Origin of the sequence: Gordonia namibiensis NBRC 108229 (assembly GCF_000298235.1) — a bacterium.
GTDB lineage: Bacteria > Actinomycetota > Actinomycetes > Mycobacteriales > Mycobacteriaceae > Gordonia > Gordonia namibiensis.
In genome coordinates this window covers 1-57,671 of record NZ_BAHE01000002.1, presented here as the reverse complement: position 1 = coordinate 57,671, position 57,671 = coordinate 1, and the positions used below count along the sequence as shown (strand labels likewise).

Genomic DNA, 57,671 nt, shown 5'->3' with positions numbered 1-57,671 from the left:
TATCGAAGTCGGCGCAGGTGGTGACCTTGACCGTGCGATTCGTCCCGCAGGTCAAGGAGTTGTCGCTGTACAACGACCTGCCGGCACACCAGACCGCCGACGGCGAGGTAATGATCGAGCTCGGGGACTTCTACGCCCACGAGGAGCGGAAGCTGTTGCTGCGGATGAAGGTCGACGGTCTCGCCGCACTCGGGCTGGCGCAGATCGCGACACTCGAGCTCCGGTACGTGGAGACCGCGACACTCACCGAACACACGGTGTCGCTGCCGATCTCGGTGAATGTGGTTCCGGGTGATGAGGCGTCGGGTCGCGTGCCGGATCCGAAGGTGGAGTCGGAGCGGCTGTACCAGCAGGGGCAGGCCGCGAAGCTCCGGGCGTCGGAGGCGTTCGAGGCCGGCGACCTGGATGCCGGGAACCAGTTGCTGGGCGAGTCGGCTTCACAACTTCGACGGGCGTCGGCGTTCGCTACTCCTGAGGAGCACGCGCTGATCGAGCAGGAGTTGCGGAGCATCGAGATGCTGGGCGCGCAGGCGAGGGTCGAGGGTGCGGGGTACGCGTCGAAGATATCGCGGGACTCATACCACCTCGCGAACCGTAAGCGGGGGCGTCGACGGGCGTAGTGGGTCGTTATTAAGGTGTGGCCACCGGGCTTGGGCTCGGTGGCCACACCTGTCCTCAACGGCTTCACCGCACCCTCCCCCAGTTTGAGCAGGTCGCGGGGCGTACTCGATTCCGTACGAGTTCGGTTGCGAGTTGGCTTCCGTGGACTGCCTAGGGTTCAGACTCCACAGCTAGTGGGATCAGATGGCGGAATCGTCGGGTCACGCTAGTCTGTTCGGCGAGGGTGGGGCGCCGTCGGGGCGCGCGAGCGTGAGGGGGACTTGTGACGACACCGTTCTCAGATGACTCGGTATTTCCCAGACTGGGCCCACCGGTGCCATCGAGTCCGGACGGGGCTGACTACCAACTCCGCTCCGAGCGCGCGTTGTGGGAGAAACGCGCCGACGTTGCAGCAGAGGTGGCAGCAACGCTTGATGGGGCGTTCTTTGATTTGAAATCAGTAGGAAAGTCGAATCACCTAGGAGACTGCGTCGAAGGACGTGACGTCACGGCCGGACTGAGGCGTGCAATCACTGCACTCTCCACCGATATTGCGGCGCAGGCAAACCGGGCCAGCGACTTGGCGCACCAGTGCAGAGGCGCTGCAACGGATTTCGAAGCCACCGACGTCGCCGGGGCTGAGGGTTTCGATGCCTGATCCTCGTGCTACTGGACTCGCGATAGCACTAGCATCGTTCACCGTGTTTTCGTTCGGCGGCTGCGGGACGGAAACAGGACAAGCACAACCAGTCGCCGAGTCGTCGGTCGCTGCGCCATCCCTCAAACCTGAAGGAATCCGGCAGACAGACGATGCAGGCAATCGACTTCCCTTCGAAACCGAGTTCCCGAACAGGTGGAGCATCAACAACGACGGATCGACGTATGAACCGTGTACGCAAGTGTCCGTTGAGGTTGTGAACCGCTTCGGGTTAGATCCGGACACCGTAGAAGACGTCGCCGCTTCCGATTTTCAGACCGCCAGAGGGTGCCAATGGAAGTACATCAACGACAGGCGATCTTCCATCGCACAGTTCGTGGGGAACCTTCAACGTCCTGAGGACGGCCTTGCCGGTCACAAAGAGTTGAATCGAGCAGGTACCTCATGGCTACCCGACGCTGAAATTAATGGGAGACCCGTGCTTCGCGAATCGATGGGCCCAGGAGACTGCACGGTCTACGTTAGGTCCGGCGATGCCCTTGTCATAACTTCGGTTACCCGAATGGGCTCGAATCCACCCGCTACGGAACAGCTATGCACCGAAGCGGCCGACTTTCTGCGAGCTACTGTCGCCCAAATCCCGCAGTAGGCATCAACTTCGACGCCCAGGCCCGAAGCTACATTGACGCTGTTATGCGGAGGCGCAGGCAATTCTTCAGCAGGACCGCCTCCACAGTGCGCCTAAGCGCCGCAGTTCCGGCTCGAGCTATCCACACCCACACAGACAAGCTTCACCAACTCCGCCCGGTTCCTCACCCGCGTTGCCGTGAACACCCGGCTGACGTACTTCTTCACCGTGTCGACTCCCAGGTTGAGGATCGACGCGATCTCTTCATTGGTATGCCCGTCCGCAACGAGCTCGGCCAGCTCGATCTGCCGCGGCGACAGACACTCCCGCCACGATGGGAACGGTTGCCCGGGAAGCAGTTTCGCGAGGTTCGATAACTGCCGCGACAGCAACCCCATGGCGTGCAACCGAACGCGGTCTGGTTCCCTACCCTCCGAGTCGAACAGCCCGACCAACCCGTGGCAGTCATTCGCGAGGTCGAGATGCATCACGGCTGCGCTGTGTAACTGCTTGCGGTACAGGAAGTCCTGTAGATAGCTGATCGAGTCACCGGCGAGTCCGCCGAGCTTGCCCGCTGAGATCGCCGGGTTCTTCGACAGTGCCGCCCGCGACTGCGTGGACGCGAAGACATCCTTCGGATACCAGCGGGCTTGATACTCGTCGATCACCGGCATGATCCGCCCCGTGACCACGGGGTCAGGATCCGAGAACGCGGTGACAAAGGTCGGGCCGGCGAAGAAGGTGGTGTTCAGACAGTCGTAGTGCTCGTGCAGCGCACCCATCAACACGTTCTTGAACGCGTCGAGGGTCTCCGCCTGCGAACACACGTCGAGGATGGCGAACACCCGCTCGTACTCAGCAACGGGCAACGCGACCGACTGACTGACCAACGCCCACTCCTTCCTCTGGAAGCGATCCCCGAACTGTACCGGTCCAAGTGTGACGCGGAGCACATGCAACACCGTGCAACGGTTCCGCGGTTGCCTGGCGATCAGGGTCGCTGAGCAAACCGTCCACTTTCGTGCACTGTGGCGGCAGTCACACACTTCCTAGTCTCGGGATCGTGGCCGACACGACCGTCGGCCGAGCAGATCGACAGGAGATCCCATGAGCAGGCTTCGTTTCGGATACTTCATGGCACCGTTCCACGCACCCGGCCGCAACCCCACCGCCGCACTCGAACGCGACCTCGACCTGGTCGAACACCTCGACCATCTCGGCTACGACGAAGCCTGGTTCGGCGAACATCACTCCGCGGGCAGCGAGATCATCGCCTCCCCGGAGATCATGATCGCCGCAGCCTCACAGCGAGCGAAGCGGATCCGCTTCGGCACCGGCGTCACCTCGCTCTCCTACCACAACCCCCTGTGGGCGGCCGACCGCATCATGCAGCTCGACCACCTGACACGCGGCCGCACCATCTTCGGTGTCGGCCCCGGTTCCCTACCGACCGACTCCGCGATGATCGGCCTCAACCCGACCGACACCCGCGAGCTCCTACAGGAGAACCTCGATATCGTCGTGCGACTCCTCCGTGGCGAGACGGTGTCCGCGAAGACCCGCACCCACGAGCTGTACGATGCCAAGTTGCAGCTGGCGCCCTACTCCGCTGACGGCATCGACGTGGTGGTCGCCGCAGTGGCGTCGCCAACCGGTCCTCGACTCGCCGGCACCCACGGACTCGGCCTGCTGTCGATCGGCGCGACACTCTCCGCCGACGGATTCGACGCCCTCGGCCACCACTGGAACATCATGGAGGAACGGGCCGCGGCCAACAATGTCACCGTCGACCGCAGCAAGTGGACCCTTGCAGGTCCGTTCCACATCGCTGAGACAGAAGCCGAGGCGTACCGGCAGGTCGAGTACGGCATCGAGCAATGGTTCGACTACTTCCAGCACGTCGCGGCGTTCCCGCAGATGGCTGTCTCCGGAAGCAAGCTGACGGAGATGATCGACTTCATCAACGAAGCCGGCATCGGCGTCATCGGAACCGCTGAACAGGCTCGGAATCAGGTCCAGCGGCTGTGGGACCAGTCGGGCGGCTTTGGATGCCTGCTGCAGATGGGCCACGACTGGGCGAACCCGCAGGACACCAAGCGTTCCGCGGAACTCTTCGCGCAGGAAGTGTTCCCGCATTTCCAGGGACAGGCACAGGCGACGCTCGACGCCGCCGAACATGCGCGTGCCGTGCGCGAAGGCCATGCTGCGACGCAGCTGGAGGCCGTCGACCACATGACCCGCAAGTACCAGCAGGAGCTCGCCGCGAAGGCCTGAGTCTCGCCACCACCCAGCACGACAGCGCACCCGCCCTCGGGCGGCATTCGCTGCAGATGACTCGCGCTCCCCGGTCGCCGTCGCGAATATTGCGACGGCGACCGGCTGCGTGTGAGGGCGGCTCTCTCGCCTTAGGATCAAAAGTCTTTGCGACAATGCGTCGCATGGTGGAAAAGAGCCTCTGGATGCAGCAAGTCGCCAAGGATCCCGGACACTCGCAGTGGTACGTCGAGCGTTTCCGCACGATGGAGCGTGAGGGAAAGGATGTTGTCGGTGAGGCCCGCTTCATCGACGCGATGGCGGCCCGTGGTTCCCGCATCCTCGATGCTGGGTGCGGAGCCGGACGCATCGCCGGATACCTCGCGTCGGTGGGTCATGACGTTGTCGGAGTAGATGTCGATCCGGTCCTCGTCGCCGCGGCCGAGAAGGATCACCCGGGACCGCGCTGGCTAGTTAACGACCTCGCCGAACTCGACCTGCCGGCCCGTGGCATCGACGAACCGTTCGACATCATCGTGTCCGCAGGCAACGTCATGACGTTCTTGGCACCGAGTACGCGCGTCACCGTGCTTAGTCGGTTGCGGGCGCACTTGCGCGACGACGGTCGCGCGGTCATCGGATTCGGGGCCGGCCGGGACTATCCGTTCGATGAGTTCCTCGACGACGCGTCGACGGCCGGCTTCACGGCTGACGTGCTGCTGTCGGCCTGGGATGTCCGCCGGTTCACTACGAATTCGGAGTTCTTGGTGGCGGTGCTGCGAGCGGCGTAGTAGTTAACGCTCCCGGTCCGTCTCTTACAACGTTGCGCCGAGCGCAAGTACGCAACATTGAGCACCATCAGTGCACCCAAGATGCGACAGCGAACAGTGGGTCGTTATAGACAAGCGAATTACGAAGTATCGATAACCGACCGCGAGGAGGTTGGTGTGATCAGGGATCCGAACGGGGCTCAAGATGGATAAGTGGAGGGGCCTGCCGGACCTGTTGTCATCGTTCGATTACTGGTCGGAGGTGCAGAGAGCACTTGAGGACTCAGGGCACCTAGAAAGTGCCGCACCACTGTACGGACGTCCTTATCTGGATGGTGGACGGCTAATCATCCCCCGGGGTCCCGGAATGGCAGAGGACTCAGACGGCTATACCGACTATTCGATAGTAGAGGAACCCAGATACTTCTTGATACGCCTCTCGGGCCGTAGCCGGGGAACGCTCATCCCTGAAACTGCGAACGCCTGGTTCGGGACATTCGATGACGCCGCAAAGTACTTCATCGCCCGCCGCGTCGCTGCTCCTACTCGGAGCCGAGTCCTTCCGGACTTGGTGGAGTCGATCAATACCCGCTGGCTGGATCGTGGCCTCGCTCCTGGATGGGACCAGCTCGACCAACCTGACCCGGGTGGGTTCTCCCCCGCAACCAGGTACTTCCGTAGCGACCAGCCGGAGCGGTTCTACTTCACCGTCAACACCGACTCCGCCACGTCCTTCGTACTCAACCTCGGGTGGCGCGAGCTCAATTCGACGTTCAGCGAAGGACTGTCAGGGATCGAGAGCATACCGATGACGAAGTTCTTGCATGACTAGGTCTGAGAGGTAGGCCTAGGTCGTCCCAAACGCCTCGTTTGGAGTGCTCGGACGTCGCGGATCACCTCGTCGGCGGGATTCCAGCTTTCGCCGCGAAGTCGTCACCGCTTAACTGTCTCGGGAAACATCCGCCACCCATAGCTGAACCGCGGGTGGCGCCGCTGTGAACGGCAGCGGCGCCTCAGGGCAACGTGCTTAGTCGTCGATCTCCACGCCATGTCGCACCGCAAACTCGGCCAAGCCGTCGTCGTAACCCTGCCCGACCGCACGGAGTCGCCAGATGCCGTTACGGCGGTAGATCTCGGCAACGATCATCGATCGCTCGGTCGTCGCTGCATCGAGTACCGCTGTGGCGAAGCTGAATTCGGGAGTGTCGATGGTTACCGATAGTGCTCCGACGTCACCAAAGGTGGCCGTCTCGATCGATGCGCCGACCATGATGCGGTCGACGTCTTCACCTACCGCCGAGAGGTCGACCGCTATCCCCTGCTCCCGATCTCCGTCGATGCACAGGCGTACTGCGCTGTCCGGGCTGGAGGGCTGGTTGTAGAAGACGAACTCGTCGTCGGACAGCACTTTGTGGTCTCGGTCCAATTCGAAGGCGACGACATCTACTTCGAACGGCGCAGATCGATCCGCCGCCCAGGCGATGTTGACGGTGAATTCGGTGATGTCGAAGGGGACGTCCATCACCGCACCAGGCGCCAGGTTTCTGGGTACTGGTGCTGGAGTTTCAACGCCGGCCGCAAAAGTGGATTCTGCTGCATCCGTGAGCGTTTCGCCCGTCATCGTGTGGAGGTGATGCGATTCGAGGATTGGAAGTTGCCTGTCATGTGCTTTTCGTATCCGAGGATCCGAGTAGCCACCATCCAGCACCAGGAGGTGTGTGACGCCGGCGGTGAAGTTGATGGCCGGAGTCGCACCCAAGGTCGTCAGACGAGATCGGATCGCGGCCGCTTCACCGTGATCGCCACCGAGCACGAGGACTCGACGCCCACTCCACGGTAGAGTCGCCGGCTGTTGGGAGGAACGCGTGGACGGGGGCTTCGGCAGTACCTCGATGACAGGGACGGACTTCGGGGTTCCCGGGACGACTCGTTCAACGAGCCGCAGGGCGGTGACCTCGTCGACGATGGGGATGCCCTTGTCCTGCGCGACCCTCAGCTTGCGGCTATCTGGGACTCCGCAATTCGCGATCACCAGGCCCGTTTTCCCGCTCACGCTGTTCATCACGTCGAGGCCTGCGTCGGTGAGCCGTCGAGCCAGCGCGAGACGTGGCAGCGTCGTAGAACCGGTGATGACCACCTTGGTGCCTTGGACCAGTCCGACACCGGTATCGAATCGGCCGGGGTCTGCCCACGGGCAGGGCACGTGGGCGACGTTGTCCGGGTATGCACGCGACGTGGTACTGCACGCCACAACCGGGAGCTGCAAGCCGAGGTTGTCCGCTAGATCGAGGCTGCGACGGAAGACTTCGAGGAGCACCCGAACGTCGTCAACCGCGTTGTGGGCGTCGAGCTGCGGTATCTGCCGATGACGGGCGAGCGTCGCGAGCTGGGCGTTGGGCACGTCGAGTTGCAAGCGTCGTGTGAGGGTAACCGTGCAGAGACGATGAGTGATCGGGAGGGTCACGCCAGCTCGCGTGGCTTCTCCCACGAGAAATCCGTGGTCAAAGTTCGCGTTGTGAGCCACCAGAGTTCGGCCGGACAACAACTCGTGCAGTTGGGCGACAGCTGAATCGAATGTGGGCGCACCGCGAAGTCTTTCGGGCGTGAGCCCGTGGATGTGCACGGGGCCTGGATCGCATCCCGGGTTGAAAAACGACGAGTACTCGGCTTCGGTTTGACCGTTGCGGTCGAGGGCGATGGCTGCGACGCTCAGCACGCGGTCGCGGCTCGCGTTCAAGCCGGACGTTTCAACGTCGACCAGAGCCCAGCCTCGATGTGACGGCAACAATTCAACCTCGTCTTCAGGATGCTTGCGGAGTGCGGACGTTGGTTTCCTGGCACCGGTGACCTCATCGCGGGCCCCTACGAGCGCGTCCGGTCTTGGGCAGTGCGTGTATTGCGACTCGTGACGCTACGGCACTCTCCCGACAATCTTTCGCACCTTGTTCCGGCCGCCGAGCCGTGTCTGACTCATGGCGGTGTGGGTCGAATGACCCGACCACCAACGCAAATCGTGCGCTCCGGGTACTGGTGTCGACTGATCGGACGAACGGAACGGGTGTCAGCCGTATCCGCTACATTCGGTTCATTCGGTAGCAGAAGGCGGAGGTGGCGGGTTGTCGAAGAACCCTACGACGGTGCCGGTGTGGACGATCGCGACGGATCGCGCGGACGTGCCCGCCGTGATCGGCGAGAACGCGCTCACTCGCGAGCGACTAGATAGTCTTCGGACCGCTCTCGCAGCACTCAGTGACATCCCGCTCACCACTCTCGAGGCGCACGATGTGCCCAAGGCACTCGACAGGTCGAAGGGCATTCACCTGCATGGCGTGAGTCCGCTGGCCACGCAGCTGTCGGAGCTCGTGAAGAAGACCCCCAATGTCGTCCCGGACGGTGGCGAGACGCTGTACAAGATAGTCGTACCCCCGAAGTTCGCGTCGCAGTTCGCTTCCGGAATCGTGAAGCCGATTGCGTCCTCTACTACCGCAAATGGCATCCACAGTGCGCTGTCAGACGGATCCAAGATTGCCGCGCAGGCCTCCTTCGTTCCGGTGAGCGCGGGCAAGGCAGCCGCTGCCGGCGCCGCGACCGGCTCGGCGACCACCGCAGGTGTTGCCGCAGCCGGTGCCGGAGCGCTGACCATCGCCGCGCCGCTCGTTCTCATGGCTGTCGCGGTCGGCGTCAGCGCCTACGCCGACCAGCAACGGCAGAAGACCATGGAACGGATCACCGAACTCCTCGAGAAACTCATCGCCGATAACCTCGAGGCAGAACAGCACAGCTTGGAGGCATGCCGCGGCGCGATCGTCAAGGCCACTTCCGTACTTCTCGACGAGGGACGCATCGGCGCCAGCCTGGGACTCGACTCGACGGTGTTCGCCATCGAAGAAGCACTTTCGCGCGCAAAGTCGCGGATTGCCAAGTGGGAGAAGGAACTCACCAACCTGAGTGGCGACAAGGTCGAACTCAACCAGCTTGCCAAACTCATTCCAACGATTGAGAAGGACGACGGTGAGTTCTACATCCACGTCGAGCTCGCCCAATTGGCCATCGCCATGAAACAACGTGTCATGATCCTGCAGGCCGTCGAGCATGCTCAGCTTTCCGAAGGCAACCCGTTCGAACGGTTCGTCACGACGTTGCAGGCCGAAAAGCGGGATGTCGACTCACTCGAACAGCGCCTTGAGACTGTGATCCTCCGGTTGTCGGCACTGCAACTGGACCGCTCGCATGGAATCCGGGACGTAGTGTTCTCCTCCGGTGAGGTCGACAAACTGCTGCAGACGACCCGTCGTCTGCGCGATCTCGGCCAGTCAGTTCAGCTCAGCGCTCGCCAATCAGAGGTGACCATCGAGATCCTTCAAGAGAAGGACGGCTCGGTCGTCGTCTTCCCAGCCATCGCCTCGTGATCTGTCGACCCACCGCAGTGAGCGCGAAACACTATGGCATTCAACAGGCGTAACGCAGACCCCAAGGTCGTGCGAGCCAAGCTGGCTCGAATCTGGGAGCCACACGTCGCACCGCTCAACGAGCTGGCGAACCGCGTCGCCGACGCTGAAGGACTCCCCCACGGTCATGTTCCGTACGTCGACCCGGACGCCGGTGGAGTTCGAGCACGGATGCTGGTGTTGCTCGACAACCCGTCCACGAAGGCCGAAGCCGGAACCGGCTCTGGACTTCTCAGCCTGGACAACAACGATCGCACTGCGCGAAACTGCCGAGAAGCGTACGCGCGACACGGCGTTGAGTAGGCTGACGTCGTGCACTGGAATGTTGTTCCGTTCCCTGTTGCCGGCGAGAAGAACGGCGGATCCACCCCGAGTGAACGTGCGCGTGCCGTTCGCTGGACACGTGAAGTCGTCGACCTGCTACCCAACCTCGAGATCGTGCTGCTACTCGGCGCGGCAGCCCGGGACGGATGGACACGAGCAGGAGTCAACCGGTCCGGCGTGTACGTACCGGGCGGCAATATCCCGCACTGTTCCATGCGTGGATTGAACACCGCCGGCGGCAGGGAACGGTTCGAAGACGCGATTGGCGATGTTGCGCAACGTCTCCGACCCAACGGGTAATGCCATTTCCCGATTGGAATCGTGGCGCGGCCCTCCATCTGAGTGGTGGCGCGCGTTCTGGTTCACTCGATGTCAATGGAGCTATACGAATCGACCTGTCGACGCCGCGTCACCTGACGTGTTTGTCGAGAGTATTTGCAGAAGAATTTCGGAGTGCCTGAATGAACCCAATTGAGTCCCCATTTGTAGATATCCCTCGGAGCGAGTGGATCGCTTCAAACCGATCGGCGTTCGCGATCTGGGATGCGTACCCGGTCAGTCCGGGCCACGCCCTTGTGATCTCGCGCCGAGAGATCGAGGACTGGTGGGTCGCGACAGCCGAGGAGAAAGCAGACCTGCTCGGACTGGTCGACGAAGTACGGGACGTGATCCTGGCGCAACACGGTCCCGTCGACGGCTTTAACGTGGGTTTCAACGCCGGGCGCGCCGCCGGCCAAACGATCAATCACCTCCATATCCATGTCATCCCTCGACGACAGGGCGACGTTCCAGACCCGCGCGGAGGCGTTCGGCACGTCATCCCGGAACGGGGCAACTACTTGGCGCCGACTGAGTCAGCGGATGGTGGCCTCGTACCGGCCTCGCCCGTCCTGATCGATGGCCGGGCCAAATACCTTCTTCCGGAGTTGGTCGCCCACCTCCGCAACTCCTCCCTGGATCGCATCGACATCGTGGTCAGCTTCATTAAAATGTCCGGGCTTGGTCTACTTACTGGTGCACTCGGTGATGCGTTGGACCGGAGTGCGGTTGTCCGAATTCTGACGACCGACTACTTAGGCCTCACCGAACCTCTCGCCTTGGCCAGGCTGCATGACCTGGCCGATGACTACCCAGGCCAGCTGGCGGTCAAGATCTTTCAAGACAGTGAAACGAGCTTCCACCCGAAGGCGTATCTCTTCTACTCGTCCGCTGCAGGCGCTGGCGAGGCAGCATTTGTGGGAAGCAGCAATTTGAGTCGCTCCGGCCTTAGCGGCGGGATCGAGTGGAGCTTGCACGTCGGGTCAATCGAGGATCTCAAGCGCGGCTTCGAGGATCTATGGTCGGATCACCGAAGTATCCCGCTGACGAATCAGTTGATCGCCGACTACCGACCTGCGCCACAGCACGTTCCGGCCGTCATCGAAGTTGTAGATTCACCGGAACCGGTGCCGTCTCCCCGACCGATTCAACTAGAAGCCCTACAAGCACTCGCGCGTACCCGCGACGAAGGGTTTAGGGCCGGAATGGTCACCCTCGCTACGGGGTTGGGGAAGACCTGGCTCGCCGCCTTTGATGTTGCGCGCTTCGGCGCACCAAGGGTGCTGTTCCTCGCGCACCGCGAGGAGATCCTCATACAAAGTCGGGACGTGTTCAGACGCCTGATGCCTACGGCCAGCATGGGACTGTACTTCAGTGGACACGACGACTATCGGGCTGACGTCGTTTTCGCCTCGGTACAGACTCTGTCGCGCAATCTCGAGCTGTTCGACTCACAGGAATTCGACTACATCGTCGTCGATGAGTTCCACCATGCGGCAGCCACTACCTACCGTGCCGTGCTTGACCACTTCACCCCCCAGTTTCTGCTAGGTCTCACCGCCACGCCCGACCGGATGGACGGCGCAGACCTATTGGCGCTGTGCGCAGATAACCACGTGTACGACTGCGACCTCGTAGATGGAATTCGAAGATCCGAGCTAGTCCCCTTCCAATACTGGGGAGTCCCGGACCCGGTGGATTTCGAGCCAATCCCATGGCGCAACGGACGGTTCGACCCCGAGGCGCTTGAAGCGGCATTTGCTACCCAGGATCGCGCTCAAGCAGCGCTCGACGAGTGGCGATCACGGAAGGGGCAGCGCACGCTCGCATTCTGTGCGTCGAAGCATCACGCAGACTTCATGGCTGACTTCTTTGCTGATCGTGGTGTCCGCTGTGCATCCGTTCACAGTGGTCCGTCCAGCGCGCCCCGTAACGAGACGATCGACGCTCTGCGGGACGGTGAGCTCGAAGTCGTGTTCGCAGTTGACCTTTTCAACGAGGGCCTGGACGTGCCTACCATTGACACCGTCCTGATGCTTCGCCCGACAGAGTCATCCATCATCTTTCTGCAGCAACTTGGACGTGGACTCCGGATTTCGGAAGGCAAGGACGCGCTGACTGTCATCGACTTCATCGGCAACCATCGTTCGTTCCTGTTGAAACCAAGAACCATTCTTTCTCTCGCGAAACGCACCGCGCCGACGACGCTGCAGGTCCTACAAGCCATGGAGGACGGCGACTTCGACCTCCCCCCTGGCTGTTCGGTTGACTATGAGCTCGTCGTGGTCGACATGCTTAAGTCATTGACCCGCACGACAGCATCCGACGCAGTCGAGGAATACTGCCGTTCGTATCAGGAGGATGAAGGACTTCGACCGACAGCGGCACAGACATTCCGAGCAGGACACGACCCAGCGACCGTCTCATCAAGGCCCGGTGGTTGGTTTGGCTTCTTGGATACTCTGGGACTCCTCGGCCCCCGACAGGAAGCCGTCTATTCTTCCCACGCCGACGTGCTCCGAGCAATCCAGGTCGAGGACATCACGAAGTGCTACAAGCTGATCGCGATGCGGGCGCTGTTGCACGACGGGCGATTCTGTACTGGGGACTCAGTGGCGAACAATGCGTCGACATCACGGCAGCTGCTGTTAGCGGACCCACGTCTCGCACGCGAAGTGCCTCAGTCCCAGTTCCCCGACCTTCAGCACGCACCCGAGCAGCAGTGGAGGTCGTACTGGCTCAGCTGGCCGCTTTCTCGGTTGACCGGCGCGGACGGCTCGTCGTCGCGCCGGGACCACTTGTTCCGTCTGGACGCGGAACGCTTGATCCCGAACTTCAACATCGCACCCGATCACCGGGACGTCTTCGAGAGTATGGCGGCCGAACTCATCGAGTATCGCCTCGCAAAGTATCTCCTGAAGCAGGACGCAGTCACCAAACGCCGATGGCCCTGTCGGGTGGCACTCGTCGACGGCCTCCCGTCGGTACTACTTGATCGACGACAGTACGCCGACCTTCCGGCCGGCGACGTGAAGTTGGTAGCCGAGGGTGCCACCTATGAAGCCGTCTTCTCCTCTGTCGCAATCGACGCCATCCGCGCAGGCGGGAACGAAGATTTCGCACCACGATTGCTCAAACGTTGGTTCGGCCCGACCGCCGGGTATCCCGGGCACGTACATACAGTCGAACTTGTGCAAGAGGACGATCAGCTCACGCTCCGGGCAAAACGTGCTGATGACGGTGGCCGAGTGGAGCTTCCGTTGTTCGGCAGCTTTACTACCGCGATCGGAGCTGGACTTGCTTCAGGGTCGGGAGGAACAATCGGCTCCAGCATCGCTGTGCGCGAACGCACCGACATCGACCTATCTTCCGGCAATCAGTTCGTCTGCTTCGCTGATGCGGGAGCGCTCGATCCGAGCGGCGGAGTTCTCGCCGGAGAACCGCTGCTGTTCGAGTGGGGGTCGGCCGGATCTCCGACCGAACTCATCGGTGAAACAATTCTCGCCGAGGTTGAACATGGAGGTCAGTCGAAACGGCAGCTGGCGACGGTCAGGAAGATCGACAGCAACCTCGTGCTGGAGTCGGCGGACGGATCGAGACAGATCACCACCGGAGCAGACATACTGCAAGCGGCACGTCTCGTGACCGAACTCTCCGAGAGTGACATCAATCCTCTAGCAGATCGAATCGGCGACCAACTCAAGAGCTTTGACGTACCGGAGCTCTACGGGGAAACCTACAATCCCGGCAACTGGCGGTCCGGACATGTATCGCTCGCGCGACACGCCGTTCTGTTCGTGACCCTTGAGAAGCGTTCGGACAGCATCCAATACGTCGAGCACTTCGAAGGTCCGGATCTGTTCGTATGGAGTTCGCAGAACTCGACCAAACCCGAAGGTAAGAAGGGCCGAGAAATTCTTGAAGCTCCAGCCACTGGAAAATCTATCGAGCTGTGGATGCGTCGCAAGCCGAGCGACCCGTTCACATACCTTGGTCGTGTCATCCCTCTGGGACACGAGGGTTCGCAGCCGATGACAGTCAAATATCGGCTGCTCACGCCGTTGTCCGGAGAACTTCGACGGCGTCTGAACTTCGATGAACACAACCGCACGTAACGCCCAGCCCCTATGCGGTATAACCGCATACACGGAAGGTCACCGTCGACAAGGTCGGCAGTGACCTTCCGCTGGCTTACGCCTGAACTTCTGTGGGCATCGTCCTGAGGCTCGTGATCGGCTGACCGGACTTCTTCACCTTCCACAGCGACCAACCGTCGACGGTTGATCGCTCGGAATCCCCATAGAAACGGAGTTGCGCGCGAGCGGCCTCATCTGGGCCCTCGAAGTTGCGGCGACCGACAATCGCGTAGTCCAGAACGACGCTCCAGTCGCTGGTGTCGAGCATTGCCCCAGGGACGAAACCGCCCTCGCACTCCATGTAGATGGCAACCCTATTGCCTGTCTCCCGGTTTCGGGGGCGGTCGGAGGTCTTGGTTGGAAGCTGAATTCGGCGAGTGCCGAACGGCTTCTGCGGCCCCTTCTCAACGTCGACGTGCGCTGAGTTGTCACCTGCGCGGCGGCTCGGATGTTCGACCAGTGGTGGATCATGCCTCTGACCTAGTTCAGGTTCCCTGACTGGCGTTTGGTTTTGTCCCTCTATATGCTCCGCGCAGGTGGCTGCCGAGCCGTCATCCGACACCCTCGATGAGACCCCAGGTAGCCGGATCCTCCCCAGCGCGTCGTCGCCTAGCTGCACAACCTCGTCGTAGGTTCGGTCGAGCTGAGCCGCGATGCTGCTGTTGTCAAGTGGCTCCTCCCCATCGAGACCGAACCGCCGAATCAGAATCTCAGCTTCATCAGGGCCCAGATCGACGATCTCCCGCAGGATCTCGTCGACGCCTTCACATCGTTTGAACCGCACCGCACTCGCGACGACGCTTCGAATGTGCGAACTAGCTCGCTGAATGATGGCTGCGCTCTGCGCAACCGTGGCCGTTGCAGTCTCAGCGAGTTCTCGGTCATTCTCGGTGAGCGCCTGGCCCTCGTGGTCTTTCACTTCGGGTAGCCACTCCTTCACCACTGCTGGGACGCTGTGGACCTCCACAGTTTCGAGGTTTTGCGCGATCTCGGTGAGCTGCTCGAGGAAGGTCCCGTGCGCACCGTTCTCCGGGTCTTCGGAGCTGCCTTCGGCGTAGAGAATGACGAACACCGCGGCGCGTCCGTCGGCCTTTGGTCGGAGCACTCGACCCATTCGTTGGATCATCTGACGCCGAGTGCGACTCGCAGCGAGGACGATCGCAACGTCCGCTTCAGGAACGTCGATACCTTCGTCGAGAACACGAGGAGCAGCCAAAGCTGTGAGGCTTCCGCGTTTGAAGCGGCCGAGGAGCGCAATCCGCTCGTTCCGAGTGAGGTCGCTCGTATATGGCGCCGCCGCGATTCCTACTTGCAGAAGAGTTTCTGCTGCAGATGCGGCAGCCGACATCGTCTCGGCGAAAACAAGCGCTCTACTCGACCGTTCGAGTACGGGCGCAATCGCGGCGAGCGCCTCCTCCTTGCCGGAGATCGACGCGAGCAGGTCGCGGCGATCGGAGAATGCCTTAAGGTATCGTCGCGCAGACCTGACGGATGCATCACCGTTGAAGTCGTCCTTCGCGAGCAACTGCACGTCTTGCAAGTACGATCCGAAAGGTTCTGCCCGGCAACCGAATTTATTGATCAGGTTGGTTCGCTCCCCGCGAGCAATCTCGTCGAGGTTGTCGTAACGTGCCCGTTCGCGTGGCGAGAACGGTACAGGCACTAGGGCCACATTTACGGGCGCGAGGATGCCGTCCTCGTACCCGCGTTCGTAGGTACAACCAGAGATCACGTTCTCGAAGAATGGCAACAGCACTCGGTCGATGCCGTCGTCCGACCGTTCCAAGGTCGCTGTCAAACCCAGACGATGATCAAAAGAATCAGAAAGGACCTTCGCGAAAGACTCCGCGGCGTAGCGATGAACCTCGTCTGCAACCACGAGCGACCCAGTCGGCGGCTTTTCGGCAGCAGGCATCACAGCCGACTGCACGGTCGAAACGATCACATCGAAATGGCGAAACGAATCCTGATAGGCGTCGCCGCGTCGCCCGACCCGCAACGCGCCACTTGCCGCCACGAGGCGTTCATGCCACTGGCGGAGCAGATCTCGCGACGGTACGACGACGAGGACCCGGCGACCGTCGGCCACCGCCTCGAGCGTGGCAGCGATTCCGACTTCAGTCTTGCCTGACCCAGTAACTGCTTCGATGACTGCTCGTCGTCCTCGCCTGCGCCACTCGTCCAGCGCCTCCTGTTGCCAGGCACGTAACGGTTTCAAGCCTTCGCCCCATGCGAGCGGACCCACAGCATCGTGCCGGCTTTGGTCATCTCATCTAGCTGACCGTCCTCCACCAACGCATCGAGCAGGTCTCGCGTAGCGCTCTCATCGAGTCTCGAGATGTGACACGCACGGTCGATCGTCAGTGGAACGCTCGGCCACGCGGCCGCCACCAACACATTCCGAAGTGTCCCTTGCGCGGGGGAAGTGGCGGGCGTCGGGCTTTCGCTCTCGCTCTCGGTCTCGGTCTCGGTCTCGGTCTCGGATGCAGCGCGACGCAACAAGTCGTCTCGAGCGTTCACGCCCGGCTTGTAGTCGGACTCATCGTGCCGGCGTTTAGCGGTCTCGGCGAAAAGGTCGCGTAGTACCCGTTCAACCTGCGGTTCAGGAACCTGGAACTGCGCCGCGAGTTCCCTCGATTTCATCGATCGATAGTGTGGCGCACCGGCAACAATCGCGTCCCGGAGACTTTCGTCCGAGATCCGAACGTAGTCAGCCTCGGACGGCAACCTCTGTTCGACGGTTGTCAACGCAGAGTTCTGCTCAATCGGCGGCGACGTCTTTTCTACGATTGTTTCGACGGGGGTGGTGTCGGATAGTGCCCCGTCATCCGGCTCATCACCGCGGTTCTCAATGGGAGGCACCGGCGGTCCATCATCCGTGGGACTGTCTAGCCCATTGGCGCCGCCGCCGACGACGACAGTCGAGACCGTCGAGGGATCGTTCGAAAGCTGTACGCCGGGCTCGATTCCCAGTCTGTCGAGTTCGGCCCATAGGGAGGACATTGCTTCGACGCGACCGGCGTAGAACTCGGATTCCCGCACTCGCCAGAAAGTCCAGCCGCAACGTCGAAGCTCGATCTCACGCTCGAGATCTTCCCGCAGCTGTTCGGGTGTCGTGTGGAACGCGTCCCCGTCACACTCGACTGCCAAGCGCGACGCACTGCCGGTCACGACGAGGTCGATTCGACGGTTGTTCACCGGGATCTGCGGATTAACGTGGTAGCCCCGCGCAACGATTTCGTTGAACACTCGCTGTTCAAAGAGACTGTCAAAACGCGGATCTCGCACGTCGTTCGGCACGTTCTCGGGGACCGGCTCGGTTGTTGCGACGGTCCGGGAGGTCATGTGTTCCAGGAGCGACTTGCGTAGGTCACCGGTGCGCAGCCGGTCCAGGGTTACTGAGTGGAACAGCCACATCTGGTCCTTCGCGCGGGAGGCGCCGACGTTGAAGCGCTGCTCAAACTCTGTGCGCGTCAGAGACTGGAAGTTCTGGTCGGGTGCCACGACCAACGACAGGAAGATGACGTCCCGCTCGTCTCCCTGGAAGTCAGGCGGAGTCCCGACCCGGAACCGCCGCTCATCCCACTCGTCCTCCGAGATGTTTCCTCGGAGCGCATTCTGGATCGCGGTGACTTGACCCTGACCCTGTAGGACAACGACTCCCATCGTCTTGCCTTCGTACTGCGGGTCGTCAAGGCATGCGCGCACTTGGTCTGCGATTGCCACGGCCTCCGCCTTGTTGGCGAGTGTCGCGTTCTTTCCGGTGACGGTTGCGCCGGTGACGTATGTACTTCTGAGCGGCGGTAACCGATCGGAACCGAACTGACGGACCGGCACCAGCGGAGCGTCACGATAGAACTGATTACTCGACCAGCTGATGATCTCCGGCATCGACCTGAAGTGCTCACGCAGCCGGACAACTTGACCAAATCTCGATCGCAAGAGGGAGAACAGGCTCGACCGCGGAGTGAACGTATTCCGGACGTGGTCCGGTAGATCACCGAGGTAGTTGTCGAGGCGGGTGAATACGTCGTCGAGACCACCCAGAGCTACTTCGCTTGGTGTGCACTGCTTGTCGTCGCCCACGACGATGACGCGCGGCGCCAGCCAGAGCAAATACAGGTTCGTGATGTCGACCTGGCTGGCTTCGTCGACGATGACGACGTCGAACGCACCGGGCTGCGGCGGGATTGACGCGAGCACCTGCTGCGTGGGCATGACCCACGCCGGCACCGCACTCTGGGCCTCCCGCATCGCGGTCCGGGCTGCTTGTCGAAACCGCTCAGCGTGCTTGCCGGTTCCCTTGCCAATGCTGCGAATGTGGTCGCGATAGGACTGCAGTGCAGTGACTTCGCTGGCACTCATGCGCTCCAGACAGCTCTTCCATGCGCGTTCAGCTGCCAATTTGGATGTCAGAGAGCTGATGTCAGCGGTGACCGCGTCAAGTTCACTGCTGAGCTGTGCTTCGCGTCCGGGGGTCCGTTGTTGTTCAACCCAGTCGTGTGCACGTCGCCAGTGCCACGCGTCGTGAATTGAGTCGAGACGAGTCAGCAGATCGGGGTCGGACGGGTTCGCGGCGAGTTCGGAAACTAGCGCGGGTGAGGCTGAGCGCACACGCTGCACAATTGCCTGGCAATCCCGATACTCACGTTGCTGTTGCTGCGCATGCAGATACGCCCCAACCGCGTCGTCGAAACGCTGCCGGGAGGCCTCCTGAATGCTCTGCACCAAGTCGTGCGCCTCAGACGCCAGAGCTGGACCGAAGGCATTGCGGAGCTCGTCCGTGATCACTGCCAGTTCGTGACGCGCGGACCGCCGCTGGAGTTCGAGCGTGATTGCTGACGCTGCTTGAGAGAAGCTCTCGGCCTCATCGATACTGCGGACGACGACCTGACGACGAGTGCTGCGATACAGAGTGTCCTTGAGGTCGTGACTAGTCGCCAGCAATCGCTCAATCGTCGACAGGTCTCGTCGAGCAATGACGAGATCGTTCACCTGTGCCGACCGCGCAGGCGCGCTGCCAAGATCCAGGCCGAGGTCGGCAAATGTCTGCCGTGCAGATTCGACTGCGTCGAGCGCTTTGAGGTGCGCGACAGCGATTTCGAGCTCTTCGATACGCTGCACCGGGTCACCGTCGACGGTGAGATTGAGGTTGAGCTCGTCGTACGCCTTCTGCTCTGCAGATCGGCGGAACCGCCCCTTCCACTCAGCACCAGCCTGCAGTCGGGCGAGCCACGTTTCCACAGTTCGGAGTGCCCCGCGGGTCACAGCAGGTGCCTCAACCACAGCGCTGCGAACCATCTGGTCGCACCGACTCGCTTCCTGTACGAAGAGGTCCAGGTCTTGGACGCGCGCCCATAGATGATCGACCGCACCTGAGAGGACACGGTTGGCGAGTTGTTGGTGCTCCGGTGACAACCCGCGGGCGGTGGCAGCTGCGTCCCTAAGCGCGTCGCATTGCGTAAGAACCTGCTGCGCAGTGTCGTTGTCGACACTCTCGATAATCTCAACGAGCTCACGGGTCTGGGAAGGAAGATCAACCGGCGGGCGGTGGACAGCCTCGAACAGATGCGCCATCCGGTCTGCGCTGGGGAGCAAGCCTTCCAGAGGCGGCAAGACTTGATCAGCCCGAGCTGCGTGACCTGGTGTTTGAAGGGCAAGGAGTCGCACGAACTCCCTGAACTCCGGTGGAGTCAGTGGCGGTTCGGACGCATAGAGCGGACCCGGCAACCAGGACAGGCGTTCGCGCTTCTCCTCCAACAGACGGACGATGGCGGCCAGCGTTCCGCTATATCCCGGAGCTACTTCGGGATGCTGAAACGTCTCGGCTTCGCGCAGAGCTCGGATCGATTCGAGGGTCGTCGAACGCCGTGCGCGGGCTTGCTCACGCTTGTCGGTAAGGTCCGCGATCGTGCGGTCGGACGCTTCAGGAATGAAAGACGTCTTTCGCTCAGCGATTGTGGCGACGCTGCGGTTCAGCTCCTGCGAACCGCCGCGTGACAAGTCGGTGATCGAGACACAAAGCTCTTGCATGTCTTCCGGAAGTTTGTCCCGAAGAACCTGCAGCGCTTGGGATTTCTCACTGGTGACCAGCACACGCTGCCCTCTGGCCAGCAATGCCGACATCAGGTTCGCGATCGTGTGCGTCTTGCCCGTGCCAGGAGGGCCCTCTACAACGACACCGCTGTCGCCACCGAGTCGCTCAATGATCTTCGACTGCTCAGCATTCGCCGGCAGCGGAAACAGCGGATCCTCGGCAAGTTCCTGCGGCGCCGTGGCACCGGTGGACTCCAACCACTGGACCCGTTCCTCCGCCTCGATGGCAGTAACCAACTGGGCGAGGCCGAGTGGAGTCTTCGCTGAGACCTGCTCGGCTTGATGGATCATCTGGTCGTAGTACTCGACCAGCGCGAACGCGCCGCGCTTTCGCAGGACCAAAGCCGGCGCGAGTGCAAGTGACACGTCGGCAGAGGTGGTGGTCGGCGGTTCGACCGCGTCAGTGACCGATACCTCCACACCCAGCGCTCGAGCCGCCCAACCCTTCAAGAACACCTGGATCGAGGGATCGAGCGGGGACGCCGACTCTTTGAGTTGCGCGAGCAGTGTCCGACTTCCCGACTGGTCAAAGATCTCAAGGCCAGTGAGAAGCTCACTGTCTTCCAATCGACAGGAGGACAGTTCTACGAGTCTCACGAGGAGGTCACCGGTCGACTCGTCCCGTTCGACAGTCGCTTCTTGGGTCACGAGATGCGTATTAACTCGCGAACCGTCAGTCATCTTCGGTGGAAGAGTCAGCAGCCCGGACGCAACAACCAACTCAACCGACTCGGGCCGTGCGTTGAGCTCGTGCAGTACTTCTGTGAGGGCCTGGTAGAGCTCGTTGTGAGGTCGACGCTGTCGATCCGTCTGCGCCCATGCTGTCCAATCCTGATACCAGCTGCGGTACTCCGCACGAGCACGTTCGACCTCAGGTACAGGCGTAGATCCGAGCGGCTCGGGTTCTCGAAACTGGGGTCCAGCAGTGTCGCTGCGCACGACGTCGTCGGTTGCGGTCAGCCACGACAAGAGCGACTGAGGCAACGCGGGCGGCTCCTCGAGGTGCACGCGCGCCGCTTGAACAACTACGTCGCCGGCGCTCGCAGCGTGGTCCACCTGGAAAGGTGCACTACCAGGGAAAAGCCACTGAATCCGCTCGTGATCCTCTACCCGGAGGACCGGTCGTGTCCGGGCTTTCACCATCTCCCGGAGGAACTGCATCAACCTGCCAACGCGATCCTTCAGATCGACGTCGTTCTCTCGACTGGCCACTACACAACCCACTAACTCAGGCCGCATCAGCGCGGCTCTCCATAATCGAGAGTCACAATAGCGGTCGACCGCGTCGGTTAGCGTAAGTAACTGTCGCCCGACAGCCCACATATCCTGGTCATTAGAGTCAACGCCCTCGAAATCAATCGTTCAGGGGACAGGTCCAACGCATTCTGTGAGGTCGGCGATCCGAGGTCTCGTATCCAACCTCGAGGAAGTCGTCTTCCTACGTAACGGATGTGCTCGGAATGGTCCTGGGCTCGCAGGCCGACGACGTGAACTGATCCGCCCGCACACTTCCCCGTGTGCCTGACAGAATCGGCACATGTCCGCAGTCTGGCTAGTCCGCAACGACACATTAGATGCCGAGCTCGAATCCCTTGGGGTCGTCACCATCGGATGGGATATGGTCCCAAACCTTGGTGGCGAAGCCACCACCCCCGGCGTAGTCAAGGACCTGATCCGACGATCCGACGCGGAGCAGACTCCCATGAGCGTCGCGATGGCTGCAGGCACCTTGGATCGGTTCGCGCATCGACTCGTCACCGGAGACGTCGTCGTTGCACCACGCCAGGACGGGGTGCACCTACGAGTCGGCAAGATCAGTGGAAACTACTTCTTTGCCGCCGACGCTCAGACCCACCGCCACCGTCGACCAGTCACCTGGGTACATACGAACATCCGTCGATCGGATCTACCTGATGAGGCATTACGAGGCATCCGCAGCATCAGCACGCTCTCCCAGATCAACCACGGTGCTGAGTTCTTCCGCAGGCTCGCCGACAGAACTGAACTTCCAGCATCGTCGGAGAGCATCAGCACGGAATCCCCGTCCAGTCCGGGGTCGTGGCTCGTCGGTTCCCGCATTGATAACCACGATTCCACCGACGAGTTCGTGCGCGACGGGATCTGGCGTCTCCAAGATGGTCTAGACCAACGCGCCTCGGACATCCGACTGAGCGATCGAATCGCGATCAAGTCGACCTATGTCAGGTATTCCGACGTGCCCTTTGACAATCACGGGCAACCTGTATCGGTGATGACGATTAAAGCCCGAGGCGTCGTCAAGAGTGTACACACCGATCACATCGACGTTGACTGGGATGCTGACTTCACCCGCCGCGACTGGTTCTTCTACACGTACCAGGGCGCGGTCTGGCGACTTCGCGACGACAACGACTACGCCGTAGCCCTGCAGAGCTTCGTCTTCGACGATGCAACCCAAGACATCGGGTGGTTCCTGACACAACCGAGCTGGGTCAAGTACACGCAGCCGCCGCTGAAATCTCGTGACATCCGGACGAGCTTTCGAATGCCGTACCCCTCCACTCAGCCGATATACGACGCCGCCGAACGGTGGCGCCAGGCCCTGATCGACGGAACCTCGCTCTTCAGCGGTCGCCCACTGGACTATCCCGCCGCCGTCCGAGAGCTGATCGACAACTTCGTCGACAGTCCTGACGCCGGCACCGACAGCTTCTTTCAGAAGTTGGAACGCCAGCTCGCAAACACAAACGATGACGCCATTCAGCTTGCCGCAGAGCTTCTATATGTCTATTTCCTGCCGGTGAGCACTTCGGCCGTCGGCGTGAACACAAAACAGTCTGCGGTCAATGGTGTTGCCGCATGGAGGGATACGCTTACCGGAATTCCCTCGGACCTAGTCCCGCCCCTGCGTGCGGGCTTGGCACGAGTTGGCACCGCGTACCAAACGCAGCGATGGCGGATGTTCGCATACCTCATTCGCACAGTTGAAACTCTTACATCACTCCCCGAGGATGCCCGCGCCACGGCGCTGCGCGACTGGCAGCAGTTTGAACAGACCATTTCGGCGATCGATGATCGCGGTGTCTGGGCGATCCGATACTTGTTGGAACACATCCTCTTTCCCGAATACGCGATCGGTGGCGCTAGCCGCGACGACCGACAGAGGATCGCGTCCGCATTTGCGGACGTCACCGGTGGGGTCGAGGACGCGAACGACCTCCGAAACTGGCTCGAACCCAACATTCGATACGGCGATAGCTACGCCCTCAACGTCTACCTCCCGCCTTACCGTCACGTCTGGCGGCCGTTGTCCGAGGAGAAAACCCTCTGGGCGGCTTGGGCACTCCGCTCAGTCGACGACGTAAAGACGACTGCTGACGAGCTCGCCGACACCATTGCGGCCGCAGCGCGGGTGTTGGGTGCATCGAAAACGGAGATCGTAAATGCGCTAGAAGGCGTGTTCGGCCAAGCCGGCGATAGCCTCCTTCTCGATCACGCTCGCCACGACCCTCATGGATTAACTGAGCTGCTAAGTCACACCGCCGAGTGGGGCGAAGCACTGCTTATTGATCGAATCGCCACATGGCTTGGCGACGAACCGTTCAGTACCGATCAGTACCTCGAGGAAATATCAACTGTCCTTCTCGGAACCAAGAATGATCTCCCTATTCGCGCAGCGGCGACTATCTCGACGCAGGAACGGCTAACTCGGCGCGACCCCGTCGCCGAATCAGCGACACCAGGCGAGCTTTACACCGCGTACCTCTCGCGGATCGACAGCCTCCGCACAGCTATCGCCGAGCAGACAAACACCGAGGTCAGCCGACTGGCAATCAGCGTCGTCGCCGACAGCCTCGTCCGCTTGGACAGTTCGCAAACTGACTGGAGTCCGGCTATGCGAACCGCGTTCGACGCGTGGCGATCCGGCAAGAAGGTAGCTCCGCCGGACGACTTTGATATCGCAATCAGCGCCGACGACCCTGGGCATCAGGCCCCCTCCTCCGACGCGGACAGGCCGAGCCGAGAGGAACTCGAGGCCACGCTGTCGATCCACAGCGACGCCGGCATGGTCTGGCTCGACGACACCCTGGAGATGCTCGATGAACAACGTCAGATGATCCTCGAAGGCCCTCCAGGCACCGGCAAGACCTTCATCGCCCGGGCAATCGCGCGTTACCTCGCAGGCAACAACACAGCACTCGTCCAGTTTCACCCGGGCACCGCGTACGAAGACTTCGTACAAGGGTTGCGCCCCAACCCCGAATCCCCCGGTCAGTTCGTTGTGATGGACGGGCCACTCGTTCGATTCGCCGGAGAAGCAGCGGCACAACCGGAACGACCGCACGTGCTCGTCATCGATGAGATCAACCGCGCCAATCTACCGGCGGTTTTCGGCGAGTTGTACTTCCTCCTCGAGTACCGCGACGAGCCGGTCACCATGACCTACGGGCAGCGCTTTCAGCTACCACCGAATCTTCTCATTATCGGCACTATGAACACCGCGGACCGCTCGATCACCGCTATCGATGCCGCACTTCGCCGACGATTTGTGTTCCGGGACGTCCGCCCCGGGGAAGCTCCACTCGACGATATCCTGCCTCACTGGCTAGATCGGCATGCGCCGACACTCACTTGGCTCAATGACTTTCTCCTGCTTGCCAACCAGCGAATTCGGGATCGCGACCAGGCCATCGGACCGAGCCACTTCCTACGAAAGGACCTAACCGAGAAACGCGCTCGCCGCGCATGGAATCACACGGTGCTACCTACACTTACCGAGTACTTCTATGGACAACAGCACCGTCTCGCCGAACTGGACTTCGATGCCCTCAAGTCAGCCGTCACGCACTCCGATACTGATGCTGAATCTGACTGAGCATCAACGTGGCAACCCGGTCGCGTTGACTCTCTCCCAGCAACGCCAGGTTCGAGAAATTTTCGACGCTCGGTTTGAACCTGCCGAGAACGGTTGCGTCCGAGTCATTCCCGGTGCACGAGTTGGAGCGGCTACGGTCGACGACCTTCACATCGTTGTCACACCGAAGGTCCCAGTTTTCCGCATTATCCACATGATTGGAGTGGCTGCTGACCCGTTCGGGTGGCGTCCCGACGACGTCGCGGGTCTGTCCGCGACATCAGTCACGGACGCGATCGCTGCACTGTTTGCTCGGGCATGCATACGCGCGTTCGGTTTCGGCATCTATCGGACCTACCGAACCGAACGACTGACTCTCTCCCATGTCAAAGGACGGATCGACGTCGCTCGCTACATACGAAGCCCGCTGCCAGTTCCCGTTCCCGTCGACGCAACCGTCCACGACGACCACACTGCGGAGAACCAAGTCTTGCGAGCGGCCTGCGACGCACTTCGCAGGCTGTCCGAGTTGTCAACTAGGACCCACACCGATCTAGCATCAGTGTGGAAAGTAGTTCGGGAGGTGGGCCTCCTTCACGAGCCGCTACGAACAGCGCAACAAATCGTATGGTCCCGCCACAATGCGCACTACCGGACCGCAGTACGGCTGGCGGAACTCGTCCTGCGTTCGCAATCGGTGACAATCACGTCGGGCACAGTGCCGGTCCCTGGCTTCGTACTGAACATGCCGAGCATCGTCGAAAACTACGTCCGGGCTCTGATACGCGAGGAGCTGGGAGCCGACGACACGGAAATGCCAACGTCATGGAAGGGCCGCTTGACCCTGGACCGCGGAAGACAGATCGGTTTGATCCCAGATCTTGGCATGCGCAGGAACGGCCGGTGGGAGTTCATCGGCGATGTCAAGTACAAAGTGGCGCAGCGCTTGAGCGCGGACCAAAAGCATGAACAAGGCCGGCAGGACGACCTGTACCAGCTGCATGCGTATGTCACCGAGGCTGGTCTGGATGAGGGCACGCTCGTGTACGCCGGGATGGCTCAGAGCGAGGTAGTCCACACCGTGCGCGCAACCGGAGCGCGACTCCGGGTGGTTGCCGTCGACCTGACTGCCGACGACATCGACGCACAGGTCCGCGGCGTTGTTCGAGTTGAGCCCGGTCGCACAGTTCATCTGGCGCCATAAAGTCCCACACGATCTGACCGACACTCAAAGTTGAGGTATGGGACAGACTGCACACCTCATCCGAACGAGAATGTTACGCATGTACCGGAAGTTCTACCGCCATCAGAGTCACGAACATGTCCTCTTATCGGACGCACAATTCGACATACGAACCAAGCAGACGCGACTCGTGTGGGCCCAAATGGCGCTGCACCCTTCTCGCCGAGGGCAATACGGCCTCGGCGCAGATCTGCCTTGCAGTTTTCTGGAACATGCCTACCGCGACTCAATCTCCGTAAAGAACGTCATCCGGTCCTTCCACATCCAGCCAACCCCGACAAGCCAGACGAACGCGCGAACTCCAGAGGTCACGTCGTCCGGTGCGTGCAGCGATCCAGACAACGCGCCTAACGGTTGTAGGTTATCACTCCGACAGAACAAGATCGGAAGTCCCTGCAACACAAGCTCCCTACCCAGCGACTGGATCAATCCCGTTCGACGACAACCTCAGTACGGATACCCGGCAGCGCGAGAGCGCGCCTTTCGCTTGCCCGGAGAGCCCCGACAGCGTCGGAATCCCACCGGTATTGCCAGCTCATCCCGTCCGGGTCAGTTATTCGCGTCTCGCGTAACCGGTCCAATCCTGAAGCAAACTGAAGCGCAACACCGTAGTTGAATCGTATATGCCGGTCGTGCGGGAACCGAAGCTTCGACCCGACACCTTCCCAAACGGAAATTGAAACACGTCCCAGTGAACCCGAAGTAGGCGGCTCCCATTCACCATAAATAATGTCGGCCGTTGTAGGCACATCGCGTCCACCAGACTGCCCTCGACTAGAAATAAGCCTTACCTCGGCACCAGGAGCCATAACCGAATCTAGATTACGTAGCAGCCAGACAACCTGTTCCGTGCGCCAGTTCCTTGTCCACGGCTTGTTATCCTCCATATCCCAAAGACTTCGAAAGAGATAACCGTCCAGGACCGTCGCCGACCGTGCACCATCAGCCATAGGCTTCAACACATCGTCCCAAAACGAATCCCTGCTACTGCCCGTTTCCGAAAACCCTCGCTCCGCCCGCCGGCGATGCTTCGCGAGTGTGTGGCTGGTGGTCACAGCAGCCGGTGTTGCCACCTCGATGGCCGCCTGATGATCAGTCAAAAGGCCGGTGTCTTCGGGCAATCCGAGAGGCAAGGATGCTGCGTCACTAACGATTGCGACCTCAACGTGACCAGCGCAAACACGTCGCAGATCATTCAATGTGCGAACGGATGCCAGCGCTAGAGTGTCGTCATCCTCCGAACCGCCAACTGAGATCCTCTGCTGCTTGTGAAGGAAGACTAGTGTCTCAATCCAGCGCGCTCGGGCCGTGTGAGGTAGCTCCGCCTCAGACTTTACGGCTCGCACAAGTGCATTCCGTTCTGGTGCACTTAGAAAGATCAGACGACCATGTGATTGGATCTCACGCAATAGACCTTCGTGCAGCTGATTGGCAACCGCGGGAGGGAGGCCTCCAACCGACAAGGCGTCCGACGCAAGGGCAATACGGGCAAGCATCAGACTTCTCCAAACAGCTCTTCAAGGCGTTCGTCGAAGAATCCGTCTGGCCATTCGTCGAGAAATTCTCCATTGGAGTCCAGTCGTAGCGGCTTCACCGTACCAGATCCCGACGAATCTTGATCAACATAAAGAACGGAAACCAAGTCGCGGTCGAGCGCACCCTCTCGAATCCGCCTTTGGACGCGAAGCATGAGGTGCTCACTATGCGTTTCGACAAGAATCTGGTTTCCTCGCGCGCCTTTTTGAGCGGAGTCGATTAATAGATCCGCCAAACGTGCCTGTAAGCGCGGATGCAGGTGAGTTTCAGGCTGCTCGATCGCGATAACTGAATCTCTCCGAGCAAGGAGCTCCACCACAATCGGGAGAACCTGACTTATCCCGAAGCCCACGTCCGCCGGCGTAACCGTAACCCCAGAACGCCTGTCGGTCAGGGCGATCGCAACGAGCTCACCGATAAGACTAGCCGCGTCGCCGGTAGTAACTGGAACCACATCAAGTTTGTAGGGAACTTCGAGGCGTACAAGCCATTCGTTCACCTGCTCAACTACCGTGGCGTGATCGAACAGATAGACTGCAATATGTCGACCGTCCCCAGACATCTCGTCCACGTCTGCTCGATCGTAAACGCGCTTCGGCGCAGACCGAAGTGGGCCAAGCCAGACGATCGAATTTAGTAGACTCGCCACCTCGTTTGAGATACCCGAAGCAAGTTGCGCAGCCCGGTTGAGGTACGAGGCAACTACCCCTTCCTCACGATCACTCACCCGCGGGCGCAAAGCCGGAAGACCTCCATGACCTGCAGGCAGCAATGCTGTGCCACCCATCGGTAAATAGTCGAGTTCCACATCCCGCAAAATGCGCAGAACGCGACGCGCCGTACTCTCCCTACTTCGAAGTCGTCGTTGCTGTTCGTCCTCATCCCCGTCCCTAATCTGGCGAGAATCGAAGGGATAGAGAAGAGTTCCACCCGCTAGCCCAAGAAAAGCCGATTCCGCCGCATGCAGATCGATTGACGTCCGCGACGAATCACTTTGCTTCACGAACTTTATAGAGTAGTCGCCAAATCGCCATCTGGCTTCGGTCGCTATCCCTTGACCCTGAGGATCTTGTTGAAAAACCCACGATACCTCTCGGGATAGCGCAGGATCCGCCGTGCCCTCGTCCGGAATCCAGTCCTCAATTACTCCATATTTAAGCGCTACCTCAATATGGCGTGCGACATGACCGTGGGTTATTCCTCCGAAACTGCCTACATTGACAATCGGCCCTTGAGTGACAAGCTTCTGGGCCTCCATTGACTGTTTGATTAATAGTAGTGACTGAATCACGCTAGACTTACCGGAAGAGTTTGCTCCGTAAATGAGCGTCAGGGGCGCCAAGGGGATCGACGTACGGTCCCCGAAAGCTTTGAAGTTCGTTAGACTAACTTCAGTAAGGAGCGAATCCTTCGGCTCTGGATGAGTCAAGAATTCTTTTGGTGCCGGTTCTAGATAATGTTTCGGATGGAGACCTCGTTTGGTGTCGATTTGATGCCTCGGGAGTACCACAGCCAAGTTAGCGGGCGCGTCAACCTCGCCATGGTCACGAAATGCAGATACTAGATCCACAACCCGAGCTTGCGTCGACTGTTCTATCAGTGGTCGCCCGCGTCGATCCAGGCCGACAAGGGGCTGCATATCAACCATCAGAACCGGTGCAGGTGCGCGCTTCCGGTCCGGCGCGCGTAGGAGCCACATCGTTGCCGATACACCGGTGTGAGTGAACATCCCAGCTGGAAGTGCAAGTATTGCCTCGACGACATTGGAGTCCAGAAGTAGTTCATGAGCCAACCTGCATGACGGGCTCACACTAGATCCGGAAAGAATCAAGGCGGCGCGCCCAGTCGAATGCATCGCATCAAGTGCAAGTAAAACCCAAGGCATATCCGATCGCAAGAATTCTCGCGTATTTCTCGGATCGAATAGTCGAGAAGCCAGATCACGAATTCTAGCCTGCTGTTGCTCACTGAGAGTGACATTCCATGGCGGCTGGGCAATTACGACATCCGCGACGTTCTCGAATGAGCTGTCGTAGTCTAAAGCATCACCACAGTCAATACCCGAACCTTCGATAATATCGTTCAATAGAAATCGCATCCGCGCCCTTCGGGCGACCCTGAGATTGATATCTAAGCCTGCGACTCGGACCCCGGGCCGACTCCGTGACGCAGCGATCAAACCTGTGCCGTTCCCACATACAGGGTCAACAACGTAGTCCCCTGGATGTACAGAGAGTTCGGCCATAAGTACTGCTAGCGCAGGCGGGGTGTCTGCCTCTCCGGCTTGCTTACCGAGACGATCCAGTAACTCTAGAGTAGAGTCAAAATAGGTGCAGAGCATCTCCGAATCGCCTATGAACGTAAACGGGTCAATGGCAGCGTCAATTTCGTGAATCAACTTCCTAATCATGTACGCCGCTTCACGCGACTCCCCCAGAGTGTCGTTATTTTCATCCTTAAAAACTGACAGGATTCGGTACTGCTTGACCAATTCCTCGTCGCTGATCGCCCCGCGCATGCGATTCCACAGAGCATGCCCGGAGTCACTCTGAAGAGTGGCCCAGCGTGCGAAAATAACCCGCAAAGCAAGGTCTACGCCTCGTTCAACACCTAAGCGTCCGATGATGTCGGGCACCGAGTCGCGCAGCCAGTCTTGCACACTCGTCGTAGCGTGGTGATCATTCATATTTACCCCAAATTTAGTTAGGCGGTCTTCTCGATTTATAGGTAAACACGCCTGCCAGCTCTGAATCTACAATGAACAGCACGCTGCATGCCCACTCACAGCGAATAAAAGCGCTCAAAGAATTCCGAAAGACGTCCGATTACACGCTGCTTCTTTTCACCGTGGCCGCCACCACTCGCGAATCGGGACACAGGGGGCAGCACCTTGGTGATCGCAGTACCGGTAGTGCGCAGCGCACCGTCACGGAATGCCGTCTCGACGAAGTCGCGGGTGTTGTCTGCTCGGAGATTCTCATCCTCGATGATATCGGCCAGCTCAGCTTCGCGCTTGGCCGCGATAAATGCCTGCCACTCTTCGTCGATTGCACCGTCGACCGACACCGAGTCGACGAAGTCCTCAATGAGATCCTTCTTGTTGCGCAAGGTCGGGCTGGCGTCGACCGCGCGGGAGATTTCGGCGCGGATCTCTTTGTCTTCGCCATCGCCGCCGTGCTCTTCGCGGTACTTGGCGACAAGCATCAGGATGTAGTCGACGTTGATCTCAACCTGCTTGATGAGTTCGACCTCAAAAACCACGTCGTCGTTGATCAACTCTTTGTCGGCGTCGGTACCCTTCCGGAATTCTGCGTACAGATCGAGATAGACACTCCGGTAGTCCTGACCCTGGCGCTCGGTCAGAATCTCGTTGCCGGCGAAATCATCAAACGAGGTGAGGATGTTCTCCAGCCGCAGGATCTGCCCGAAGAGCGCGATGAATTCCTTTTGCGCGGACTCGCCGACGATCGGCTGTCCAAGCGGGAACGCCGACAGCATCTCGTTCACCTTCTCGGAGTACTCGCTGTAGTACTCGCCGTATGGCTTGAGGATCACCACTCCGCGTGCGTCCTTGTTGCCGAAGAGCTCCAGCGCCTTGTTGGTGGCGTCTTCGAGGTCGCGGAAGGCCACGATGTTGCCGTAGGTCTTCACCGAGTTCAAGATGCGGTTGGTGCGGGAGTATGCCTGGATCAGTCCGTGCGCGCGCAGGTTCTTGTCCACGAACAGGGTGTTCAGCGTGGTTGCATCGAACCCGGTGAGGAACATATTGACCACGATCACCAGGTCGAGCTCGCGGTTCTTCAGCCGCTGCGACAGATCCTTATAGTAGTTCTGGAACTTGTCGGCACTGGTGTCGTAGCTGGTGCCGAACATCTCGTTGTAGTCGATGATCGCGTCTTCGAGGGCCGAGCGTGCGTCGGTCGGGAGATCGTCGGTCTCGAATCCCTCATCGTCGATGATGCCGTCGTCGACAGCTTCGTTGGCGCCGTAGGAGTAGATGAGCCCAATCTTGAGGCGCTTATCAGCGGGCAGCTTCTCCTGTTCCCACTTCAGCACGTTGTAGTAGATCCGTGCTGCCTGGATCGAGGCAGTAGCGAATATGGCGTTGAAGCCGCGCACTCGTTTGCGTTCGCGTAGCGCTTCGGCTTGGCGGCGCGTGCGAGTCGCTTGTGGCACGTTGGTCACTACCGAGTGTTCGTAACTCGACGACCGCTTCGTCTTCTGGTCGAAGTGCTCCAGGGTGTACTTGACGATCTCGCCGATGCGGCGCTCATCCAGCAGCGCCTTCTCTCGGTCAATCGCCGAGACCTGCTTGTCGTCGGGGTTACCGACCTTGATCGTGTTTATGTAGTCGATCCGGAACGGCAGCACGTTCTTGTCGGTGATCGCGTCCACGATCGTGTAGGTGTGCAGCTTCTCACCGAACGCCTGCTCGGTGGTCTTGAACTGTGGGTTGCCGCCGCTGCCACTGTTTTCGGCGAAGATCGGGGTACCGGTGAAGCCAAACAGGTTGTAGCGCTTGAACGCTTTGGTGATGTCGGTGTGCATGTCACCGAACTGCGAACGGTGACATTCGTCGAAGATGATCACGACGTGCTCACCCGTGATCGCATGGTTCTTGTTTGCCTTGATGAAGGTCGAGAGCTTCTGGATCGTCGTGATGATGATCCGCGCGGTCGGGTCCTCGAGCTGCTTCTTCAGCACCGCCGTCGAGGTGTTGGAGTTCGCCGCACCTTTTTGGAAGCGGTCGTACTCGCGCATCGTCTGGTAGTCGAGGTCCTTGCGGTCGACGACGAACAGCACTTTCTCCACGCTCGGTAGTTTCGACGCGAGCTGTGCCGTCTTGAACGACGTCAGCGTCTTGCCCGAGCCCGTGGTGTGCCACACGTAGCCGCCGGCTTCCACGGTGCCGAGCTTCTTGTAGTTGGTGGCGATGTCGATGCGCTGCAGGATTCGCTCGGTCGCGACAATTTGGTACGGACGCATCACCAGCAGGAGTCGATCGGCGGTCAGCACGCAGTAGCGGGTGAGGATGTTGAGCAACGTGTGCTTGGCAAAGAAGGTCCTCGCAAACGACGTCAGATCCTGGATCGGTTTGTTCTGCGCATCCGCCCACCACGACGTGAACTCGAACGAGTTCGACGTCTTGCGGCCCTTGCCTGGCTTCTGCCCTTCTTTGAGGTGCTGGCTTCGAGTGGTGTTCGAGTAGTACTTGGTCAAGGTGCCGTTGCTGATCACGAACAGTTGCACGTACTCGAACAAGCCGGAGCCCGCCCAGAAGCTGTCGCGCTGATACCGATTGATCTGGTTGAACGCCTCGCGGATATCGACACCACGCCGCTTGAGCTCAATATGCACCATCGGCAGACCGTTCACCAGAACCGTCACGTCGTAGCGGTTGGCGTAGCGCCCTCCCGCGCTGTCCTCGTCGGCAGGATCGGCTCGGTCAACCTCGTACTGGTTGATGACCTGCAGCCGGTTGTTGTGAATGTTCTGCTTGTCCACGAGCGTGATGTTCTTGGTTGAGCCATCGTCACGCTTGAGGATCTGGACGTGATCCTCGTGGATACGCACGGTCTTCTCCGCGATGCCATCGTTCTTCCCGGCGATCTTGTTGTCGAAGAAGTCAGTCCACTCCGCGTCCGAAAACGTGATGTGGTTCAACGCCTCTAGCTGAGCACGGAGGTTTGCCACCAGCTGCGCTTCAGAAGTGATCGCGAGGTGCTCGTAGGCTTGCGACTCCAGCAGCTTGACCAGTTCGCGCTCCAGCGCAGCCTCGGACTGGTACGCAGCCTCGGACCTAGCATCCGGCACATACTCAGCGACGACCGTACTCTCTGCGGAGACGGCGATCGGATCGTACTTGCGTGGTTTCGCCTCACTCATACTGTGGCCTCCTCGAAGGTCAGCAGCTTGTCGCGGTAGTACTCGTACTGCTTACGACGAGCTGCGAGCTCAGCAGGTAGTCCAACGCTCAGATCGCTGACGAGAGCATCGAACTTGTCCAGTAGCGCTACTACCTTTTCTTGCGTCTCCCTTGGCGGCAATGGGATCTCGACCGACCTCACGATCTCGGCATTGAGATTCTTGACCGTCCCAGCACCAGCTCGACGTGCGAACTCTTCCTGAATGGGCTCGGATCGCAGCAGGTAGTACAGATAGTCCGCGACAAACGACTCCTCAAATTCGCTAATCGCTAGCCAGCCGTCATGGATATAGCCTTCAATCTTCGATATATATGGCCGTCCGAAACTCATTGAGTTCGACAACACAAAATCTCCCGGACCAACACGGCGAGACTTAGCGGCACCTTCCGGAGTCACATGCTGAGCAGTAGCGGTGATGTACTTACCGCGAGGGGGCGTATCGCCGATCTTTATCCAAGGAACGCCCTCCGCAGATGTCGTAATGAACTTCTGGATCGGTCGTGGCGAAGCTCCTCGAACGATCGTGGCGACATCACCGAATCGGACACGAGCCACGTCATCATCGTTCGTGAGCAATTTACCGGCATAGAAGTCATACTGGCGGCGGCGGGCTTCCAGCTCTGCTTCCAACTCTGCTTCCAGCTCTGCTTCCAGCCGAGTGAACTTGTCCAATATTTGCACAATCTCCCGTTGAACCTCAAGCGGAGGCACGGCAATTGGGAGATTCTTAATTAATTTCGCATTCAAATCGGCACGGGCTCCACGACCGAGTGATTTTAGTTTTTGATATCTAGAACTAACCCAGTAGAAAACATATCGATAGTCGGCTTGTAACTCATCAATCTCAAAATTGCAGCAATGCTGATTTGTCGTCAAGGGAATTTTGTTGATAGCCGATCGAGCAGCAGTAGCCCCCGATATCGCAACAATCACACAGTTTTCCTTGATCCAAGATGCACCTGTTTCCTTAACTGCTTTATCGGTGATCTTGATTTCGGTATCCCAAATATCACCGAACGTCACCTCGCCTGTACGAAGCCATGGAATAGTTCCACCATCGTAATAATCTGAGGTGCTAGCTTTCGGCGTGGCACCCGTTGACACTCGCGTAGATATTTCACCCAGAGAGGACCAGCGAACATCCGTACTGACGCCGTTCACTGCACACCCTCCAGCCCGGTCACGATCTCATCGATCGAGGCGCGGAGCTCTTGTTGGCGAACGACAATCCGGGCGATCTCGGCGTTCAACTCGGCGATATCGACGATCTCGCGTAGGTCTTCTTGCTCGACGTAGCTAGATACTGCGATGTTGTAGTCGTTAGCCGCGATGGCCTCGTTTGCCACGAGCTTCGCGACGTGGTCGGCATCTTCGCGAGCCGCGAGGGTGTCAAGGATGTGCTCCTGGTTCTCCGGAAGCAGTTTGTTCTTGTTACCCAGGCGTTTGAACTCTGCCGATGCATCGACGAACAGTACGCTGTTGTCCTTCTTGGACTTCTTGAGCACAATGATGCAGGTGGCAATCGTGGTGCCGAAGAACAGATCTGGCGGCAGCTGAATCACCGCATCAACGTAGTTGTTGTCGATCAGATACTTGCGAATCTTCGCCTCTGCACCACCGCGGTAGAGCACACCCGGGAACTCAACGACCGCCGCCGTGCCGTTGACCGCCAGCCATGACAAGATATGCATTGTAAATGCCAAGTCAGCCTTGGACTTCGGTGCAAGTACGCCCGCCGGAGCGAACCGATCGTCGTTGATCAGGAGAGGGTTGGCGTCGCCTTCCCATTTGATCGAGTAGGGCGGATTGGAGACGATTGCCTCGAACGGCTCGTCATCCCAGTGCGCGGGATCGGTGAGCGTGTCGCCGTGGGCGATGTCGAACTTCTCGTAGTTCACATCGTGTAGGAACATGTTGATGCGGGCGAGGTTGTAGGTAGTCAGGTTGATCTCCTGGCCGTAGAAGCCTCCTACGTTCTCTTTGCCCAGCACCTTGGCGAACTTGAGCAGGAGCGATCCTGAGCCAGCGGCGGGATCGTAGACCCGGTTGACCCGCTTCTTACCAGCCACGGTGATCTTGGCAAGCACTTCGGAGACTTCTTGCGGCGTGTAGTACTCGCCACCAGACTTGCCGGCCTGGGACGCGTACATCTGCATGAGGTACTCGTAGGCATCGCCGAACAGGTCGATCGAGTTGTCTTCGAAGTTGCCGAGCGGAAGGTCCCCGATTGCGTCGAGCAACTTGACTAGCTTCTCGTTGCGTTTGGCGACGGTGTTGCCGAGCTTGGAGCTGTTGATATCGAGGTCGTCGAACAGACCCTTGAGGTCGTCTTCACTGTCGGTGCCGATCGCCGAACCTTCGATGTTCTTAAAGACCCGTTCAAGAGTCTCGTTCAGGTTGACATCTCGTGCAGCGCGCCGGCGCACGTTCTGAAAAAGCTCAGACGGCAGGATATAGAATCCCTTTTCATCGACGGTATCTTTGCGGCCGAACTCGGCATTTTTATCGTCGAGTTCTGCATAATCGAAGTCCGCGTCTCCAGCCTCGTGTTCAAGCTTATTTAAGTAGGCGGTGAGGTTTTCGGAGATGAACCGATAGAACAACATGCCGAGCACGTAAGTCTTGAAGTCCCAGCCGTCTACACTTCCACGTAGATCATTTGCGATGCGCCAGATCGTCTTGTGCAGCTCTGCTCGCTGGGCCTCTTTACTTGACGGTGACATACCTTCTCGCTCTCCGCTCCCAGCAACTGGGAACCATCACATCGGGCTGTTCACAGCACCGGATAAACCGACAACCTAGCAAGGAGTCCGATCGCCGCTTGCTTGCTCAGCATGCCAGAGCGGACCGACACTATCGGGGACCGTCGCCTACCCGGACTACACCGATCACGTCTGGCGTTGACTGCCTGTAGGCGTGATCCGCAGACCTGTGTGCCTATCGTCACCGACGAGGGAGTTGACCAGTCGACTCAGACCGACAACTGACTCTTCGACCGCCGCAGCTCTGAGAAAGCCTTGATCGTCGTCGACGTCGCGGTCGCGATCGGTCGCAGATCCGGCCCTGCCTCGACCTTCGACACCATCACGACGTTGTCCACGTACGGCTGGATCGTGCTGGTGTTCTGCACCGTGGCGACGATGATCAGCTGGAACCCGAACTTGCGGAACGCACTCAGCGCCTGCTGGGCGAACTGCGGGTCGGACTTGGAGAACGCCTCGTCGAGCATCAGCTGGGCGAAGATCGGCCGGTTGTCGTTGCCGTGCGGGCTGGCCAGGTTGAAGCTCAGCGCGCCGGCGAGACAGAACGCCATCAGCTTCTCCTGCTCGCCACCGGAGTTGTCGCCGGCATTCGAGTAGGTGCGGATGGTCTCGCCGGACGCGGCGTCGTGCTCTTCGCAGTAAAAGTCGAAGCGGTTGCGGACGTCGAGGGCGTCGCGGGTCCACTGGCGGTCCTCCGGGGTGTTGCCGGCGAGGCGTTCGCGCAGCAGCAGGATGTCGGAGTACTGCTCGAGGATGGCCTGCTCGTCGCCGAAGCTGACCGCTGTTGCACGAGTAGAGATCTGGCGGGCCTTCTCGGTCAACTCCTCGACCGCAGCGAGCTTCTTGCGGCCCGGGACCAGCCGCAGGCGGGTGCCGCGGTTGAACGCCACCGCACCGAGGCCGGTGTTGACACGCTCAATCTGCTCGACGATGCGTCGTTCCTCGGCGTCGGCCGCCATGTGCAGACCGAGGATCGCACCGGGTGCCTGCTCGGTGATGAGGCGGCGCATCCGCTCGTAGGCCGACGGTAGCTCGCGTTCGTCGATGCGGCGGCAGACGGCGACGTAGTCGTGGATGCGTTCGTCGAAGTCGTCGCTGTCGTTGGGGATGGCGTCGGGGAATTCCTCGTCGTAGGTGTCGAGGATCCGGGCCAGCTCATCGCGAGAACGGCGAGCATCGGAGCGCATGCGGTCGCGTTCGCGGCCGGCGGCCTTGACGATCTCCTGGCGGTACGGCTCGGGGTTGAGCACGTCGAGCGTCGCCGAGAGGTCCTCGCGGAAGCCGTCGAGGGTCTTCTCCGCCTGTGCGGGAACGTCTTCGGGCTTCAGCCGGTCGATGAGGTCGAGCAGCTGGGTGCGGCGCTCGTCCTGGCGGGCGATCTTGTCCTTGACCAGCGCGGCCTGCGAGATCGCGTTGCGGACCTGCTCCCAGAGGTCTTCGGCCTTGCGCTGCAGCGCCTCGACGTCGGGGTGCTCCTCCATGAGGAGGTCGTACTGGTCGGTGAGCTGATCGACGCGATCATCGACGGAATCGACGTCGATCTCGTTCCACTGCGTGAACTGCTCGCACACACGACGGTAGGCGTCGCGGCGTCGTTCCTTGGCGGAACGTTCGCGGTCGAGTTCGGCACAGTCCTCACGGGCGTCCTCGAAAGCGCGCTCCTCGTAGGCGAGTTCGTCGCGCAGCGCGGTGATCTTGGATTCGACGTCGCCGACGAAGATATACTGCGACCGGCGGAGCTGCTGGCGATCGTCCTTGACGGCCAGCTTCGCCGAGTCCTTGCGCAGACCCTGGTCAGTGACCGCCTTGGCGTACTGCGAGAACTCGCCCGGGTTGTCGACACACATGTGGTTGCCCAGGCGCGCGAGGATGGTCATCGCCTCGGCGGCACACGGGTGGCCGGGGTCGACGGGCCGCAGTTTGGACGCCAGGGTGCCCGGCTCGACGTCGGGCATGGGTCGGGTCTCGGCCTGGTGCAGCTGGATACGGCCGCGCATGTCGTGCGAGTTGACGAAGCGCAGGGCGGAGCGGAAGTGCTTGTCCGGCACGAGGAGTCGCAGGCCGGCGTTACGCAGGACCTTCTCTACTGCCAGGCGCCAGCGTTCCTCGTCGGGGTCGAGTTCGACGAGTTCGGCGACGTACTTGAGTTCGGACTCGTCGATCTGCAGCGCGTGCGCGATGACGCGACGCATCTCGTGTTCGGTGCGCGGCAGGGCGGAACCGGCCTGTTCGACGCGGCCGAGCTCTTCCTGCGCGGTGTCGCGGCGACTACGGGCGGCGACCTCGCGGGCGAGCGCTTCGGCGTAGTGGGCGCGACCGGCGTCGAGCTGTCCGTCGATCTTGGTGGCCTCTTCGATGAGCTCCTCGCGCAGCGACCAGAAGCCTTCGGCATTCGTGGGTGCGCTGAAGCCGAGTGCGGAGACCTTGTCCTCGTAAGCGTTCCGTCGTGCGGTGACCTCGGTGCTGAGCTTCTGTGCGCCGCCAAGCTGTTCGCGCAGCGGGGCGAGGTCGCCGGTGGAGGTGGCGATGCGGGCCAGCAGCAGGCTGTGGTCCTGGCGCAGCTGGTCGTGCTGGGTGGTCAGCGCGGCGAGATCACTGTCGAGGCGGGTGATCTGGTCGTCGAGGTCGGCGACCTCGGGCTGCGCGTTGCGGATCCGCAGGTTGTTGACGTAGCTGCGGATGGTGGTGCTGTCGATGGTGTCGAGGACGCTGAAGGTTGCCGACTCGCTCGCGTACCGCTCGTGAACCTCCTCGATGTTGCCGAGGATCGTGCGCTTGCGGCGCGCGACGTCGAGCAGTTCACGCGCTTCGACGAGCGGGTCGATCTGCTCGAGGGCGTCGGAGATGCCGACGATGGAGGTTGGGGCGTCGAGCATGAACTCCCGCACGAACTGTGCGAGACCACCGACGCTCTTGAGCGACTTGGCTTTTCCGAGGAGCTGCTGCGCGGCGTCGGAGCCGCGGATGCCGATGAGCGAGTACAGCGTCGAGAGATACTTGCCCTCGCCGGGTCCGCCGCGCCAGCCGCGGTCGCGGAACTTGGCCGAGTTGTAGTTGGAGGCGGCCCACTCGTTGCAGGCGTCGACGATGTCGGCGTCGCCGTCGTAGATGAAGTACGAGCTGTGCGCGTCGGTCATCTTGCCCGCGGCCAGCCACTTGAGGACCAGACCGGTGATGGCGGTGCCCGAGGTGGAGGTGTAGGTGACCGCGATGGCCGCCCACGCCGGGCCGGTGCCGCGCAGGTACATGATCTCACGGTGCGCGTTGGTGCCGTCGCGCCGCTCGCCCCACGCGCCGCGCACGTACTTGCCGACGGTGCGCTTGCCGCTCGACGAGCCGGCGGCGGTGGCGTCACCCGAGGCGTTGAAGTTGCGGCGGTGGTCGGGCAGGAACGCCAGCGAGATGGCGTCGAGCAACGACGACTTACCCGAACCCGACGATCCGGTGATCAGAGAACCGTTGGAGCTGAACGGGATCGAGTGATACCCGTCGAACACGCCCCAGTTGATCAGTTGCAACCGGGACAGGTGGTACTGGTCGACGCTCACCAGTCGTCTCCTTCGTCGTCGCCGAAGCCGTCCTCGGCGTCGTCGGGCCGGGCGGGATCGTCGGTTGCGCTCTCCGGCGGCTCATCCCCCGTGTCGCCGGAACCGATGAACTGCTCGAACTGGCGCTGCAGGTCGGTGATCACCGACGCCGTCATGACCGCGGAGATCACCGGGCTCACGGTGAAGGTGTCGGCGTCGTCGCGCTGCTTGCGCAGGAACTCGAGCTCTTCCATCTTGTCGATGGCCCGCTCGATGCGCTTGTCGAAGAGCGCGAGGTCGCGGTCGATGGTGTTGGTGACGCCGGCGAAGAGTTCGTGGATCTCCTCGCGGGTGATCAGCGCATCCTCGTCGCGTGCGGCGCGGATGTACTTGGCGAGATGCAGCGCCAGGATCGCGTCGTAGGTGTGGACGGTCTCGCGCTTGAGAATGCGTCGGCCCCAACGGGAGTCGTAGCCGGCCTGCTCGACGAAGGCGACCTGGAGTTCGTCGACGAGGCGGAGGCGAAGGTCGAGCTCGGACAGGCGGATTCGCAAGACGTCCTGGTACTCGGATACCCACGACCACAGCTGCGGCTGCCGGTCACCGCTGACATAGCGGCGGGCCAGCAGGTTCTGCAGCGCCCAGCAGGCGCGGTCGGGCATCTCGCTGACGTCGCCGTCGAAGCGCGGTGCGCTCGGGGCGTGCGAGGTGGCGCGGTTGGCGACGGTGGGGAGATCGTCGAAGCCGGCGAACTCGTCTGGGAGGTCGGGGCCCTTCGTGGCTCGTTCCGCTCGCACCTCAGGGAGCGAGGGGTTGGCCTCCGCGTTCACCTCAGGGAGCGAAGATTGGGTCTCGTCGGAGCCGGCGTTGGTCTCGTCGGTGGTGGTCATTCGGCGTCGACCTCCGCAGTCGGAATAGGTTCGGTGAAGGTCAGGTCGGGGACTTCGATGGCGTGGTCCTCCCCGAGGAGGGACCGGAAGCGGACGGTGGTCATCGGCACCTTCTCCCCTGCCGCGGCCTGCTTTTGGGCCCAGGACCACAGCACGATGACGTGCGCGAGGTACGCCTCGTCGAGGCCTTCGATGACGTCGGTGAGCGCGACCGGGCCGGCGGCGACGGCTTTGTTGACGGTCTCGGTGAGTTCGACAGTGTCGACCTGCCCGGTCATCGACGCGAACGCGGCCAGATCGGCGTCGGCGCCACCGGCAGGCAGTGCCGGGGCGGGCGGGACGTGTTCGCGGATCTCGAAGGCGAGGCGGCCGATCGAGTTGAGGGTCGGGGCGGCCAACGGCAGTTCGTAGCCGAGGCGGCGGTCCGCGAGGGAGGTCTTGAGGAGATCGTTGGCGGTGGCGAGCGCGTCGTTGAGCTGACGGGCCAGACCGCGGCTCTGCTCGAGGGTGCCCGACGCAACGAACCGTCGAATACGACGGGCACAGCGCTGACGGGTGCGGCCGACCTCGGCCATCTGCTGGGTGACCAGGCCGAAGAAGTTGTCCATGACCGATCGCAGGCCGGCGTCCATGCCGGGGAAGTTCTCGATGATGGTGTCGATGTCGGCCTTGAGGCGGGCGCGGCGCTCCGGGTCCTGGATCATCTGGCTGAACGCCTGGTACGACGCCGACTGCGACGACTGCAGCAGGGCCTCGTAGTCGTCGAAGAGCTGGCGCTGACGGTCGCGGTAGGCGAGGTCGGAGTCGCCCGGGTCGTCGAGCAGGGCGGTGGTGATGCGGTCGAGCATCGTGCCGTACTGGCCGATGTCGGAGATGATCTGCTCCATCTGGTAGCCGATGGCGCGGGCGGAGTCCTCGGCGACGCGGAGGTCGACCGGTGGGCGGCGGCCGGCTTCGAGGTCGGCGAGCTCGGCGTCGAGGTCGGACATCTGGGCCTCGAGCTCGAGGCGGATGGTCTCGGGGTCGTTGCTGACCTGCCCGGCGACGCGTCGGAGTTCGGCGGCGATGCCGGTGATCGAGCCGCCCGTGGCGATGGAGTCCTCGCGGCGCTGGCGGCGCATGAAGTCCAGGACCGAGCGGGCCTCGCTGGTCAGATGGCACAGGTTGGGGGCGTCGGGGTCGGTGGTGTCGGTGACGCGGTGCAGCCAGCCCTGACGGGCCCACAGTTTGACCAGTTCGAGGCCGGTGGGCTGATCCTCGGTGAGGTCGAGTTCGGCGAGGTCGCGTTCGAGGCGCATCGTCAGCTCGACCTCCGACATCTTTGTGCCGTAATCGAGGTGACGCTCCATCAAGGTCACGTAGAGAGCCGAGTTGGTGGCCGCGAACAGCTTGACCGCTGCCGACTTCTGCAGGGCGCGGTTCGCCTCCAGGGCGTCACCCAGCGTGACCTGCGCCGATTCCAACGGCACGGCGGGTCGCCCGACCTCGTGCTGAGCCGGGAAGGCAGAAATCTCCATCGCCGCCTCACGGGGTTCTCGGGGACTACGGGACCCGCGATAGTCTGCCACGTCCGCCCGGCGGGACCCCAGTCCGGTGGTTGTGCGGCAGCCGGTGGTGACCCACCTCGCTACCCTGAGCGGCATGGTGATGGCTGATCGTCCCGAGGTCGAGACCGCGTCGGGACCCCTGACGGCGCTGACCGTCGTCGGACTGGCGTCGAGCATGCTCGGCGGACTCGCTCGCGTGCCGTTCAAGAAGCCGTGGTCGGGGCCGTCGGGGCTACTCGACAACGTCGGCCAGGCCGTCACCCGGCAGTCGATCCGCGCGTTCATGGGCTACTCGATGGGGCTCCCGATCGAGGAGTTCCGGTCGATGGAGAAGATCCTCGACGACATCTGCCGCGTCGTGATGCCGCCGTTCGTCGAACTGACCGACGGCGTCGAGCTCACCGACGACACCATTGGTGGCGTGCCCGGTCTGTGGTGTCGTGCGAAGGCGAGTTCCGACGCCTACGTCGACGAGGACGAGGACAAGCAGGAGATCGGTGCGACGATCCTGTATCTGCACGGCGGCGGGTACATCGGGACGTCGCCGATCATGTACTCGGCGTTCGCGTCGTCGCTGGTGCGGATCACCGGTTTTGAGGTGTTCATCGCCGACTACCGGATGGCACCCGAATTCCCGTTCCCCGCAGGCATTCTCGACGCCGCTGACGTGTACCAGGCACTCCTCGGACGTGGCGTGACCCCGGACCACATCATCGTCGCCGGGGACTCGGGCGGCGGTGGGCTCGCGGCGTCGCTGGTTGCGCACCTGCACGAGCAGGGTCTACCGAAGCCCGGTGCGCTGGCGCTCTTCTCCCCCGAGATCGATCTCGACCTCGACCATCCGTCGATCACCGAGAACGCCCAGTACGACGTGCTGCCGTGGAACATCCCGGTGACGCCTTATCTGCACGGGGTGCAGCCCAACGACGCTCGGGTGTCGGTGATCAATGCCGAACCGAATCCGGAATGGTTCCCGCCGACCTTCGTCTGCTGGGGCGCCGACGAGATGTTCCGTGACGGGATACGGGAATTCGCGGAACGGCTTGCGGACTCCGAGGTGCCCGTGCGCGCGATGGAGGAACCCGGAATGTTCCATGTGTTCCCGATCCTCATGCCGTGGGCCGAGGCGTCGAAGCGGGTCTTCCGGGCGATGCACGACCTGGCGAAGGGTCACGTCGCGAGCGATCCGGACGCGACGCCGACCCACTGACGCCTCAGCCCAGGACGAACGCGAGCAGGAAGCCGGCCGCAGTGGCCAGGCCGACCCACCAGCCGCCTTCGCGGTAGGCCTCCGGCATCAGTCCGTTGGCGAGGACGCCGAGGGTCGCGCCGCCGGCGAAGGCCTGGACGATGCTGACCGCGGTCGGCGAGATGGCGTCGGAGACTGCGTAACCGCCGACGGTCACGCCGATGAGGATCGCCGCGGTGGCCACCCACATCACGAGCGCGTAGCGCAGTGACATGTCGTGTTCGCGTCTCATCAACGACGCCCCGCTCACCGCCTCGGGCACGTTGCCGACGGCGATCGCCACCACCAGCACGAGCGAGCCGCCAGCGGTGAGAGAGACACCCAGCGCGCTGTTCTCGGGAACGCCGTCGAGGAAGACACCGAGCATCAGTGCCGGACCGATGGCGCGGGAGCCGAGTTTGGTCTCGACGACGTGGTCGGCGATCACGTAGACCGCGGTGCCGAGGAACAGCGCCACCCCGGCGAGGCCGATGCCGGCTTGCTTGAACGCCGGCTCGAAGAGCTCGGTGGAGACCGCGGCGATCATCGTGCCCGCGCCGAACGCCATCAGCGTCGCCAGGACTCGCGCCGGGAGATCCCAGCGGAGACCGATCGCAGCACCGATCGCGATAGGTACCGCAGTAATCAGGCCGTAGAGGATTGCGGTGAGCATGGATCCAGCTTGCGCCTGATCGGTGGTTGGTGACCTCGATACGCGGCGTCCTCGCTCCGCTCGGTCGTCGCTACTCGGCCAGCAGGGGTGGGCGGCGTCCTCGCTCCGCTCGGCCGTCGCTAGTCGGCCGGCGGGGGTGCGCGGCGTCGCTGGTCCAGGGCCCGTGCCGGCCCGCCGGCAGGCGGTGCGGCGGCGGTCCAGGCGTGCTGCCCGGGCGGCGCGGTGCCCGATTCCGTATGACGTTGCGCCCGGCGTCCGAGCACAAGGTCAAACGAACATCGAGGAGCCGGGTCGTCGAGCCCATGTAGTCCGGTCGTACGACGTCACGGCTGGTTACGGTGCCGTAGAGGTCGGATTAGTCGGGAATCCGTGAGAAACAGGTCACAAAATTGCGGATCCCGCGCTCGACCTGCGGAGACACAGACGATATGCTGACTTACGTCCGATGAACCGGTCAGACCCCCGACCCGACCGGTTCGTCGGACATTTTAGTGCCCGGACCATCCCGCTGTCCTGACGAGCGGTTGAGGCTCCGGCACCGTCGTGCGTCGTGTTACGCCGACCGCGCCTCCATTTATTCCAGCGGTAACCACCCGGTAATCGTCGCGGGGTGAACTGGTTCACGTAGCAGTCAGCTACTCGATGAGATCGAAGTCCTACCGATCTGCCGCTCTTGGGCAACGATGCCCGATCCGCATTCTCACACGCCGAGCCGCCACGCGCGCCGTCGTCCCGCCATTCCAGGAGTCCTTGTGCCCTCTTTCGACGAAACCATCACCGAGAACATCGCCGCATCGCTCGCGGAGATCCCGCACCCCTCGCTGCCGAAGGGGTCCAACATCTACGGCGGCACCAAGATCTTCCCGGACTATCAGGCCGAGGACGGCGAAACGTACTTCACGCTGGTGCACGGCATCGCGCACGAGTCGTCGGTCTCGTTTGTCGCGGTCCTGCAGGCGACCCGCGCACTACGCAAGGGCTTCGAGTCCGCGATGTACTTCTACGGGCCGGGCGCCATCAATTGCCTTGCCACACGCGGATTTCCGACGACCGGCGACTCCGGATTCCCCGGCGAGCAGAACATCAACAACGCACTCGAGACCTTCATCTCCGAAGGCGGCACCGTGTTCTGCTGCCGCTTCGGCCTCGCGTTGCACGGCGGACGTGAAGAGGACCTGATCGAGGGCGTCATCCCGGCGCACCCGCTCGACGTCCAGGACGCGATCATCCATTACGCACGCAAGGGCGCGATCATCAACTCGACCTACATGGTCTGAGGCTGGTTTCGATACGGCTCGTCGCTAGCGCTCCTCGCCTACTCAACCAGCAGGGCAGAACCCGTCGCTAGCGCTCCTCGCCTACTCAACCAGCAGAGCGAGCCCCGTCGCTAACCCCTCAACCCACTCAACCAGCGAGACAACACTTTCCGCATCACCGACCCTGGGACATCCTATGACCACCATCGGATCAGTCGCGGCGAACTTCACCCGCGATCTCGAACAGAACTACGCGACGATCGAAGAATATGTCGCTCAGGCGCGGGCACGCGGCGTCGACTTCCTGGTGTTCCCGGAGGCGGCGATCGGCGGGTACCTGTCGTCGCTGGGCAACCACGGCGACACCCGTAAGAACAGTGCACGGTCGCTGCCACCGGCGATCTCCCTCGACGGACCCGAGATCGCGCGGGTGCAGTCCATCGTCGGAGACCTGGTGGTGGCGATCGGGTTCTGCGAACTCGGCGAGGACGGCGAGACCCGCTACAACGCGGCCGCTGTTCTCGACGGCGATCGGATCTACGGCAGTTATCGGAAGGTCCATCAGCCGCTGGGCGAGAACATGTCGTACTCGTCGGGCGACGGGTACGGGGTCTTCGACACTCCAGTCGGACGCATCGGGCTCCAAATCTGTTACGACAAGGCCTTTCCCGAAGCAGCACGCATCATGGCATTGAAAGGAGCGGAGATCATCGCAAGCCTGTCGGCGTGGCCGGCGGCTCGCACCGCGACCGCGGAGAACCTCCAGGAGGACCGGTGGACCTACCGGTTCAATCTGTTCGACGCAGCGCGAGCTCTGGAGAACCAGGTGTTCTGGGTGGCGTCGAACCAGAGCGGGACGTTCGGGTCGTTGCGATATGTGGGCAACGCCAAGATCGTCGACCCGGGCGGCAACATCCTCGACACCACGCTTCTCGGCAGCGGACTCGCGGTCGCCGAGGTGGACATCTGCAAGAGCTTCACCGCGATGCGCGCCGGGATGTTCCACCTGCGGGACCGGCGACCAGAGAAGTACGGCCTGCTCACCGAACCGGAGAACGCCGACGACCTCGCCTGGCGGGACCTCGCTCATGCCTGAGATGACCGTCCAAGTGCGGTGGCCCGACGGGCTGTTCCGCCAGTACTACTCCCCCAGCCTCGTCCTGCACGATCACCTCGCGCCGGGGTCGTACAGGGTCGACGACTTTCGGTTGCGAGCGACCACCGCGCTCGAGGAAGCCAGCGCACGAGTGCGAGCCAAGTACGGGTTCGCATGTACGTCGGCGGCGGCGTCCGCCGAGGCGATCGTCAGCGACGCTGCGCGACATCCGGATTCGGCGGAGGTCGAGGTCGTGTCGATGTACCCGCCACTGCCCGCGCACACGGTTTCGACACCGGTCGTCGCTTCGCTCCATCCCGGCTCAACCAGCGGAGAGAAGGACTCATGAGCGCAATCAAATCCCCGGCACACATACCGGTCGTCGTCGTCGGTGGCGGGCAGGCCGGGCTCTCGGTCAGCTGGTATCTCGGGCAGGCCGGCGTCGAGCACGTCGTCGTCGAAGCCGAGACCGCAGTGCATGCCTGGGCCGACAAGCGTTGGGACAACTTCACTCTCGTGACCCCCAACTGGCATTGTCGACTGCCTGGGTATGCGTACAAGGGTCCCGATCCGGACGGGTTCATGACTCGCGACGAGGTCGTCGAGTGGCTGAAGGGGTGGTTGCAGACCTTCGACGCACCGCTCGTCGAGCACACTCGGGTGACCCGCCTGCAGCGGTTGAACGCCGATCGATTCGAGCTGACCCTCGACGGTCCGGACGGCGTCCGCACGGTGACGTGCGACCAGGCGGTCATCGCGACCGGCGGGTATCCGCTGCCGGTGATCCCGGCGTTCGCGTCGGCGCTCGACCCGACGGTGCATCAGATCCACTCCGAGCAGTACTTCAATCCTGAGCAGCTGCCCGAGGGTGCGGTGCTGGTCGTCGGATCGGGACAGTCGGGGACGCAGATCGCCGAGGATCTGCATCTCGCCGGTCGGCAGGTGCATCTGGCGGTCGGCAACGCACCGCGGGTCGCACGGTTCTACCGGGGCCGGGATTGCATGACGTGGCTGTCGGACATGGGGCTCTACGACACTCCGACGCAGGAGTATCCGGGTGGTCGTGCCGCGCAGGAGAAGACCAATCACTACGTAACCGGCCGCGATGGTGGCCGCGACATCGACCTACGACGCTTCGCCGTCGAGGGCATGCGGCTCTACGGGATGCTCACCGACGGCAAGGACTCGACGCTGCGGTTCGCGCCGACGCTCACGGACGCGCTGGACAAGGCAGACGCGACCTACAACTCCATCTGCGGCGACATCGACCGGCATATCGACTCGCTGGGGATCGAGGCGCCCGAACCCTCTCGGTACGAGCCGGTCTGGGCTCCGGATGTCGACCCTGCGGAACTGGATCTTGCGGCGGACGGCGTCACGTCGATCATCTGGGCCATCGGGTATCGGCCTGAATATCGATGGATTGAAGCGAGCGCCTTCGACGGCGGGGGCCGCCCGATGCAGACGCGCGGGATCACCGAGGTGCCCGGGCTGAGCTTGGTCGGACTGCCGTGGATGCACACCTGGGGATCCGGGCGGTTCCTCGGGATCGACCGGGACGCGCGGTACGTGGCGGAGCACATCGTGGGTGCTCTGGACCAAGGCCGACCGCGGTTGGCGGCGGCGCAGTAGGTGGGTGGCGTGGGGTGCGGGTGGTCGGGTTTTGGAGTGGCGGTCGCCAGCCCTTCGTGGCTCGTCGCTGGCGCTCCTCGCACCTCAGGGAGCGGAGTTGGCCGCACTCCGAAGCAAGAGTGGCACTACGTACGCCGATGGCAGCAGACGTGAAACTGACATTCCAACCAGGAGTACCCATGACGGTATCCACACGAGTTGACCTGGCACTGCTCGGGATTCGGGGCGAGCCGCCCGTACAGCGGACCGGTGGCGCCGGCCCGAGCGACGATGGCCACCTGATGGTCGACGGCCTGCATGCCGCGATCCCGCGGAACCCGCAGAGTCCGTTCGTCTTCGACGGCGATCGCGTCCTGTACGACGGGGTGGACGTCGGGATCGAGGTCGAGGCGATCGGACGTCCCGGGTTCTACGACCTGCAGACCGCCGACGGCGTCAGCTACGAGAAGATCGCACGGTTGCACGGACGCAACGTCCTGGCGACCACGGTGGTCCAGACGTGCATCCGGTACGACGAGTCGGAGCGATGCCGGTTCTGTTCCATCGAGGAGTCGCTGCGGTCGGGGTCGACGATCGCGGTGAAGAAGCCGGAGCAACTGGCCGAGGTCGCGCGTGCCGCAGTCGAACTCGACGGCATCACCCAGATGGTGATGACCACCGGCACTACCAATGGCCGCGACCGCGGGGCCCGGCACCTCGCGCGGTGTGTCCGCGCAATCAAGGCCGCGGTCCCCCACCTGCCGATCCAGGTCCAGTGCGAACCGCCCGCCGACCTCGCCGTCCTGACCGAACTACGCGAGGCCGGTGCCGACGCGATCGGCATCCACGTCGAATCCCTCGACGACGAGGTGCGGCGGCGGTGGATGCCCGGCAAGTCATCGGTGCCGATGGACGAATACCGCGCCGCCTGGACCGAGGCCGTGCGCGTGTTCGGGCGCAACCAGGTGTCGACCTACCTGCTCGTCGGACTCGGCGAGGACACCGACGAGATGATCGCCGGCGCCAAGGAACTCGCCGACATGGGTGTCTACCCGTTCATCGTGCCGTTCCGTCCTCACGCGGGGACGCTCGCGGTCGACGTCGACAAAGCGTCGGCACCGGACCCGGCGATCGTGGAGAAGATCAGCCGCGAAGTCGCCAGCCATCTCACCCTGATCGGCATGACCGGCGCCGACCAGCGGGCCGGATGCGCGGCCTGCGGAGCATGCAGCATTCTGCCGACGGTGGGTGGTTGAGATGGTGGAGTCCTTTCGATACGCCCCTCCGCAAGCTCCGGGGCTACTCAAGGAACAGAAACCGCACACCGCACCGCAAGCTCCGGGGCTACTCAAGGAACAGAAACCGCACACCGCACCGCAAGCTCCGGGGCTACTCAAGGAACAGAAACCGCACACCGCACCGCAAGCTCCGGGGCTACTCAAGGAGCAAAAGCCTCACGTCGCACCGCAGGCTCCGGGGCTACTCAAGGAGCAAAAGCCTCACGTCGCACCGCAATCTCCGGGGCTACTCAAGGAGCAAAAGCCTCACGTCGCACCGCAATCTCCGGGGCTACTCAAGGAGCAAAAGCCTCACGTCGCACCGCAGGCTCCGGGGCTACTCAAGGAGCAGCGGCCGGCTGAGTTGTCGATCCTCGCCGGTCGGCGTCGTGTCGTCGCACGACCGGACTTCCTGATCACGGTCGCCGACACCGCCGCCGAGCACGCTACCTACCGGGCGATGCGGTACCGCGAATTCGTCGAGCAGCAACAGCTTTTTGACCGTACGGATCTCGATGACACCGACGGCGACCCGCGCACGGTGGTCCTCGTCGCGACGTTGCCGGACGGCGCGATCGCCGGTGGTGTCCGGGTCGCTCCTATGCGGTGGGACGGATCGGCAGACACCGAAGACATCGGCTGGTGGTTCGGTAGCCGGCTCGTGGTCGCCGATCCCGGGCACGCGGCCGGTATCGGTCCAGCGCTCGTGCGCGCCGCGTGTGCGCACATCGAACAGCAGGGCGCGTTACGTTTCGACGCGACGGTGCAGGACCGCTACGCGAGGATGTTCCGGCGGCTCGGCTGGGATGACTGCGGGGCCGGTCCGGTGATCGCGGGTCAGGCGCACCGGGAGATGCGATGGCCGGTCCACCGGATCCAGCGGACCGTCGACGGCACCAAAGCAGTCCTCGCGGAGGCACTTGCACCGTTTGCCGAGCAGGACGGAGGCCTCGGCGCAGCCGGATTCCGCGGTGACGACGGCGTGCCGCTACCTGGCACCGATGTGATCGCGGCGTGTGATGCCATCATTCCGTCGATGATCGAACGCGACCCGGAATGGGCCGGGTGGTGTTCGGTGCTGGTCAATATCAACGACCTGTCCGCGATGGGTGCGCGTCCGATCGGGCTGCTCGACGCGGTGGGCGCCCCCACGACCTCGCATTTGACCCGCATCATCCGGGGGATCTCCGCAGCCGCACGAGCTTGGCAGACACCGGTTCTCGGCGGTCATACACAGGTCGGCGTGCCGTCGGCGCTGTCGGTGACGGCGTTGGGCACCACGCCCAGTCCGCTGCGGGCCGGCGGCGGCGCAGTCGGAGACACCGTCACGCTGCATGCAGACCTCGGCGGGTCGTGGCGACCGGGCTATCACGACCGGCAATGGGACTCCACGAGCTCACGCAGCAGCGACGAATTGCGTGCGATGGCAGGTCATCTGGCGAGGGTCGGACCGGCGTCGGCGAAGGATGTGAGCATGGCGGGAATCGCCGGAACGCTGGGTATGCTCGCCGAGGCGTCGGGCACCGGAGCCGAACTCGACGTCACCGCCGTGCCGCGGCCGAACGACGCGTCGATGGGCGCGTGGCTGACCTGCTTCCCCGGGTACGCGATGCTCAGTACAGACCGACCGGGTCGTCGTGCCGGTGTGCCCGTGCCGGACGCCCTTACCATCGCAGACTGTGGGCGTCTCACTTCGGAACCGGGCGTGCGACTGCGGTGGCCCGACGGTGCGGTGACCGTCGCGGTGGCCTCCACGGTCACCGGGCTGGGGGCCGCATGATCGGACTCCGGGTGACGCCCTCTCGCCGGTTCTCGGTCGGTACTGTTCGACCATGAGCACTGTCACCCTCGGTGCTCTCGCCGCGCACTTCGGCCGCGACGTGGAGCGCGGTGTGTCCAAGGCCGTCGGCATCGTCGAGGCGGCCGCGCGAGACGGCGTCGACCTGCTCGTTTTCCCGGACGCGACGCTCGGCGGCTATCTGGGCGACCTGCAGAACCCCGACCCCGACGAGCTGCCGCCGGCGCTTGATCCGGACGGGCCCGAGTTGGCTGCACTCATCGCCGCCGCGCGCGACACGACGGTCTGCATCGGTTACACCGAGGCCGATGGCGACAAGCGTTTCAACACCGCGGTCTGCGTCTCCGGGGACGGGATTCTCGGCACGCACCGCAAGGTCCATCAGCCCGCGGGAGAGTCGCTGGCCTACGCGGCCGGTGACGAGTTCCGGTCCTTTGACACCCCGGTCGGCCGGATCGGCATGCTCATCGACTACGACAAGACGTTCCCGGAGTCGGCCCGGACCCTCGCCCTCGACGGTGCGCGGATCATCGCTGCACTGTCGGCGTGGCCGGCCAGCGTGACCGATCGTGCCACCCGGCTCCCCGCCGATCGGCAGTCGCGGCTCTTCGACCTGTACGACTGCGCCCGCGCGGCCGAGAATCAGGTGTTCGTCGTGTCGTCGAACCAGACCGGCGTGATGGGATCGCTGCGGTTCCTCGGGCAGGCCAAGGTCGTCGGACCGGGCGGCGATATCCTGGCCACCACGCGGTCGAAGGGTGGGCTGGCCAGCGTGACGGTCGACGTCGACGCGGAGATCGATCGCGCCCGCCGCGTGCTGAGTCATCTCGCCGAACTGCGACCCGACTCCTATCGAAGCGCGAGCCCTCAGCCCGGGACAGCCGCGGACCTATCATGACGGGTGTGGACTCCCCCTCACCGCGCGTCGCGCTGCTGACCTACTCGACGAAACCGCGTGGCGGCGTGGTCCACACGCTGAACCTCGCCGAGGCGATGGCGCGAATCGGCGTCGACGTGACGGTCTGGTCGCTGGCGCGTGGCGGTGACGACGGGTTCTTCCGGAATGTGGACCCGGCGGTGACGCTGCGGCTCGTGCCGTTCCCCGATCGCGAGAACGAGACGATCACCGACCGCATCGTGCGATCCATCGACACCTTGCGCGACGCCTTCGACACAAGCGCATACGACATCGTGCACGCCCAGGACTGCATCAGCGCCAACGCCGTCGGCACCTGCATCCGCACGATCCATCACCTCGACCAGTTCACGACGCCGATCCTCGTCGAATGCCACAAGAAGGCCGTCGTGAATCCGTATGCGCGGATCTGTGTATCGCGGGCGGTCGCCGACGAGGTGCATCACGGCTGGGGGTTCACACCTGACGTGATCCCGAATGGTGTTGCGTATCAACGGTTCGCCGACGCCGCGTCGGTTATGCCGGAAGCTGTCGAGGCGCGTGATCGGTGGACCGGCAAGCTCGGCGAGTACGTGCTGGCCGTCGGCGGGATCGAACCTCGGAAGGGCAGCATCGACCTGCTGAACGCGTACGCCCTGCTGCGGGAGCGGCATCCGGAGCTGTCGCTGGTCTTCGCCGGTGGCGAGACCCTGTTCGACTATCGGGACTACCGCGCCGAGTTCGACCGTCGCCGTACCGAACTCGACGTCGAACCGATCGTGCTCGGCAACGTGCCGGACGACGAGCTGCCGACGCTGGTCGCGGCCAGTCGGGTGTTCGCGTTCCCGTCGGTGAAAGAAGGGTTCGGGCTGGCCGCGATGGAGGCGCTGTCCGCGGGTCGGCCGGTCGTGACCCGTGAGTTGCCCATCCTCCGTGAGGTGTTCGGCGACGCAGTCGCCTACGCGTCGACGGTCCCCGAACTCGCCGAAGCGCTGGAGGACGCGCTCACGCCGGACCCGGCGCGCGTCGAGGCCGGCCGGTCGCTGGCGGCGTCGTTGACGTGGGAGGACGCGGCACTTCGTCACCTCGAGTTCTATGCCCGCCACCCGATGCCGCGCGACCCGTTGCCTACACACGTCGACGCGTCGAGATGAGCGAACACCCGCGCGCCTCCGAACGCGCCGGAATCCTTGCGGTGACCCTCACCGCGTTCCTGTGGGGCACGTCGGGGACCGCCGCTGCACTAGCTCCTGCGCTCAGTGCGGTGACGATCGGTGCTATTGCGATGTCCGGCGGTGGTTTGCTGCAGGGTGCGATCAACGCACGGGCGGTGCGCGCCGCGTGGCCGTCGTTGATGAAGCTATGGCCAACGGTGCTCGCGGGCGGTGTCTGCGTGATGGTGTACCCGCTGTGCTTCTACGGCTCGATGCGCATCGGCGGTGTTGCGCTGGGCACCGTGGTGTCGCTGGCGTCGGCGCCGTTGTTCTCGGCGGTGATCGAACGCGTCGCCGACGGTCGGGCGTTGACGACAAGGTGGTGCGTCGCGTGTGCGCTGGGTATCGCCGGCAGTGTCGCGCTGGCGTTGTCGCGCAGCGAATCGTCGCACGGGGATTCCGTCTCCGGCAGCACCGCGTCGGCCTGGGGTGTCGCGCTCGGCTTGGGAGCGGGCGCGACCTACGCGGGTTTCTCGTGGGCGATGCGACGCCTGATGAACCAGGAACTGCCCCGCGGAGCGTCGGCCGGTGGCGTCATGGGACTGGGCGGGGTGTTGTTGCTGCCCGTGGTCGCGGTGTGTGTGCCCTCGGTGATCGAGCATCCGGAAGGTCTGTACGTCCTCGCGTACCTCATCGTCGTGCCGCAGTTCCTCGGCTACGTGTTGTTCAGCCGTGGACTGGGACGGATCGACAGTTCGACCGCTACCACCATCACCCTCATCGAACCGGCGGTCGCGACTGTTCTGGCGGTCGTCGTACTGTCCGAATCGATCACCGCGGTCGGCTGGATGGGCATCGGCGTGCTGGCGGTGGCGCTCGTCGTGTTGATGGCTCCCGCGCGGCGTCGGAGATCGGTTAGCGTCGAGCGGAGAAGTACGCACAACGGCGCCCCTGCCGTGGATGAGGAGGACATGCATGAAGCAGTTCCGAGAGGCCGTCGAGGCACGTGACGCGCAGGCGATGCAGGCTCTGCTCGCCGACGACGTCGTGTTCACCAGCCCGGTCGCGTTCAAGCCGTACCCGGGCAAGGCGATCACCTCGGCGATCCTGCGGGGCGTGCTGCGCGTGTTCACCGACTTCCGCTACGTGCGCGAGATCAACGACGAGGGCGGCCGGGACTCGGCGCTCATCTTCGAGGCCAACGTCAACGGCAAGGCCGTCACCGGATGCGACTTCATCCACGTCAACGACGACGGCAAGATCGACGACTTCATGGTGATGGTCCGGCCGCTCTCGGGCGCGCAGGCCCTCGCCGAGGCGATGGGCGCACAGTTCGATCAGATCGCAGCCGAAGCAGCTGCCGAGACCACGGACGGAGCCAACTGATGAAACTCGGTCTGCAACTGGGATATTGGGCCGCACAACCGCCGGCCGGTCACGCCGATCTCGTCACCGCCGCCGAACAGGCCGGTTTCGACTCCATCTTCACCGCCGAGGCCTGGGGATCCGACGCCTACACCCCACTGGCCTGGTACGGGTCGTCGACGAGCCGTGTGCGGCTGGGCACCTCGGTGCTGCAGCTGTCGGCGCGCACTCCAACTGCATGTGCGATGGCCGCGCTGACGCTCGACCATCTGTCCGGCGGTCGGCACATCGTCGGACTCGGTGTGTCCGGGCCGCAGGTCGTCGAAGGTTGGTACGGACAGAAGTTCGCCAAGCCGCTCGGCCGCACGCGTGAGTACATCGACATCATGCGTCAGGTGTGGGCGCGGGAGGCGCCGGTCACCAGTGCCGGGCCGCACTATCCGCTGCCCTACAACGGCGACGGCGCGTCGGGACTCGGTAAGCCGCTCAAGCCGATCACCCATCCGCTGCGGTCCGACATCCCGATCATGCTCGGCGCCGAGGGACCCAAGAACGTCGCGCTCGCGGCCGAGATCGCCGACGGCTGGCTGCCGCTGTTCTACACGCCGCGCATGGCCGACACCTACAACGCCTGGCTCGACGAGGGTTTTGCCAAGCCGGGTGCCCGACGCAGTCGCGAGGACTTCGAGATCATCGCGACCGCCCAGATCGTCATCACCGACGACCGCGCCGCCACCTATGCCGCCATCAAGCCGTTCCTCGCGCTGTACATGGGCGGAATGGGCAGTGAGGACACCAACTTCCACGCCGAGGTGTACCGCCGCATGGGGTACTCCGACGTGGTCGACGAGGTGACCAGATTGTTCCGCTCCGATCGCAAAGAAGAAGCGGCGCAGATCATCCCGGATGCTGTCGTCGAGGATTCCGCGATCGTCGGCAACCTCGACTACGTGCGCGAACAGATCAAGGTCTGGGAGTCTTGCGGTGTCACCACGATGCTGGTCTCCCCGCGCACCATCGAGGAGATCGACCAGCTCGCCGGACTCATCAGCTGATGCTGACCCCCGCCCGGTTCACCATCATCGACGACATCGTGGCGTTCCCGACGCCCGTCGCGGACACGTTCGACTATCTCACCGATCCGAGCAATCGGCCTGCGTGGCAGTCGAGTCTGCGCCGAATCGACGACCTGCAGGTGATCGGTGACCGGGCGGGTGACGTCGGCACCAGCTGGACCGACGTCACCGTCGTACCCGGTATCAGTCCGCGGTTGGAGGTCACCGACTGTGAGCCGCACCGGTTGTGGCGGGAGGTCGGTGGGTGGCGATCTGTCGACGCGGTGCTGACGTTGGGCTTCCAGGAACGCTCCGACGGCGGCACGGATGTCCACGCCGAGGGGACGCTGACCGTGCCGGCCATGGGCGTACCGGTACTGGCGGTGAACCGGTGGCCGGCGGCGCGGGCGATCCGTGCCGATCTGGCTCGGGCGGCCCGGATTCTGGGTGGTAGCGGCGCTCGGTGAACCGCGTCCGCTCGGGTAGCGTGACCAGGGTGAACATGAAGAATGCGACGCTCGCGCTCGGCGCGGCCCTCGTCCTCGCGGTGGCCGGCTGTAGCTCCGACTCCGATTCCGATTCCGGCACAACCGAAGCCACCGGTACCGCCGCGGCCGGCAGCACCGACACCGGTTCGGCACCGAACAGCTGCCCCACCGCCTCGGCCAAGGACGGCGCCAAGCCCCAGTGGACCCTGAAGGGCGCCACCGGCGAGATGGAGATGGTCGCCGCCACCGAGAACGAGGCGCCGAAGATCACCGTCCAGTCGCCGTTCAGCGTCGACCAGACTGTTGTCGAAACCCTCGTCGAGGGTGACGGACCCGTCGTCGCCGAGACCGCGTCGGTCAGCGTTTGCTACGTCGGCGTCAACGGTCGCAACGGCGAGGAGTTCGACAGCGCCTACCAGAGCGGCACCCCCGTCGACTTCCCGCTCAACGGCGTCATCCCAGGCTTCAGCAAGGCGATCGCCGGGCAGAAGGTCGGGTCGAAGGTGGGCGTCGCCATGACGTCGGCCGACGGTTACGCCCAGGGCCAGCCCAGCGCCGGCATCGAGCCGGGTGACACCCTCATCTTCGAGATCGGGATTCTCGCAGCTTCGTAGGGGTTCTACAACGAAACACGAAGGGCTGGTGACCGTTTGGTCACCAGCCCTTGTGGCGAGTCAGGCACGAGGCGTTCATCGCATCCGATCTGCGGGTGCGGAATCACGTCGCATGCGACATCGCTCCGGCTGTGGGACCTCGGCCGTAGTCGTTCACCCGGATTGACGTCGCGCGCGACGTCATTTCGGGCATCGTGCCCCGGTATAGGGGGCCGGGCCGCACAGCGGGCCGGGCGGGGTGAAATTTCGTCCATCTCAGCGGCTTCCGAGGGCAGTGTGCCCTCGGAGGGTGCTCACAGGGACGAACTTTTCGCGTTGGGCCGGCGAACGTGGAGGACGAAAGGATATCCGCTCCCTTCAGGAGTGTCGGGAGCATGCGAACGGTGTTCTCGGTACGGCTCGTCGCTAACGCTCCACTCATATCGGGGAGCGGCCGTGGTGTCGACGCTCCTCACACCCCGGGGAGCAGAAGGGTGGCGTCGTAGGGTTTGACAGCGAAATACGAGGGGCTGGTGACTGTTTGGTCACCAGCCCTTCGTGGCTCGTCGCTAGCGCTCCTCGCACCTCAGGGAGCGAGTGGTGGCGTCGACCGCTCCTCGCACCTCAGGGAGCAAGTGGTGGCGTCGACCGCTCCTCGCACCTCAGGGAGTGGGGGCTTGGTTTC

The 57,671-nt window shown here is 62.5% G+C and carries 35 protein-coding genes and 1 pseudogene (1 of these 36 running past the window's edge); 24 read left to right on the top strand and 12 right to left on the bottom strand.

Features of this window, described 5'->3' with window-relative positions; all coding sequences use genetic code 11:
- Both GONAM_RS00475 and GONAM_RS22250 read left to right on the top strand, forming a co-directional pair.
- On the top strand, positions 1-620 hold the 3' portion of the coding sequence (locus GONAM_RS00475; RefSeq protein ID WP_006864799.1) for a vWA domain-containing protein. The gene continues 652 nt to the left of window position 1, outside the view; 620 of the gene's 1,272 nt are visible here — the last part of the coding sequence; its start codon lies off the left edge, out of view; it ends in the stop codon at positions 618-620.
- Between the two features lie 630 nt (positions 621-1,250).
- Positions 1,251-1,907 (top strand): DUF3558 family protein, encoded by a 657-nt coding sequence (locus tag GONAM_RS22250; RefSeq protein WP_006864797.1) that lies wholly within the window; start codon positions 1,251-1,253, stop codon positions 1,905-1,907.
- 92 nt (positions 1,908-1,999) lie between these two features.
- Here GONAM_RS22250 and GONAM_RS00470 read toward each other — a convergent pair whose 3' ends face one another.
- Complete coding sequence (locus tag GONAM_RS00470; protein ID WP_006864796.1) at positions 2,000-2,776, bottom strand: helix-turn-helix transcriptional regulator; 777 nt, start codon at positions 2,774-2,776, stop codon at positions 2,000-2,002.
- A gap of 217 nt (positions 2,777-2,993) precedes the next feature.
- Between GONAM_RS00470 and GONAM_RS00465 the strand changes: the two genes are divergently transcribed.
- From GONAM_RS00465 to GONAM_RS00455, 3 genes are all read left to right on the top strand, one after another.
- Positions 2,994-4,160 carry an LLM class flavin-dependent oxidoreductase gene (locus GONAM_RS00465; RefSeq protein ID WP_006864795.1) on the top strand — a complete coding sequence of 389 codons (1,167 nt, stop codon included), beginning with the start codon at positions 2,994-2,996 and terminating at the stop codon, positions 4,158-4,160.
- A gap of 164 nt (positions 4,161-4,324) precedes the next feature.
- Entirely contained in the window at positions 4,325-4,930 is a 606-nt protein-coding gene (locus GONAM_RS00460; protein WP_040534883.1) for a class I SAM-dependent methyltransferase, read from the top strand.
- Positions 4,931-5,276: 346 nt separating this feature from the next.
- The gene (locus GONAM_RS00455) at positions 5,277-5,741 is read left to right on the top strand and encodes a hypothetical protein (RefSeq protein WP_245548541.1); all 465 of its coding nucleotides are present in this window, start codon (positions 5,277-5,279) and stop codon (positions 5,739-5,741) included.
- A gap of 195 nt (positions 5,742-5,936) precedes the next feature.
- Here GONAM_RS00455 and GONAM_RS00450 read toward each other — a convergent pair whose 3' ends face one another.
- Positions 5,937-7,697 carry a TerD family protein gene (locus GONAM_RS00450; RefSeq protein ID WP_167330261.1) on the bottom strand — a complete coding sequence of 587 codons (1,761 nt, stop codon included), beginning with the start codon at positions 7,695-7,697 and terminating at the stop codon, positions 5,937-5,939.
- Between the two features lie 328 nt (positions 7,698-8,025).
- Between GONAM_RS00450 and GONAM_RS00445 the strand changes: the two genes are divergently transcribed.
- From GONAM_RS00445 to GONAM_RS00435, 3 genes and pseudogenes are all read left to right on the top strand, one after another.
- On the top strand, positions 8,026-9,318 hold the full coding sequence (locus GONAM_RS00445) for a hypothetical protein (RefSeq protein ID WP_006864791.1): 1,293 nt from the start codon (positions 8,026-8,028) through the stop codon (positions 9,316-9,318).
- Positions 9,319-9,351: 33 nt separating this feature from the next.
- Positions 9,352-9,981 (top strand): annotated as a pseudogene (locus tag GONAM_RS22845) (uracil-DNA glycosylase).
- 161 nt (positions 9,982-10,142) lie between these two features.
- Entirely contained in the window at positions 10,143-14,114 is a 3,972-nt protein-coding gene (locus GONAM_RS00435) for a DUF3427 domain-containing protein (RefSeq protein ID WP_006864788.1), read from the top strand.
- A gap of 76 nt (positions 14,115-14,190) precedes the next feature.
- Here the strand turns inward: GONAM_RS00435 and GONAM_RS00430 are convergent, their stop codons facing one another.
- Together GONAM_RS00430 and GONAM_RS00425 are read right to left on the bottom strand one after the other, a co-directional pair.
- Positions 14,191-16,380 carry a DEAD/DEAH box helicase gene (locus GONAM_RS00430; RefSeq protein WP_051992421.1) on the bottom strand — a complete coding sequence of 730 codons (2,190 nt, stop codon included), beginning with the start codon at positions 16,378-16,380 and terminating at the stop codon, positions 14,191-14,193.
- The gene (locus tag GONAM_RS00425; RefSeq protein ID WP_245548540.1) at positions 16,350-21,443 is read right to left on the bottom strand and encodes a PDDEXK-like endonuclease domain-containing protein; all 5,094 of its coding nucleotides are present in this window, start codon (positions 21,441-21,443) and stop codon (positions 16,350-16,352) included. Before GONAM_RS00425 ends, GONAM_RS00430 begins: the two co-directional genes overlap by 31 nt.
- A 325-nt stretch (positions 21,444-21,768) precedes the next feature.
- On the opposite strand from GONAM_RS00425, the gene GONAM_RS22170 reads away from it, so the two are divergent.
- Entirely contained in the window at positions 21,769-25,086 is a 3,318-nt protein-coding gene (locus GONAM_RS22170; RefSeq protein WP_006864784.1) for an AAA family ATPase, read from the top strand.
- On the top strand, positions 25,070-26,269 hold the full coding sequence (locus tag GONAM_RS22245; RefSeq protein WP_006864783.1) for an McrC family protein: 1,200 nt from the start codon (positions 25,070-25,072) through the stop codon (positions 26,267-26,269). The genes GONAM_RS22170 and GONAM_RS22245 overlap by 17 nt, the downstream gene beginning before the upstream one ends.
- 1,534 nt (positions 26,270-27,803) lie before the next feature.
- On the opposite strand, the gene GONAM_RS22240 is transcribed toward GONAM_RS22245, so the two are convergent.
- The 7 genes from GONAM_RS22240 to GONAM_RS00370 form a co-directional block, all read right to left on the bottom strand.
- Entirely contained in the window at positions 27,804-30,530 is a 2,727-nt protein-coding gene (locus tag GONAM_RS22240) for a DUF3696 domain-containing protein (protein ID WP_006864781.1), read from the bottom strand.
- Positions 30,531-30,625: 95 nt separating this feature from the next.
- Positions 30,626-33,730: a type I restriction endonuclease subunit R gene (locus GONAM_RS00395; protein ID WP_006864780.1), complete on the bottom strand. Its 3,105-nt coding sequence runs from the start codon at positions 33,728-33,730 to the stop codon at positions 30,626-30,628.
- Positions 33,727-34,932, bottom strand: a complete 1,206-nt coding sequence (locus GONAM_RS22235) for a restriction endonuclease subunit S (protein ID WP_006864779.1) — start codon at positions 34,930-34,932, stop codon at positions 33,727-33,729. Before GONAM_RS22235 ends, GONAM_RS00395 begins: the two co-directional genes overlap by 4 nt.
- Complete coding sequence (locus tag GONAM_RS00385) at positions 34,929-36,494, bottom strand: type I restriction-modification system subunit M (protein ID WP_006864778.1); 1,566 nt, start codon at positions 36,492-36,494, stop codon at positions 34,929-34,931. Before GONAM_RS00385 ends, GONAM_RS22235 begins: the two co-directional genes overlap by 4 nt.
- Positions 36,495-36,742: 248 nt before the next feature.
- Positions 36,743-40,081, bottom strand: coding sequence for an ATP-binding protein (locus GONAM_RS00380; RefSeq protein WP_006864777.1), 3,339 nt, complete (start codon positions 40,079-40,081; stop codon positions 36,743-36,745).
- Positions 40,078-40,950, bottom strand: coding sequence for a DUF4194 domain-containing protein (locus tag GONAM_RS00375; protein WP_006864776.1), 873 nt, complete (start codon positions 40,948-40,950; stop codon positions 40,078-40,080). The genes GONAM_RS00380 and GONAM_RS00375 overlap by 4 nt, the downstream gene beginning before the upstream one ends.
- The gene (locus GONAM_RS00370) at positions 40,947-42,467 is read right to left on the bottom strand and encodes a DUF3375 domain-containing protein (RefSeq protein ID WP_006864775.1); all 1,521 of its coding nucleotides are present in this window, start codon (positions 42,465-42,467) and stop codon (positions 40,947-40,949) included. Before GONAM_RS00370 ends, GONAM_RS00375 begins: the two co-directional genes overlap by 4 nt.
- 124 nt (positions 42,468-42,591) lie before the next feature.
- Here GONAM_RS00370 and GONAM_RS00365 point away from each other — a divergent pair, with 124 nt between their 5' ends.
- The gene (locus tag GONAM_RS00365; RefSeq protein ID WP_040534869.1) at positions 42,592-43,707 is read left to right on the top strand and encodes an alpha/beta hydrolase; all 1,116 of its coding nucleotides are present in this window, start codon (positions 42,592-42,594) and stop codon (positions 43,705-43,707) included.
- A gap of 4 nt (positions 43,708-43,711) precedes the next feature.
- Here GONAM_RS00365 and GONAM_RS00360 read toward each other — a convergent pair whose 3' ends face one another.
- Positions 43,712-44,398 carry a ZIP family metal transporter gene (locus GONAM_RS00360; protein ID WP_006864773.1) on the bottom strand — a complete coding sequence of 229 codons (687 nt, stop codon included), beginning with the start codon at positions 44,396-44,398 and terminating at the stop codon, positions 43,712-43,714.
- 752 nt (positions 44,399-45,150) lie between these two features.
- On the opposite strand from GONAM_RS00360, the gene GONAM_RS00350 reads away from it, so the two are divergent.
- The 13 genes from GONAM_RS00350 to GONAM_RS00290 all read left to right on the top strand — a co-directional run bounded on the left by GONAM_RS00350 (position 45,151) and on the right by GONAM_RS00290 (position 57,007).
- A complete protein-coding gene (locus GONAM_RS00350) occupies positions 45,151-45,675 on the top strand; it encodes an MSMEG_0572/Sll0783 family nitrogen starvation response protein (protein ID WP_005195025.1) in 525 nt (174 codons plus the stop codon).
- 175 nt (positions 45,676-45,850) lie between these two features.
- A complete protein-coding gene (locus tag GONAM_RS00345) occupies positions 45,851-46,750 on the top strand; it encodes a carbon-nitrogen hydrolase family protein (RefSeq protein WP_006864772.1) in 900 nt (299 codons plus the stop codon).
- Entirely contained in the window at positions 46,743-47,099 is a 357-nt protein-coding gene (locus tag GONAM_RS00340) for an MSMEG_0570 family nitrogen starvation response protein (RefSeq protein ID WP_006864771.1), read from the top strand. The genes GONAM_RS00345 and GONAM_RS00340 overlap by 8 nt, the downstream gene beginning before the upstream one ends.
- A complete protein-coding gene (locus GONAM_RS00335) occupies positions 47,096-48,382 on the top strand; it encodes an MSMEG_0569 family flavin-dependent oxidoreductase (RefSeq protein ID WP_006864770.1) in 1,287 nt (428 codons plus the stop codon). Before GONAM_RS00340 ends, GONAM_RS00335 begins: the two co-directional genes overlap by 4 nt.
- 179 nt (positions 48,383-48,561) lie before the next feature.
- Complete coding sequence (locus tag GONAM_RS00330; protein WP_006864769.1) at positions 48,562-49,617, top strand: MSMEG_0568 family radical SAM protein; 1,056 nt, start codon at positions 48,562-48,564, stop codon at positions 49,615-49,617.
- Positions 49,618-50,002: 385 nt separating this feature from the next.
- Complete coding sequence (locus GONAM_RS00325) at positions 50,003-51,418, top strand: MSMEG_0567/sll0787 family protein (protein ID WP_040534863.1); 1,416 nt, start codon at positions 50,003-50,005, stop codon at positions 51,416-51,418.
- Between the two features lie 52 nt (positions 51,419-51,470).
- On the top strand, positions 51,471-52,334 hold the full coding sequence (locus tag GONAM_RS00320; RefSeq protein ID WP_006864767.1) for a carbon-nitrogen hydrolase family protein: 864 nt from the start codon (positions 51,471-51,473) through the stop codon (positions 52,332-52,334).
- The gene (locus GONAM_RS00315) at positions 52,331-53,485 is read left to right on the top strand and encodes an MSMEG_0565 family glycosyltransferase (protein ID WP_040534860.1); all 1,155 of its coding nucleotides are present in this window, start codon (positions 52,331-52,333) and stop codon (positions 53,483-53,485) included. Before GONAM_RS00320 ends, GONAM_RS00315 begins: the two co-directional genes overlap by 4 nt.
- Positions 53,482-54,495 carry a DMT family transporter gene (locus GONAM_RS00310; RefSeq protein WP_006864765.1) on the top strand — a complete coding sequence of 338 codons (1,014 nt, stop codon included), beginning with the start codon at positions 53,482-53,484 and terminating at the stop codon, positions 54,493-54,495. Before GONAM_RS00315 ends, GONAM_RS00310 begins: the two co-directional genes overlap by 4 nt.
- Positions 54,461-54,871 carry a nuclear transport factor 2 family protein gene (locus GONAM_RS00305; RefSeq protein ID WP_006864764.1) on the top strand — a complete coding sequence of 137 codons (411 nt, stop codon included), beginning with the start codon at positions 54,461-54,463 and terminating at the stop codon, positions 54,869-54,871. The genes GONAM_RS00310 and GONAM_RS00305 overlap by 35 nt, the downstream gene beginning before the upstream one ends.
- Positions 54,871-55,905, top strand: coding sequence for an LLM class F420-dependent oxidoreductase (locus tag GONAM_RS00300; RefSeq protein ID WP_006864763.1), 1,035 nt, complete (start codon positions 54,871-54,873; stop codon positions 55,903-55,905). Before GONAM_RS00305 ends, GONAM_RS00300 begins: the two co-directional genes overlap by 1 nt.
- The gene (locus GONAM_RS00295) at positions 55,905-56,372 is read left to right on the top strand and encodes an SRPBCC family protein (RefSeq protein ID WP_006864762.1); all 468 of its coding nucleotides are present in this window, start codon (positions 55,905-55,907) and stop codon (positions 56,370-56,372) included. Before GONAM_RS00300 ends, GONAM_RS00295 begins: the two co-directional genes overlap by 1 nt.
- 35 nt (positions 56,373-56,407) lie before the next feature.
- Entirely contained in the window at positions 56,408-57,007 is a 600-nt protein-coding gene (locus tag GONAM_RS00290; protein ID WP_040534967.1) for an FKBP-type peptidyl-prolyl cis-trans isomerase, read from the top strand.
- Positions 57,008-57,671 lie beyond the last annotated feature (664 nt).

What these genes read in the sequence shown, in the direction of transcription:
- GONAM_RS00460 (WP_040534883.1), top strand. Translation starts at nt 4,325, where the DNA reads ATGGTGGAAAAGAGCCTCTGGATGCAGCAAGTCGCCAAGGATCCCGGA.
- GONAM_RS00375 (WP_006864776.1), bottom strand. Translation starts at nt 40,950, where the DNA reads ATGACCACCACCGACGAGACCAACGCCGGCTCCGACGAGACCCAATCT.
- GONAM_RS00290 (WP_040534967.1), top strand. Translation starts at nt 56,408, where the DNA reads ATGAAGAATGCGACGCTCGCGCTCGGCGCGGCCCTCGTCCTCGCGGTG.
- GONAM_RS00435 (WP_006864788.1), top strand. Translation starts at nt 10,143, where the DNA reads ATGAACCCAATTGAGTCCCCATTTGTAGATATCCCTCGGAGCGAGTGG.
- GONAM_RS22240 (WP_006864781.1), bottom strand. Translation starts at nt 30,530, where the DNA reads ATGAATGATCACCACGCTACGACGAGTGTGCAAGACTGGCTGCGCGAC.
- GONAM_RS00295 (WP_006864762.1), top strand. Translation starts at nt 55,905, where the DNA reads ATGCTGACCCCCGCCCGGTTCACCATCATCGACGACATCGTGGCGTTC.
- GONAM_RS00335 (WP_006864770.1), top strand. Translation starts at nt 47,096, where the DNA reads ATGAGCGCAATCAAATCCCCGGCACACATACCGGTCGTCGTCGTCGGT.
- GONAM_RS00455 (WP_245548541.1), top strand. Translation starts at nt 5,277, where the DNA reads ATGGCAGAGGACTCAGACGGCTATACCGACTATTCGATAGTAGAGGAA.
- GONAM_RS00305 (WP_006864764.1), top strand. Translation starts at nt 54,461, where the DNA reads ATGAAGCAGTTCCGAGAGGCCGTCGAGGCACGTGACGCGCAGGCGATG.
- GONAM_RS00360 (WP_006864773.1), bottom strand. Translation starts at nt 44,398, where the DNA reads ATGCTCACCGCAATCCTCTACGGCCTGATTACTGCGGTACCTATCGCG.
- GONAM_RS22250 (WP_006864797.1), top strand. Translation starts at nt 1,251, where the DNA reads ATGCCTGATCCTCGTGCTACTGGACTCGCGATAGCACTAGCATCGTTC.
- GONAM_RS00315 (WP_040534860.1), top strand. Translation starts at nt 52,331, where the DNA reads ATGACGGGTGTGGACTCCCCCTCACCGCGCGTCGCGCTGCTGACCTAC.
- GONAM_RS00320 (WP_006864767.1), top strand. Translation starts at nt 51,471, where the DNA reads ATGAGCACTGTCACCCTCGGTGCTCTCGCCGCGCACTTCGGCCGCGAC.
- GONAM_RS00370 (WP_006864775.1), bottom strand. Translation starts at nt 42,467, where the DNA reads ATGGAGATTTCTGCCTTCCCGGCTCAGCACGAGGTCGGGCGACCCGCC.
- GONAM_RS00365 (WP_040534869.1), top strand. Translation starts at nt 42,592, where the DNA reads ATGGTGATGGCTGATCGTCCCGAGGTCGAGACCGCGTCGGGACCCCTG.
- GONAM_RS22245 (WP_006864783.1), top strand. Translation starts at nt 25,070, where the DNA reads ATGCTGAATCTGACTGAGCATCAACGTGGCAACCCGGTCGCGTTGACT.
- GONAM_RS00300 (WP_006864763.1), top strand. Translation starts at nt 54,871, where the DNA reads ATGAAACTCGGTCTGCAACTGGGATATTGGGCCGCACAACCGCCGGCC.
- GONAM_RS00395 (WP_006864780.1), bottom strand. Translation starts at nt 33,730, where the DNA reads ATGAGTGAGGCGAAACCACGCAAGTACGATCCGATCGCCGTCTCCGCA.
- GONAM_RS00310 (WP_006864765.1), top strand. Translation starts at nt 53,482, where the DNA reads ATGAGCGAACACCCGCGCGCCTCCGAACGCGCCGGAATCCTTGCGGTG.
- GONAM_RS22170 (WP_006864784.1), top strand. Translation starts at nt 21,769, where the DNA reads ATGTCCGCAGTCTGGCTAGTCCGCAACGACACATTAGATGCCGAGCTC.
- GONAM_RS00345 (WP_006864772.1), top strand. Translation starts at nt 45,851, where the DNA reads ATGACCACCATCGGATCAGTCGCGGCGAACTTCACCCGCGATCTCGAA.
- GONAM_RS00465 (WP_006864795.1), top strand. Translation starts at nt 2,994, where the DNA reads ATGAGCAGGCTTCGTTTCGGATACTTCATGGCACCGTTCCACGCACCC.
- GONAM_RS00330 (WP_006864769.1), top strand. Translation starts at nt 48,562, where the DNA reads ATGACGGTATCCACACGAGTTGACCTGGCACTGCTCGGGATTCGGGGC.
- GONAM_RS00340 (WP_006864771.1), top strand. Translation starts at nt 46,743, where the DNA reads ATGCCTGAGATGACCGTCCAAGTGCGGTGGCCCGACGGGCTGTTCCGC.
- GONAM_RS00385 (WP_006864778.1), bottom strand. Translation starts at nt 36,494, where the DNA reads ATGTCACCGTCAAGTAAAGAGGCCCAGCGAGCAGAGCTGCACAAGACG.